Origin of the sequence: Micromonospora phaseoli, from assembly GCF_900109115.1 — a bacterium.
Taxonomy (GTDB): Bacteria; Actinomycetota; Actinomycetes; order Mycobacteriales; family Micromonosporaceae; genus Micromonospora; species Micromonospora phaseoli.
Window position 1 is genome coordinate 57,168 of the sequence record NZ_FNYV01000008.1, and the last position, 57,671, is coordinate 114,838.

The following is a 57,671-nucleotide window of genomic DNA, read 5'->3' on the forward strand; positions in this document are numbered from 1 at the left end:
GTGACCGAGGGCTCGCTGCCACCCTGGGCCGAGGTCCAGCGCAGGATGTGCGCCCCTCCGGCATTTCGGGCCCGGGACATCGAGTGGTTCATCTGCACCCCGGCCCGCCCCTCGGGATCGAGCACCTGGGAGTCGGGGAAGTAGTTGAAGACGCCGATGTCGACGTGCCCGTCACCGTCGAAGTCCGCCACGGCGACGGCATTGGTGTTCCACAGCTGCCCGTCGTACACCCCGTCGCCGCGGTCCCGGGTAGGAACGAGTTCCGTCGGCCGGAAGCGGCCCGTAGCGAGCGGCGCCTGGCCGCCGCGGTTCATGAACAGCACGGGTGTGCGGCCCCAGTAGTAGACCAACAGGTCGGTCCAGCCGTCCTCGTTGAAGTCCCCGGGTACACAGCCCATCGGCGCCATCGCGCGGTGCGTCGGCAGTGGAGTCGGGGTCAGGACGAACGGCTGGTACACGTTGGCGCTACCCGGTGCCGGCGTGACGATCACGCTGTCACTGCGGGGATCGACGAGGCACATGTCGTTGGCCACCCCGCCGCCGTCGAGGTCGTTGATGGCGACTGCGGCGCCGACCGACGACACCCAGGACCGGATGTGCTCGTACTCGGGGTTGACCGCCCGGACGCTACGCTCGGGCAGACCGTCCGGCAGTATGATCGGCAGCTCGGTGAACCCGAACCGGGCGGCCAGCCGGGCGCGGTCGGTCGGCGACGCCTGGGGCAGCCTCGCCAGGAGGTAGGTGGCGATCAATAGACCGATCACCGTGAACACGGGTATGAGCCGACGTAGAATGCCGACCGGTTGCGATACCAACGGGCTCCCCCTCGATTGTGGCAGCGCCATCGCGACGACGTCGCACGCTGCGCCGAAATGCGACGGTCCGGGCCAACCGGTGATTGATCCGCTGCCGCGTTCTCGGTGGACGTCCGGAGCCACATCCGCGCCGGCACCCGGGCGCGAGGCAGGTGACCGCGGCCCCGACAATGGCCGGGAAATGTGCCGGAATTTCGCTCCCACGCATTAGGCGCGGCGCGGATACACCGGCCCGAGAACGACGACCGCACCATCGGAGTGGTCCCGAACCACAAACATCATGGCCGACGCGTGTGATTCAGTTCTTCTCGCAGGTTGCGGTGGCATTCGGGTCGGGCGCGTCAGGCATTGTCGGCGGCGGCGGACGCGGGCCCCCACCGCTCCGCGTCCGCCGCCGCCGGCCCTCACGGTCGCTCGCCGCGTCCCGACCCGCCGGCCTGGCCCAGGTGTTCCCGGGCCAGTCGCCGCAGCGCCAGCAGGGCGGCGTCCAGCAGGACGATCTGTGCGACCACGGCCACCGCGTCGGCCTCCGACTCCAGCCGTGGCGGCAGCCCGGCGGCCTCCATCGTGCTCAGCGACATCGCCATCGCCGCGTAGGGCATCAGCGCGCCCACCTCGACGCCCGCATGCTGCTCCAGCGCCGCGAGCACCCGGGCCAGCGTGTGTCGGCCGGGCGAGTCCGGATCGACCCGCCAGCCCAGGTGGTCGACGAGGGCGTCGACCCGGGCCGCCACATCTCGATTCCCGACGACCGCGGGCACACCCGTATCCTCGGTAGCCATCGCGTCGTTGATGACCGCGGAGAGATCCGCGGTCCGGGTTCCCCCGTCGTCCAACGCCCGCACGACCGTACGCACCGAGGCCAGGCTCATACCACCCAGGACGGTCAGCGTCCGGATGAGCGCCAGCCGGGACAGATGCCGCTCGTCGTAATACAGCTGGCGGCCTTCCCGAACCGATCTTCCAGGCGGGAGCAGCCCCTCTCTCAGGTAGAATTTGATGGTTGGTATCGGCAGTTCTGCACGATGACTCAGCTCTCCAATCCTCACAGCAACTCTGCCCTACGTACGCATTTACAGGAATTGCCGGATATCCGGCATGTGGGCGCATCCACCCGTTATGTCGTACGGCAGAGGCTCACCCCCTCGGTCAAGAGTCTGCCGCGCCGTCGTCGACGAGATCACGGACGGTGGCCGGCGTGCGGTAGCAATGCCAGCCAGGCGCCGCCAGGTCGTCGCACCCCAGGGACATTGCGAGCGTCCACTTGAGACGCTTTTGGCAGCACCTCTCCGGAAATTGCGAATAGTGCCACTATCTGTTACTGGCGGTAACTCATTCAACAGCACCGCACAAGCGTCGGAAAATCGGGAGTTGCCCATTCCAATGACGAGCGATAGCATCTAACGTCAGCACGATGACGGTAAATAAGAATCTCCTCGGAAGAATACATTTCATGCGCTTACATAGCCGAGCGGCGCCGCATCATGTGCGCCCCCGACGAACGTTCGACCGGCCCTCCGGGTGACTCGATGTTGATGGGGGAGGTAGCCGTCAGACGTGCATTGTGGACGATGCGCGAAAGGCTTGGGGAGCCGCTGACGATCGACGAGCTCGCGAGCGTGGCGATGTTCAGCAGATACCACTTCTCGCGGCTGTTCCGCCGGATGACGGGGATATCGCCGGGACGCTTCCTCGCCGCGATCCGGATCCAGGAGGCCAAACGCCTGCTCGCCAACACGTCGATGACCGTGGCGAGTATCAGCATTTCTGTCGGATACACCAGTCTCGGCACCTTCAGTTCACGATTCCATCGCAGTGTCGGCGTGTCCCCGATGGCCTACCGGCGTCGATTCCTTGATCCGTTGCCGCCGATCGGGCGGAGCCGGTCGCCGCAGGGCGGCGCCGTCATCAGCGGGGAGCTGCGCACCTTCTGCCCGCGCTTCACCAAGCCGATCTTCATCGGACTGTTCCCGGACGCCATCGCCGAGGGCCCTCCGGAGAGCTGGACCACCGTGAGCCGGCCGGGCCCCTACCGGCTCTCCGATGTCAGCGCCGGTGACTGGTACCTCGTCGCGCACTCCCTCGGCCAGTGGCAGTGCCCGCCGAGCGACCAGCACCAGGCCGACCACATCACCGGGGTGGCCCGGTACGGGCCGATCCGGATCACCGAGGGCGGGGACGTACAGGGGGCGGAGGTGTTCGTCCGCCCCCACCGCGACCTCGACCCACCGGCACTGCTGTCCCTGCTCGACCTGTCACCCGAGACAGCGCTCAGGATCCGCCGCGCCCAGGGACGCGACCGCCGTCAGCCGCCCTCGCCCACCGCCCTGACCAGCATCGGCAACCCGCCACGGATCCTCAGCGACAGCATCGGCTCCGGGACGACCTGGTGCCCGGGGGGCGTCGAGAGCCGGAACTCCCGGGCGATCATCGCCAGCACGAACACCGCCTCCATCAAACCGAGGTTGCTGCCGACGCAGATGCGTGGGCCGGCACCGAACGGGATGTAGGCGTAGCGGGGTCGGTCCCGCACCCTGGCCGGGTCGAAGCGCTCCGGGTCGAACCGCTCCGGGTCCACCCAGAACTCCCGATGCCGGTGCAGGGTGTACGGCAGGATGACCACATCAGCTCCGGCCGGCACCGCGTGCCCACCCACCACGTCGGGCGCGACGGCGATCCGGGGCAGCAGCCACACCGGCGGGTGCAGCCGCATCGCCTCCTTGACCACCATCGTGGTGTAGCGCAGCTGGTGCAGGTCCTCGTAGCCGGGCAACCGCCCGCCCAGCACGGCCTGCGCCTCCGCCCGCAACCGGTGCCGCACCTCCGGCTCGCGGTCGACGCGGTACAAGGTCCAGCCGAGGGTGCTGGCGGTGGTCTCGTGACCGGCCAGTAGCAGCGTGACCAACTCGTCGCGAAGTCGACCACGCGCGACCCGCGGATCCGGCTCGGCCCGGGTGGAGACGATGAGCCGGGAGAGGACGTCGTCCTGACCGTCGGCATCCGCCGCCCGCGCCGCCACCAGCTGGTCCACCACCCGTTGCAGCTCACGCCGGGCCCGCCGGAAGCGCAGCTGGCGAGGCAACGGCACCCAGGCGGGCACCATCCCGAGCGTGGCCAGCTCGAACATCGCCTGGTCCTGGACCGCCGCGAACTCCTCGCCGACGGACCCGAACGGGCTCAGGTCGGCATCGAGCAGGGTCCGGCCCAGCACGCCCAGGGTGAGGCCGGTGAACTCGGCGACCACGTCCACCGCAGCGCCGCCCTCGCGCTGGCGGAGCCGGTGGACCAACCGCTGCGCCTCGGCCGCGACGAGGCCGGCGTGGTGGGCCAGCCGCCGCGGCTGGAACACCGGCTGGATCACCTTGCGCTGCTTGCGCCACAGCTCGCCCTCGCTGGTCAGCAGACCGTCGCCGAGCGCCCGCCGGGCGTGCACCAGACCGATGCCCTTGCGATAGTTGCCCGCGTTGTCGGCCAGCACGTGCTGCGCGTGGTCCGGGTGGTTGAACACGTGCAGGCTCTTGTGACCCACCGGGATCCGTACCGCATCGCCGTACCGGTCGACGGCGTCACTGATCATCCCCAGCCGGTCGCGGGTCATCACCGCCAGCATCCGCAGCGCCGCCCGCCTGGGCGGCCCCGGCGGTGCCACCGGCCGTGGGTACCGTGCCGTCATCCCCGCGCCCTCCACTCGTACTCGGTCGTGCCCAGCAGCCCGTCGTGGAACAGCAGGGCCGCACCCGCGGCGACCCGCGCGGCCGAGAGCAGCCGGCCGACGACGATCGTGTGGTCGCCGCCGTCGTACCGTCGCCACGGCTCGCACTCGAACCAGGCCAGGGCGCCGGCGATCAGCGGTACACCGGTCCTCGCCCCGGGCACCGTCCGGATCCCGGAGAACTCCTCCGGGCCGACCGGGCGCCGGGAATCGGCGAAGTACCGCGCGATGCCGGCGTGACCGGCCGCGAGCACCGAGACCCCGAAGCCCGACGCCTCCGCCAGGCAGGCGTGCATCACCGTGGAACGGCCGACGCAGACGAGCACCAGCGGTGGGTCGAGCGAAACGGACGCGAAGGAGTTCGCCGTCATGCCGTGCGGATGCTCGCCCCCCACCGTCAGCACGGCCACACCGGTGGCGAAGGTGCCGAAAACCCGCCGCAGCTCACGACCGGTGGCCAGGTGCCCATCGGGTGGGGGGTCGGTCCGCGCACCCGGTGCCCCGGTCACGACGCCTCCGCCCGCGCGTACGGCGCGAGCGCCTGTGCCAGGGCCTCCGGTACCCGGGTCGGCACGGTGCGGGTGTTCGGGCCCCGCATGCACGCCACCCGCTGCATCCCCCGCGCCACCAGCGTCTCGCCCTCGGCCTCGGCGAGGCGCAGGTAGTCGAAGCCGAACTCGACCTGCGTCTGCGCCAGATCGACCAGCCGCATCCGGACGGACACCTCGTCGAAGGCGGAGAGTTCGGCGAAGAACTCGCAGTCGACCCGCAGGGTGAACAGCTTGAGATCCGCCCGCAGGTCGTCGAGCACCCGCGGCGCCCGTTCCCGCAGGAACATCTCGCGACATCGGCCCTGCCAACGCAGGTAGTGCACGTAGTAGACGTTGCCGACGAGGTTGGTCTCCTCGAACCCGACCACGTGCCGGTACTCGAAATAGCGGGACATCAGCCCTCCCCTGTCAGGAGCCCGAAAACCACCGGCTCGGGCACGTCCCGCAACGCCGTCACGAAGGTCGCGACGGTGATCGGTCCCGCGCTGAGCACCACCCAGCCGGGGTGCTCCACAGGCCGGACGGTGAGGGGGCCCGCCAAGGGTTCGCCCGCCTTCTGCAGGCATTCCATGGCCACCCAGACGCGGGTGCCCGCCACGTCGCGGTTGTCGCCACCGTCCGGGCCGGTCAGCAGCGGCAGCAGCTCCGCGTGTGCGCCGAGCAGCCCGCGCCACTCCACCGGGGTGCGGGGCACGACCGCCTCCACGTCACAGGCGGTCGGCTGGGATGCCACCGCGCACACCGTCAGGCCCGCACCGTGCGCGAACGACACCTCCTGGCCGCCGTCGATCTCCGGCCGGCCGTCACCGCGGTACCGAACCGGCCACCTGCGCCCCGTGGCGCGAGCCAGTGCCCGGGCCGAGCGGGACCGGCGGGTCGCCACCGGATCGCCGGTGTCACCCGCGTCCGCCCCGTCGGGCTCGACCCCGACCGCGATCTCGACGCCGGTCAGCTCGCCGACCGCGCGTTGCAGGAACGGCCCGAGCAGCGGCGCGAGCCACGGGCCCCGCCCGTCGCCACGGCGTACGGCGCGCAGGCTCAACCCTTCCCAACGTTCGACCACGTCGCCGTCACCGGTCCGCAGCACCACGTCGTAGACGTAGGTGTCGCGGTCGCGGGACCGCTCGACCGCCTGATACCGGTACGGTCCCGGCCCGCTGACGCCGGCGGCCGTCCAGATCCGCGCGACGCCGGTCGGCAGGAGGGTGGCGTTGGGTACGCAGACCTGGTTGCCGTGCATCAGCGCGTCCCGGATGCCGGGGTCGCCGAGCAGCAGGGTCCGCGGATGGAAGGCGGCGAACCAGTCGTGCTCCTCGAAAAGCAGGTCGGCGTCGACGTCGCGGGCCGCCGCGTGGTGGTAGCGCAGCACGCGCTGGAACCGGCGGCCCTGGAACAGCAGGTCGCCGTAGAGCTCCGTCGCCGGCCGCAGCGGTACCTCCGGCACGTCCACCGGCACCGGCCGGGGCGGTCCGTCGGGTACGACCGGCGTGCCGTAGCGCAGGCGGGCCCGGAAGTGTTCGGCGGCGAACCGGGTCTCGCTGCTGTGGATGACCACCTGCACCACGTCGGGTGCGGTGACCACGGCCGCGACGCGGATCCGGGTCGCCCCCTGCGGTGCGATGACGATCGGTCGCAGGAACTCCGCGTCCTCTACCGTCGGCGCCGACGACCGGCCGGTCAGGGCCGATGCCACCTGAGCCATCGCCTCCATGCCGAGCACCGCCGGAAACAACAGATTCCCGTCGAGGTGGTGATCGGACAGGTAGGGGTCGCTGCCGGTACTCAACTCCGCCTCGGTCACCAGCTCGACCCCGGGATAGTGCACCAGCGGCCGTTCCAGGAACCGCAGCAGCGGCAGCTCCACCCGCTCGTAGCGCACGGTGTCGATGCCGGAGGTGCGTCCACTGACCACCACCACCGGCGGCACCGCCGGGTCGGTCACCAGCCGGCGCAGGAGTTCGACACCCTGGGTGGGAGTGATCGGCGTGACGCCCTCCCGGGCCAACGTGTCCACGACCGAGAGCCGCTCGCCCATCCCCACCCCGGACCACACCGACCATTCCAGGCAGACCGACCGGCAGCTCGGATGCTCCTCGCCGACCGTCCGGGTCAGGTCGGCCAGCCACTCGTTGGCCGTCGCGTAGTGGGCCTCGCCCTGCAGGCCGGCCCGGCCGATGATGCTGCCGAGGGTGACCAGCAGACGCAGGTTGCCGGCCCCGACGACGTCCAGCACCGCCCGCAGCCCACCCACCTTCGCGGCGAAGGCACGCCGCAGCGCCGCGGCGTCGAGGCGGCCCAGCGCCGCCGGTTCGTTGGTACCCGCGCCGTGCAGTACCGCGGTCACCGGACCGAACTCCCGGACGGTCTCGTCGACGGCCGCAGCCACCTGCTCCGGATCGGTGACGTCGGCCCGCACGTAGTGGGCGGTCACGCCGTGATGGGCCAGCCGCTCCAGGTTCGCCGCCAGCTCCGAGTCCGTCGCCGGGTCAGACCGGCCGAGCAGGGCGAGCCGGGCGCCGGTCTCCACGGCCAGGGCGAAGGCGCACTCGGCCGTGATGCCCTTGCCGCCACCGGTGACCAGCAGGACGTCCGACTCGTCCAGTGGCGCCCGGGTCTGCTCCGGTTGCAGGGGCATCGCCCGTAGCGTCGGCACCCGCCGCGTACCGTCGAGGTCGTAGTACGCCTCGACGTACTGGTCGGTCGCCCGCACCTCGCCGACGACGTACTCGATCGCTTCGGCGGTGGCCGGGACGTGTGCGATCGTCACCCGCACCCGGGGCTGCTCCATGCGCAGTGTCTTCGCCAGGCCGGCGGCACCGCGGTCATGCTGGACGAGCACGAACCGGTCGACGTCGGTGCCGGCCAGCACGTCCTGGGCGCCGTGCAGCGCTCGTTCCAGGTCGGACTCCGTACAGCCCGGCGGTAGGCAGACCAGCACACCGGAGCCGGTGTCCGTCGCCGCCAGCCGGTCGGCGAGGGCGGCGGCGAACGGATGGTCCGCCGGGGCGTACAGCCGCCAGCCACCCGGCCCGAGCGGGTCGACCGGCTCGGGCACCGGGGCCGGGTCCAGATCGACCGCCCAGGCCCGGGCCCAGCTCTCCGCGCCGACGACCGGCGGGCTGGCCGCGACGGCGGTCTCCCCACCGGTGGCCTGCAGCTCCTCCAGTGCGGCGGCGAGTTCCCGCACCGACGCCGCCGCGAAGTTCAGCGGCATACTCACCGCGCCCATGCCCATCCGCTCGGCCACCTCGTTGACGAGGTTGCCGACGGTGATCGAGCTGAGGTGCAGGTCGTCCAGGAGCCGGCTCTCCGGCCGCACCATCTCGACCGGGAGCTCCGCCCGACTCGCGGCCATCTGCCGGAGCAGGTCGAGCGCCCCCGGCCCGGACCGGTCGGCGGACTCCGCCGGCCACGTCGTCCTAGCCGGTGGGGTGGCCGGACCGAGGGCCGCGCCCTCGCCCCCGGCGACGGCGGCCACCGGTACCGCCTCGCAGGGGCTGGCCAGCACCGCCGGTGGCACGGTGACGTCGATCGGGCGGGCCAGGCGGTCCTCGAACAGCGCGGCCGGCATCCCGGCCGCGCCGCCGACGTACGCCGCGCCGACCACCCGCAGCAGGCTGACCAGCGACTCGTCGTCGGTGTCCAGCGGTACCGCTGGGGCGCCGGTGGCCTCGGCCGCGAGCCGCGACAGCACCCGGCCCGGTCCCACCTCCACGAAGAGGTCGACCTCGCCGCTGGCGACGGCGACGGCCTGGCTGAACCGCACCGGCTCGGTGATCTGCCGGCGCAGCAGGGACGGCACGTCGGTCCCCGCCGGCAGCGGCTCGCCGGTGACGGTGGAGACGACCCGACGCCCGACGGGGGCGAGTTCGGCGCCGACCAGGGTGCCGGCGAACACCTCGGCCGCCGGCGCGACCAGCGGCGAGTGAAAGGCGTGGGAGACGGCCAGCGGGGTGGCGCCGATGCCGTCGGCGGCAGCTCGGCGGCACGCCTCACGTACCGCGGCGACCGCACCGGCGACCACCGTCTGCGCGGGACCGTTGTACCCGCTGACCACGACCGGCAGCCCGTCGATGAGACGCTCGACGATGGCCGGGGCGGCGGCGATCCCCGCCATGGTTCCCGACGCGCTGTGCCGCGCCATGGCCGCACCCCGCGCGGTGGCCATCCGTAGCAGCTCCGCCTCGTCCATCACTCCGGCCCAGTGCAGCGCGGTCAGCTCGCCGAGGCTGTGACCGACGGCAACGGTGGCCTCGATGCCGAGCAGCGTCAGCGCGGCCAGGCCGGCGACCGAACCGGTGACGATGCGGGGTTGGGCGACCTGGGTGGCGACCGGGTCGGCGTCGTCCGGCAGCGCCGCCTGCCGGTACACCGCGTCCACCGACGGGAACCTGCGCCGCAGCGCGCCGCCGGCCGTGCCCCGACCGGAGCCCTGGCCGGGAAAGAGGTAGCCGATCCGGGCCCGGCCGGTGACCTGCCCCAGGAACACCGGCTCCGCACCGTGGGCAAGCGACTCCTCGCCCCGGTTCACGGCGTCGACGAGCCGGCGCAGCCGGCGTTCGGCGTCCTCCGGGTTCACCACCACGACCGCGGCCCGGTACGGCAGGTCGCGCAGCTCGTGCCGCAGCGTCACGGCGAGGTCGGCCAGCTGCGCGTACGTGGCGGCGCCGGCGAACGCGGCGAGCTGCTCCGCCCGGTCCCGCAACGCCGTCCAGGACATCCCGTCCAGCACGAGCAGCTCGGCGTCCTGCGCTCCGGTGGTCAGCGTCGCGGTCCGTGGGTCGAGCCCGCCCGGCCGCCTGGCCCGGGTGCTCTCCACCACCACGTGGGTGTTGATCCCGCCGAAGCCCATGGCGGTGACGCCGGCCCGCAGCGGGGCACCGGTCGGCCAGGGTTCGGCGGCCGGGAGCACCCGCAGGGTGCGCTCCGCCCCGGTGAGCAGTTCGTGTGGCTCGGGGCAACCGAGTGCCGGGGGCAGCACCTGATGGTGCAGCGCCAGGACGGCCTTGATCAGGCCGGCGACCCCGGCCGCGGCCTTGGTGTGCCCGATCATGGCCTTGATCGAGCTGATCACGGCGGGCGGCGCGTCGGGGTCGGCCATCCGGCGGGCCTGGGACAGCGCGGACAGCTCGGTGCTGTCGCCCACCTTCGTACCGGTGCCGTGCCCCTCGAACAGCGCGACCGTTTCCAGCCCGAACCCGGCCCGCGCGTACGCGCGCCGCAGGGCCAGCTGGTAGCCGCCGATCTCCGGTCGGGTGATGCCACCGCGGCCGTCGGAGGAGACACCCCAACCGGCCACGGTGGCGTAGATCCGGTGTCCGGCACGCCGGGCGTCCGGCTCGCGCATGAGCACGACCATGCCGCAGCCCTCGCCCGGCCAGAAGCCGTTGGACCCGCGGTCGTACACCCGCATCTCGCCGGTGGCGAGGGCGCCCGTCCGCGCGAATCCGATGATCTCGAACGGGTCGATGGAGAGGTCGACCCCGCCGGTCACCATGACGTCGACGTCGCCGTCGACGAGTGCCCGGCAGGCGGTGGTCACCGAGAGCAGTGAGGACGAGCAGGCGCCGTCCACGGTGTAGCCGCCGCCACGCAGGTCGAAGTGGTTGCAGATGCGGCCGGCGATGGTGTTCGACAGCGCCCCGGCGAGCGTGTCCTCGTCGATGGGTGGGAAGGGCCGCTTGTAGTCGGCCTCGACGAGGTCGAGGAAGTCACGCATCCGCTCCTCGTCCCAGTCCAGCTTGGACAGGGCGGGTGCGAGCACCCGGCGGACGAATGGCCAGCGCAGCCGTAGCTGGTTGGCCCGGGCGAACTCCCCGGTGAGACTGTTGCCGACCACCACACCGGTCCGCTCGGTGGGCAGGCCGGCCCCCATCGGGAAGCCGGCGTCGGCCAGCGCGGCGGCGGCGACCTCCAGGGCGAGCCAGTGCGTCAGGTCCGTGGACCGGTAGGTGCTGCCGGCCACCTTGAAGGCGACCCGGTCGAACTCCCAGTCCTGCAGCACGGCAGCGTTGCGGGCGTAGAAGCGGTCCGGCGCGGCGGGGTCGGCCGACCAGTAGTCGTCCAGACGCATCCGGGCGTCGGGCAGCCGGCGGAAGGCGCGCCGGCCGGCGACCGCGTTCTCCCACAGCTCCGTCGGCGACGACGCGTCCGGGTATCGACAGGCCATGCCGACGATGGCGATCCTTGTCATGGTCTCGGAATCTCCGATCTGGTCGCAGCGGCGACCGCAGTGCTAGCGGTCGTTCGCGACGCGGGCACGCTGGCCGACGACGAAGGTGTCCCGGACCCAGTTCCGCCAGATCTCGTACGTCGGTGGTTCACCGGGCAGCGACAGGCCCGGACGGACCCGGTCGGTGACCGCCGCCGCGTCGGCCGGCGAGAGGTCGCAGAACAGTCGGGTGGCCAGTTCCACGTGAGGCACCACGAGCCCCGCCCGGACCCGGGCCGCCGCGGCGAACGCCGCGCCCTGTGCCAGGTGGGAGCGGTACGTGTCCGCCCGCCGCCACAGTTCGCGCAGTTCGGCCTCGTCGGCTCCGCCGGCATAGGTGGCGGCCAGCCCGACACCGCTGTACAGGTCGGCCCGGCGGGATTCGGCGAACCCCTCGACGAGACGGGTGACCTGGTGTACGTCGGTGCCGCCGACGAACCACAGGGCACGGCCGATGCCCTGGTCGATGACCCGGGTGGCGTAGCCGGTGTCGTCGTCCACGGGCCAGGGGAACCGCTCGTGCCGGAACTGCTCGATCACGTACTTGTGGGTGTGGAAATACGCCTGGTGGAAGCCGTACCCGTCGAGCACGAGCCAGCGCAGCAGTGGGTCCGGGGCGTACAGCCGGGACCACCGGAACCGGGGCAGGCGGGCCATCGCCCAACCGATCCCGACGTACGCCATGTAGATGTGCGGGTTGCCGGGACCGGCGAGGAACTCCCTGACCCGGCCCCCGCCGAACGGCAGGCAGTCGCGGACGGCCAGTCCCATCGCCGCGCCCTCGTAGGCGAAGCCGCGGAAGCGGGTCGGCACCCGTTCCAACGCCGGCTCGGTGTCGGCGACCCGGCGGGTCTGCGCCGCTTCGCCGTACCCTTCGAGAAAGGTCCGGCCGATCGTTTCGAGCAGGTCCCGCGCCTGCTCGGATCGAGTGTGGAAGCCCCGCACGCTCATCCGGGTCTCGCTCGGGTCCGGCGTCAGGACGGCTCGGCGCAACGAACCGATGAAAGCCACAATTACCCCTCATATGGTCAGCGTCGACCGGACGGATCGGGGTCGTCCGTCCGATCCGCCTGCGCGACGTGGGTGGCGGCGGGCCGACTACCCGCCGTGGATGGGTCAGGACTCCGGTGCACCTGCCGGCCCGGTGGCCAGGCGCGACCGGATCCGGCGGCGCCACACCTCGTACGGCGGGTCGGCACGCTCCGCCGGCGGACCATCGACCGCGACCTCGTCGGCCAGCGCCGACGCGGCGGCGACCGACAGGCCGGTCAGCACCGTGACGGTGTCCTCGGTGTACGGCGGCACCGCACCCGAGAACGTGCGGGCCCGGGCCGCGAAGACCGCCCCCTGTGCCAGGTGTGGCCGGTGCCCGCCGGCGTGCCGGCGCAGCGTCACCAGGCCGGCCGGGTCGCAGCCGCCGGCGAAGGTGGCCGCCAGGCCGGCACCGGCCCACAGGTCGGCCTGCCGCTCACCGGCGAAGCGGCCGATCGCCGTCGCCACGTCGTCGGGCCGGGCACCGTGGATGAACCACAGGGCGCGACCGACCCCCTGGTCCACGGCCCGCGGAAAGTAGTCGGGCGCGCCCGCCCACGGGTACGGGCGGGGCCGCTCGCCCCTGCCCACCCAGCGATCGACGTCGAAGTAGGCCAGGTCGAAGCCGTACCCGTCGACGGCGAGCCAGCTCATCGTCGGGTGGTACGGCAGCCCGGACAGCTCCGGCAGGATCCGGCGCCAGGTCGCCCGCGGCAGCCGCGCCATGGCGAACCCGATGCCGATGTAGTTGAGGAAGACGTGTGGCCGTCCCGGCCCGAGGAGCAGATCGCGGGTGCGGCTGGTCCGGAACATCGACATCGCGTCGCGGATGGTGAACGCCATCGTGGCGCCCTCGTACGCGAAGCCGCGCAGGTACGGGTCGACCAGCGCGAGGCGTCGTTCCGCCTCCGACAGGTCGCACGAGTCGATGCCCCACTCGAATCCACACACGACCGTCTGCGGGATCGCCTCCAGCTGCCTCGTCGCGACCGAGGCGGTGGTGGGGAAACCTCGCGCGGCGAAGCCCACCTCCTGCCACGACGGAGCCAGTACGTGGCGACGTAGCGAACCGACGATGGTGGGCATCGCTCCCGCTCTCCTACCGAGGTCGACTGGTGACCGTCGGCTACCGACGGCCGTTCCATCGTCGGCCACCGGGGCGGGCGATTCTTCTTCCGCTGTGCCCAGTGCCCCCTCCCGAGCAGGCGGCGACCGGACCGGTGGGCGGCCACCGGTCGCGGCCACGTCACCGGGCAGAAGCGCACAGCGGGAGAGGACGGGGTCCGGCCACGTCGGCAGGCTGAACCTCGCCACTCCCCCGACGCGCTCGCCCGCACGCCGCCGTGACGACGGGGCCGGCGGGGTGGAAGGGGGCCACGTCAACCGCGAAGGAACGAGATGGACGAGTCGAACGTGTTCGCTGATCTGGCGGACGACTGCGCGGAATTCGACCGGCTGCTGGACACGCTGGAACCAGACGACTGGGCCCGACCGACGCCGGCGCCCGGCTGGGAGATCCGGCACCAGGTCGCGCACCTGAGCGCGGTCTTCCGGATGGCGGCGATGGCCGCCTCCGACGGCGAGGCGTTCCGGGCGCTCACGGCGCAGCTCAGTGACGACTTCGACGCCAACGTGGCGGTGGCGCTGTCCCGCTATCTCGACGGCGGCACGGCGGCCCTGCGCGGACGCTGGCGCGAGGAGTGGACCACGGCGGTGGAGGCGCTCGCCGGGGTGCCGGCCGGCCAGGTCGTGCCCTGGCTCGTCCGGCCGCTGCCGGCACCGGTCCTGGCCGCCGCCGGGATGATGGAGCTGTTCGCGCACGGTCAGGACGTCGCCGATGCCCTGGGCCGGACGCCCGAGCGCACCGACCGGATCCGGCACGTGGTCGACTTCGCCGTCCGGACCTGGGACTTCGGCTACCTCAGCCGGGGCCTGGCCCCCGTTGGGCAGGGCTTCCGGTACGAGCTGACCGCGCCCTCGGGCGAGGTCTGGGTGCACGGGCCGCAGGACGCCGAGCTGGTCGAGGGTCCCGCCATCGACCTCTGTCTGCTGGTCACCCGGCGGCGGCACCGGGACGACCTCGGCCTGCGGGCGACCGGGGCCGACGCCGACCACTGGCTGGACATCGCCCAGGCCTACCGTGGCCCGGCTGGGCCGGGCCGACGTCCGGGTCAGTTCACCGCGGGCGCGATCAAGGCACCGGGCGCCGCCGGGCGGGACCGGTGATGGCCGCCGCCGCGCCGGCCGATCCGGCGACCACGGCGACGCTGGAGGCCTTCGCCGACACGATCATCCCCGGCGTGAAGCGCTCGCCCGACGACCGGGCGATCGCCGGTGTCGAGGACGATCCGGGCGCGGTGCAGGCGGGTGCGCTGCAGGTGCTCGCGCATCCCGCGCTGGGGCTGGCCGAGGCGCTGGACGGGATGGCCGGCCTGCTCAACATGCACGCGCAGAACCACGCGCGGGCCGGGCAGCACACCCTGGACCCGGCGGTGCCGCCGTTCGTCGCCCTCGACTTCGACACCCGCACCGCTCTGGTTCAGGAGCTGACCGACCCGTCGCATCCGGAACGGGAGGTGTGGTTCGGCGTCGCCCTGTTCTGCACCATGGCCTTCGACAGCGCCCCGCATCTGCCCACCACCGAGGCGCTCGACCAGGGCCACCCCGGGCTGTCCCTGCTCGGCCTGGGCCGGCCGGACCCCGACGGGCTCTGGCGGTTCCCGCACTTCTCCTACCGGCGGCGGTTGGCCTCCGTGCACCCGCACACCACGGCGACGGGAAGTCCGGCATGACCAGCATCGAGCAGACCGACGTCGTCGTCGTGGGCAGCGGCTTCGGCGGCGCGATCCCGGCGTACCACCTCGCCGCCGGCGGGGCCCGGGTGGTGGTACTGGAACGGGGCCCGTGGCTCGCCAGCGACGAGTTCCAGCACGACTTCCTCCTCGGCTCGTCGTACACCCGGATCTTCGACTTCACCGTCGGCGATGGGATGAGCGTGCTCGCCGGCAACTGCGTCGGCGGTGGCAGCGTCGTCTACTTCGCCACCATGCCGCGCGCCCCTCGGTTCGTCTTCGACCGCACCGGTGGCCTCGGCCGGCGGATGTGGCCTTCCTCGATCGACCGGGACACCCTGGACCCGTGGTACGACGTCGTCAGCGGCGCACTGCCGGTGACCGAGCAGTCCTGGGACGACGTGCCGTTCGCGGGCGGCCTCTTCGCCGCCGCCTGCGCCCGCGCCGGACGTACCGCCAACCCCGTCCCCTCGGCCGTCGACAAGCACCTGTGCACGAACTGCAACTGGATGATGGCCGGTTGCCGGTTCGACGCCAAACGGTCGCTGCTGCTCAACTACCTGCCCGCCGCGCTGGCCCACGGCGCGCGGATCCGGCCCCTGCACGAGGTGCAGCGGCTGACCCGGACTCCGACCGGCGGATACCAGGTCCACTACGACGTCGTCGACGACACCGACTACCGCCGCACCCGGGGCTCCGGCGTCATCGAGGCGAAGATCGTGGTGCTCGCCGCCGGGGCCGGTGCCACCCCGGTCATCCTGCAACGGTCGGCGGCGGCGCTGGGCACGATGCCACCGGCCGTCGGCCGCTACTTCTCCGGCAACGGCGAGCGGTTGAACACCGCCGTGGTGGACGAGGCACGGGCCCGCGACCTGCTCGGGCTCGACCGGGGCGACGGCACCGCGTACGAGGCGCACCAAATCGGGCGGGGCCCGTGCGTGGCCACCTGGGACAAGCTCGACGACTCGTTGCCCGAGTACAGCCGCTTCTCGCTGGAGCAGTTGTACTTCCCGCCCGGCCTGGGCACCGTCCTCGCCCAGGTGCCCGGCGCCACCGGCCCGACCTGGTTCGGCCGGGAGAAGAAGGAGATGCTGCGCCGGTGGCGTTCCTGGCTGACGGTCTTCACCATGAGTGAGGACGACAACGAGGGCGTCTTCGGCGCCCCACCGCAGCGCGGCAACGCCGAGCGGATCGCCCAGCAGATGCTCGGCCGTGGTTCCCTGCGCTACGACCCGACCGAGAACACGCTGCGCGGCTGGGCCGAGTCCGACGCCGAGGTCCGGGACATCCTGGAACGCGACGGCCTGGCCCGGGTCAGGCCGTGGACCAACGACCAGGTGGGTGCCTACACCGTGCACCCGCTGTCGTCCTGCCGCATCGGCGACGACCCGGCGACCTCGGCCCTCGACGACCGGCACGAACTGCGGGACCATCCGGGCATCTTCGTCACCGACGGCTCGGCGGTGCCGGGAGCGTTGACCGTCAACCCCGCCCTGACCATCGCCGCGCTGGCCGAGCGCGCCGTACCCGGTCTGGTGCGCGCGGCCCAGCGGCGGGGCGTCGCCGTCCGGTACGGCGCGCCCAGTCCCGACGGCACCCGAACGAAGGCGGTGCCGCCGCCGCTTGCCGCGTGACGGTCGCCAGAGGAGACGCCATGGGCATCCTGCTCGCCCGGCTGACCAACCGGGTCACCCAGGGCCACATCGAACACCTACGACCCGTCCCGGCGCGGACCGCGCCCCCGCTGGTCCGCCGGGTCTACCGCCAGCTCGCCCGCGAGTTCGGCCTGCTCGCCCCGCCGATCACGCTGCACGCCGCCGCGCCGCCGGTCCTCGGCGCCTGCTGGTTGATGCTGCGCGAGGCGCTGCTCTGCGACGGCCCGGTCGACCGGGACACCAAGGAGGCGGTCGCCGCCGCGGTCTCCCTGGCCAACCGCTGCCCGTACTGCGTCCAGGTGCACGGCAGCGCGCTGCGCGGGCTGCTGCGCGGACCGGATTCCGCCGCGGTGGCCGACGACCGGATCGCCGAGATAGCCGAGCCTCGGCTGCGGGAGATCGCCGCGTTCTTCCGGCACGGCGGCGCCGGGCCGCCGGTGACCACGGCCCGGCTGGACGCCACCGAGCTGGCCCACCTGGTCGGCGTGGCGGTTCTCTTCCACTACCTCAACCGCATGGTGAACGTCTTCGTCGCGCCCTCGCCGCTGCCGGCCGTGCCGTCACCGGCGGCCGGCGCGGTCCGCTGGCTGGCCGCCGTCATGATGGGCCGGCTGGCCCGCCGTGGCGGTGCCCCGGGACGGCAGCTCGACCTGCTCCCGCCGGCGGCCCCGCCGCCGGACCTCAGCTGGGCGCGGCCGGACCCCACGCTGCACGCCGCCTTCGCCCGGGCCTACGCGGCCATCGACGGTGCCGCCGAGCCGGCGGTTCCCTCGTCCGTCCGTCGGCTGCTGCCCGAATTGCTGGCCGGGCAGCGGACGATCACCGACCCCGGCGAGGTGGAGGCGGCGCTGGACGGGCTCCCGGTGCGGGACCGGAGCGCCGGGCGGCTCGCGCTGACCATTGCGTTCTTCTCGTACCGGGTCACCGACCCGATGGTGGCGAGCTACCGGCGGTACGACCCGGCCGACCGCCGCCTGCTGGAGCTGGCCGCCTGGGCCAGCCTCACCGCGGCCCGGGCGGCCGGCCCAGAGCTGCACTCGGCATGGCACGACCCGCCGCCGGCGTGAGTGGGCGTGGGAGCCGTCCGCCGTGCACCGGCGGCTGACGGCGCAGGACGAACGTGGCGGCCCGGGGTACCGGGCCGCCACGTCGGTGTCGGGGGTGTACTCACACGATGTGCACGTGTGGGACGTAGAGGATCCAGCGTCCGCCCTGGGCCACGAAGTGACGCTCCTTGGCCATGATCTCCTCGGCGTGGTTCCAGGCGAAGAGCAGGGCGTAATCGGGGTACGGGTCCGCGAACGCCGCGTGCGGGCGCACCGGGATGTGCATCCCCGGTGACAGCCGGCCCTGCTTCTCCGGGGTGGTGTCGCAGATGAACGGCACCAGGTCGGGCCCGATGCCGCAGAAGTTGGTGACGGTCGCGCTCTTCGAGGTGGCACCGTAGCCGACCACCCGTCGTCCGGCGTCACGCAGGTCGGTCAGCAACGCGACCAGGTCGGCGCCGACGCGTTCGATCTGCCTTGCGAACCGGAGGTACGTGTCGTACTCGCCGATCGCGGTCTGCGCCTCCTCGTCGATCATCCGGCCCACACTGGCGCGGCGAGGGCGGGCACCGGGCCGCGCGACGGTGAAGCGCAGCGAGCCGCCGTGGATCGGGATCCGTTCCACGTCGACCAGCTCGAAGCCGAATCGGGCCACCATCGCGTCCACCGCGCGCACCGAGAACAGGTAGAAGTGCTCGTCGTAGATCTGGTCGAAGTACGCGTACTCCACGATGTCGGCGACGTACCGGTCCTCGAACACGAAGATCCCGTCCGACGTGAGAAGTCGGTCGACCCCCCGGAACACGGTGCCGATGTCGGCGACATGGCTGATGGTGTTGGCCGAGAACACGACCTTGGCCGGCCCCCGCTCGGCGCGGATCGCAGCGGCGGAGACCTCGTCGAAGAAGCCGACCCGGACCTCGGCGCCCCGGGCCACGGCCGTGCGCGCGGCACCGGCCGACGGGTCCACGCCGAGGTGCCGGACACCCGACGCGCCGAGCACGCCGAGCATGGCCCCGTCGTTGCAGCCGATCTCGACGACCAGGTCGGCGCGATCGGTGAGTTCGGTGTCGCGTAGCCAGCCGGCCACCGCCTCGAAGTGCCGGCGCAGGCCGTCCGAGGTGGACGAGCGGTAGGGGTAGTCGGCACGGAACATGTGGTCAGTCGGCATCGCCTCCAGCTGCTGGACCATGGTGCATTCGGCACAGATGCCGACCGCCAGCCGGAAGAACCGCTCCGCGTCGGTCTCGTCCGGCCGGGGAAAGGCGTTGGAGGCCGGTTGCCGGCCAAGATCCATCCATTCACGCACCGGGCCGGCACAGAGCCGGCACGTTGGGGCGACTGACACCAGCTCGGGGCCATTCACGTCGTCGTACTCCTTCCGCCGACCGTCATCGTCGCCAGTACCGCCCGGCCGGGGCACATCCGAGATTGCTCGACCCGGGCCGCCCCGGCAGCCGCGGGCGGGCGTCGATGGCGGCCGGGCTGGTGGGCAAGCAGGGAGATGCCGCCCCCGCCGATCGGCGACAGGATCTGTGGCATCGGGAGAACACGAACCCAGCGCAGCCCAGCTCACCGTTGACAGGCTGCCGGCGGCTGGCGATCCCGAGCACCCTCCCGGTCCGACGCTGCGGCAACAGCGTCGGACCGGGAGTTGATCTTTGTGACGAGGGTGAGGGAACACGCATGTCCAATGCCACACCGTGGGTGAGCCCGGCGGATCCACCGCGCCGGGCGCGGACCGGATCCGGGCGCACCACAGGCCGGACGGGAGAAGTGGCGTGACCGAACCACCCGTGGTCGCGGTCGTCGGCATGGGCTACGTCGGATCGTGTGTCGCGGCGACCCTCGCCGGTCGGGGTCTGTCCGTCGTCGGCGTGGACACCGACGCCGCCCTGGTGGACCAGCTCAACCGTGGCACCACACCGCTCAAGGAACCGGGCCTGACCGATCTGATCGCCGCCGAGGTCGACAGTGGTCGGCTCCGCGCGACCACGGCCGAACGGGCCTGTGCCAGCGCCGACGTCGTCCTGCTCACCGTCGCCACCCCGGTCCGGCAGGACGGATCACTGGCCGACGAACACCTCCGGGCGGCCGCTACGGCGTTGTGCGCGAACCTGCGCTCCGGGCAACTGGTGATCCTCAAGAGCACCGTGCCCCCCGGTACCACCAGGGACGTGGTCCGCCCGTTGCTGGAGGCGAGCGGCCTACGCGCCGGTACGGACTTCGCGCTGGCCTACGCGCCGGAACGGCTCGCCGAGGGTACGGCGCTGCACGACCTGCGTACGCTGCCGGTGGTCGTCGGGGGCTTCGACCCTTACAGCACGCGGCTCGCCGCGGACTTCCTGCACAGCTCGCTCGGCACGCCGACGCTGCCGCAGCAGTCGCTCGAGGCCGCGGAGATCGTCAAGCTGGCCGACAACTGGTGGATCGACCTGAACATCGCCCTGGCCAACGAGCTGGCGATGTTCTGCGACCTGTACGGGGTCGACGTGCTGGACGTGATCACCGCCGCGAACGCGATCCCGAAGGGCGACGGCCACGTCAACATCCTGCGGCCGAGCGTCGGCGTCGGCGGCTCCTGCCTGACCAAGGATCCCTGGATGGTGTGGCAGTCCGCCCGCCGGCACGGGCTGGAAATCACCACCGCGCCGGCCGGGCGCGAGGTCAACCAGCGGATGCCCGGCTACACCGCCCGGCTGATCCTCGACGACCTGGCCGCCCGTGGGGTGCCCCCGGCCGAGGCGACGGTGGCGGTGCTCGGGCTGGCCTTCAAGAACGACACCGGCGACCTGCGGGCCACCCCGACGGAGCCGGTGGTGGCGGCGCTGCGCGCGACCGGCGTCCGGGTCCGGGTGCACGACCCACTGGTCGATCCGGTACGCGCCCACCAGACCTTCGGCCTGCCGGTCACCGCCACCGTCGAGGAGGCGGTACGCGGCGCCCACTGTGTCGCTCTGCTGGCCATGCACCGCGAGTTCCGGGCCCTCGACTTCGCCCGGCTGCCGGTCGCCGAGTCCTGCCTGGTCCTCGACGGACGTGCATACCTGTCCAAGGAGAAGATCGCCATGCTGGAGCGCCTGGGCTACACCTACCGCGGGATCGGGCGGTGAACGGCCCGCGCGTGGTCGTCACCGGCGGCCACGGGTTCGTCGGCAGCCACCTCGCCGACCGCCTGGTCATGGCCGGGGCGGAGGTGACCGTGCTCGACAGTGGCGACCCGCCGGCGCACCTCAACCTGCTGCGCCGGCACGCCCGGCACGTACGCGGTGACGTGCGGGACCCGGACCGGCTGGCCAAGGTGATCACGCGGGGCGTGCAGGTGGTCTACCATCTGGCCGCGGCCGTAGGCGTCGACATGTACCTGGACCGCCCGTTGGAGGTCATCGACGTCAACTTCGTCGGCACGCAACGGGTGCTGGAGCGCGCCACCGAGGTCGACGCGCGGGTGGTCGTCGCCAGCACCAGCGAGATCTTCGGCAAGAATCCGGCGGTGCCCTGGCGTGAGGACGCCGACCGGGTGCTCGGCCCGACAAGTGCCCAGCGGTGGAGCTACTCCAGCAGCAAGGCGCTCGCCGAGCACCTCACCTTCGGGTTCGTGCAGCAGCACGGCCTCGCCGCCGGCGTGGTCCGCTACTTCAACGTCTACGGCCCCCGCCAGCGGCCGGCGTACGTGATCAGCCGCAGCGTGCACCGCGTGTTGAACGGCCGTCCCCCGATCGTCTACGACGACGGCCACCAGACGCGCAGCTTCACCTACGTGGCCGACGCGGTCGAGGGCACCATCCTCGCCGGGGCCAGCGCGCAGACCATCGGCAAGGCGGTCAACATCGGCCACACCCACGAGACCACCGTCGCCGACGCGGTCGCCCTGGTCACCGCCGTGTCCGGAACCCGTGACGGCGCGGTCGCGGTCGACACCGCCGAGCGGCTCGGCGCAAGCTACCAGGACCTGCCGCGGCGGATCCCCGACGCCAGCCGCGCCCGGCTGCTGCTCGGGTGGAGCGCGCGGACCGGCCTCCAGGAGGGGCTGGCCCGCACCGTTTCCTGGGCGAGGGCCAACCCCTGGTGGTTGGCCCTGCCGGACAGCGGTGCCGGCCGATGAGCCCGGAAACCCGGCCGCTGACCGGCGACGAGTACGTCGAGACGCTCCGCGACGGCCGGGCGGTCTACCTGTATGGCGAGCGGATCCGGGACGTGACCCGCCACCCCGCCTTCCACAACCCGATCCGGATGACCGCCCGGCTCTACGACGCGCTGCACTCCGACGAGCACCGATCGGTGCTCACCACCGCCTGCGACGCCCCCGGCAGCCAGGGCTACACGCACTGGTTCTTCACCACCCCACGCAGCGCCGAGGACCTGGTCGCCGCCGAGCGGGCCATCGCCACCTGGGCCCGGATGAGCTACGGCTGGCTGGGGCGCGGCCCGGACTACAAGGCGTCCTTCCTCGGCACGCTGGGCGCCAACGCCGACTTCTACCAGCCCTTCGCCGACAACGCGCGCCACTGGTACCGGCTGTCGCAGGAGCGGGTGCTCTACTGGAGCCACGCCATCGTGCACCCGCCGGTGGACCGGTCACGCCGACCCGACCAGGTCGCGGACGTGTTCGTCCACGTGGAACGGGAGACCGACGCCGGGCTCGTGGTCAGCGGCGCGAAGGTGGTGGCGACCGGGGCCGCCCTGACCCACCACACGTTCGTCGCCCACTACGGCCTTCCCGTGGCCCGGCGGGAGTTCGCGCTGGTCGCGGCCGTGCCGACGGACGCGCCGGGGGTCAAGCTGATCTGTCGTCCCTCGTACGCGGCCACCGCGAACGTGCTGGGCAGCCCGTTCGACTACCCGCTGTCGTCCCGGTTGGACGAGAACGACACGATCCTGGTGCTCGACAAGGTCCTCATCCCGTGGGAGAACGTCTTCGTCTACGGCGACCTGGCCAAGGTCCAGACGTTCGCCGGCCGCTCGGGGTTCACCGAACGGTTCACCTTCCACGGCTGCGTACGCCTCGCGGTGAAGCTGGAGTTCCTGGCCGGCCTGCTGGCCAAGGCGCTGGAGACGACCGGCACCGCGGACTTCCGGGGCGTGCAGAGCCGGCTGGGTGAGGTGCTGGCGTGGCGCAACATGTTCCAGGGGCTGGCCGGCGCCGCGGCCCGCGATCCGGTGCCGTGGCACGACGGCTCCGTCCTGCCCAATCCGCGGTACGGCGCGGCGTACCGGTGGTTCATGCAGGTGGGCTATCCCCGGGTGCGGGAGATCGTGCTGCAGGACGTGGCCAGCGGCCTCATCTACGTCAACTCCGGCGCCGAGGACTTCGCGAATGCCGAGATCCGCCCGTACCTCGACCGGTATCTGCGCGGTTCGCAGGGCATCGAGGCAGTCGAGCGGGTCAAGGTGATGAAGCTGCTGTGGGACGCCGTCGGGTCGGAGTTCGGCGGCCGGCACGAACTGTACGAACGCAACTACGCCGGCAACCACGAGAACACCCGGGTCGAGCTGCTCTCGGCGGCGATCGCCGACGGTGACCTGGCCGGGTGCAAGGCCCTCGTCGACACGTGCCTGGCCGAGTACGACCTGACCGGCTGGCGGGTTCCCGACCTGTCCTCCTACGAGGCTCCGCGCCCGCCGCACTGAACCATCGCAGGCGCCCGAGCGCCGAGGGCAGCGCTCAGCCGTCGACCAGGAGCGCGGCGGCCGCCGCGGCGTCCCCGGCGTCGTGAGCGGCGACCAGGGCGGCGAAGCGATCGGCCGGCATGATCCGTACGCCGAGGGTGGCGGCCTTGTCGGCCTTGCCGCCCGATCCCTCTCCGACCACCACCAGATCGGTGCGAGCGGAGACCGACCCGGAGGCGCTGCCACCCAGCCGTTCCACCGCCTCGTTGCCCTCGGTACGGCTCAGTCCCGGTACGGCGCCGGTCACCACCACCCGCATCGGGGTGCCGTCAGGCCGGCGCAGCAGCCCACCGGCCGCGTCGACCGGGGCGGGTCCGGTTCCGGCTCCCGCCGGTGGCGCGGCGGCCGGTTCGACCATGTTGACCCCGCGCCCGGCCAGCCGGTCGATCAGCGGGGCCAGCTCCACGAGGTCGGCGACGATGGTGGCGGCCCGCTCCGGACCGATCCCGTCCACCTGCTGCAACTCGTCCACGCCGGCGTCGAGCAGGGCCCGCATCGTGCCGAAGTGCCGGGCCATCCGCCGCGACAGGGCCCGCCCGGTCATCCGTACGCCGAGCCCGATGAGCACCCGGGACAGCGGGCGGCGGGCCGATGCCTGGATGCTGGCGACGAGCTTGGCCGCCGAGATCTCGCCCATCCGCTCCAGGGTGACCAGCCGTGCTGCGTCGAGGTCGTACAGATCGGCCGGGTCGGTGACCATCCCGGCGGCCACCAGGGATTGGATGATCTTGCCGCCGAGCCCGTCGATGTCCATCGCGTCGCGGGTCACGAAGTGCGCCAACGCCTCGTGGGCGCCGCAGGCCCGGCCCGCCGCGCACCGCCACCGCTTCTGCGAGCGGTCCAGCGGGCCGCCGCACCGCGGGCAGGTCACCGGCGGCTGGTACGGCGTGGAGGCCGGATCACGGCGTTCGAGCATCGCCCCGGTGATCTCCGGGATGACGTCGCCGGCACGACGGACGAAGACGATGTCGCCCACCCGGACGTTGCGCCGGGCCAGGTCGTCGAAGTTGTGGAGCGTCGCCGAGGTGACGGTGACCCCGCTGATCTGCACCGGCTCCAGCACGGCCACCGGCGTGACCACACCGGTCCGGCCGATCTGCACCTCGATGCCGAGCAGCGTGGTGGTCCGGGTGTCCGCGGGGAACTTGCAGGCGATGCCCCACCGCGGTGCCCGACTCGACGAGCCGGCCAGTTCCCGGTCCCGTGGCCGGTCCGCCTTGACCACCGCGCCGTCGACGCCGTACCCGAGGGTGCCGCGCGCGACCCGCAGCGACTCGACCGCCGTCACCGCCTCGTCGATGGTGGCGCAGACGGTCATGCCGCCGGTGGCCGCGGTGGAGGTGACACCGAGCTCCGCCAGGGCGGCCATCTCCACCGAGTGCGGCGGCGGGCCGTCGGCCGCCGCGCAGACCGGGCCGCGTACGTCGTAGGCGATGAAGGACAGCGGTGCGTCGTAGGCGCGGCCCTCGGCCCGCAGCGTGCCGGCGGCAGCGCTGCGGGGATGCGCGAACGGAGGTTCGCCGTGCCCGGTGCGCAGCTCGTTGGCCACCACGAAGTCCGCGTCGGTCATGAAGACCTCACCACGGATCTCGACGGTCAGCGGCCGGTCGAGCTGCCCGGGCAGGCCGGCGGCGCGGCGGGCCTGACCGGTCACGTCCTCACCCGCCCGCCCGTCGCCCCGGGTGGCGACCCGGCTCAGGCGACCGTCGACGTACCAGGCCGCGATCGCCAGGCCGTCGATCTTCGGCTCGACGACGAACGCGTCGGCGGGCCGGCTGAGCAGCCGCTCCAGCCGGCCCGCCCAGCGCCGCAGTTGCTCCTCACCGAAGACGTTGTCCAGGCCGAGCATCGGCTCGCTGTGCTCGATCTCGCCGCCGGCCGCGACACCGGCGGCGACCAACTCGGTCGGCGAGTCCGCCGGCTTCCACCGCGACTCGCGGGCCTCGGTGGCCGCGATCCGGGCCAGCAGGGCGTCGTAGGCGGCGTCGTCCATCAGCAGATCGCTGCCGTTGTGGTACTTCGCGGCGGCGGCCCGGGCGGCGGCGAGAGCCTCGACGTAGGCGGACCGCTCGGTGAAGGGGGTGGCCGCCTCGGCGTCCACGATCGGGGTGTCGGTCATGGTCGGCGGCTGCCTCCTGCGTCGGCCGTCGGCCCGCCCAATGGCGACGAACGTCCACCGGGCGGGCCGAGGAGAGCGGCGAACTTCTACCGTCGGTTCCGGGCGTCCCCGGCAAGGCTCTCGAGGACCGGCACGACGTCGTTCGGGCTGGGCATGGCCCGCCAGACATCATAGATCGCCTCGGCGCCCCGCCGGTAGGACGCATCGTCGAGCACGGTCCGGATCGCCTCGCGCAGCTCCGTCACCGACTGCGTCTGGTGGTCCAGCCGCACGCCTGCGCCCCGGGAGACGACGTAGTTCGCCACCGGGGTCGCCTCGAGCTTCTTGGCCGGCATCACCCAACGCACGGCGGGCCGCTGCTCGCGGGCGTCCAACTCGCGTACGCCGTACTCGACGCCGGAGCGGTAGATGCCGGTCTCGTCGGTCAGCTCCTCCGCGGTTTCCTCCTCCATCCGCAGCATGATCGATTCCCGGGTGTCGCAGACGAGCTGCGGCACCCGCGCGGCGACGGCCGCCTGGAAGGTACCCAGACCACCGTGGTGGATGACCGCCGCGCAGGTCGGCAGGATCAGGTTGAGCGGCAGGTAGTCCATCGTGCGCACGTTCGGCGGCGGGATGCGCCCGTCCAACTGCACGTCGTTGAGGGTGGCGACGACCTCGACGTCGAGGTCGGCCAGGGCCTCCAGCAACATCGGGGTGCGGTTCCAGTCGCCCCGGATAAAACGCCGGTAGGACTCGCCGAGGGTCAGGCAGATCCTCGGCCGCTCGGCCGGCTCCCGCAGCCAGTCCGGCACCGGGGCCGCGCCGTTGTAGGGCACGTACCGCAGGGGCACCTTGCGGGTCCGGGTCGGCAGCTCCAGTCCGGGCGGCGCGGTGTCCAGGGTCCACTGCCCGACCAGCAACTCGTCATCGATCTCCACGCCGTACCGGTCGGCCAGCGGGCGGACCATCGTGGCCAGCGGATTCTCGTCGAGACCGGCGGCGACGAGGGCCTGTCGGCCGGCGGCGAGACGGTCGAGGCTCCAGCCCGCCGGGTCGTAGGCGAACACGAGCCGGGCGTGCGCCGCCCCGCTGACCCGGGCCGCGACCGCGCCGGCCGCCTGGGTGAGATCCCAGATCACCAGATCCGGGCGCCAGGTGCGGGCAAAGTCGATGAGGGCGTCGGCCTCCGGACGGTCCGGACGCAGGTAGTCGGCGGTCGGGGTCAGCAGGTACTGGAAGAAGAGGTACCAGTACTCGCGCTCCTCCGGGTGCAGGCCGAGCACTTCGGCGTACCGCGCCGCCTCCACGTGCCCCTTCGGCTCCAGCGGGTCGTCGCTGACCCGGGCGGTCCAGACCGCGTCACCCAGCGGCACCGGGGTCAGCCCGGTGGCCGCGATCTGGTCGGTGAAGGCAGCCGGGGAAGCCAGCCGCACCTCATGGCCGGCGCTCTGCAGCGCCCAGGCCGTGGGCACCATGGGGTACAGGTGGGCGATCGACGGGTCGATGGCGAACAGGACGCGCATGTCTCTCCCTCGCTAGCGGGCGGGTCGGAACGTGGGAACGGGGGACGGTTCGGTGCCGGGACGGCCCGCTGGTCGGCGCACGCCGACCAGCAGGGGCCGTCCGGCGAGGCCGGTGGCGAGGAAATCGGCGCCGCACCCCGCCGCCGCCAGCGCGTTCAGATGCTCGCGCCGGCCGAACGCGTGCAGCGTCCGGACCTCGGCGGCGTGCCGGACACCGTCGCCCTCGGCCAACAGGACGTGCCGTTCGACGCGGTGGGCGCCGTCGCGGGGCGCGCCCCGCGACACCCGCACGAGCGTGCGGCCGTCGTCGCCACGGCTCAATCCGTCGCTGGCCGTGCGGCGGATCGCCACGTCGGGCATCCAGAACGGGGCGAGCAGGAGAAGCCCTCCGGTGTCCAGCAGCCCGGCCAGCGTCCGCAGCACCTCGCGGTAGCCGACGAGCGGGAGCTCGGCCAGCCCGTCGTGCAGACAGGCGACCACGTCGTAGCGGCGGCCCAGGTCGAGCCCGGTCAGGCGCGCCTGGTGGATCGTGGTGCCGGGCGACGACCGCCGGGCGAGGACCGCCGTCGCGTCGTCGACAGCGACGCCCTCGACGAGGGCGATGTGCTGGCCCAGCGCCCGCAGCCGCTCGCCCGCGCCGCACCCCACCTCGATCAGCGAGCCGGCCCGCGGGTGGCGGGCCTGGATGATGCGCAGCACGGTCAGGGCCTCGGCCACGGGGTCGCGGCTGTCGTCGGCGTGGAGCAGGTCGTGGTACGTGGACTCCGCCTCCACGGGCATCGTCACCTCCGGTCGGATCGGCCCGGTACGCCTCGCGGAGCCGCGGTCGTACCGGCGCAGGGTGGTCTCGCCCGTCGGTGCGGGCATGATCGGCGCTGCCGCTCAGGCGGGCAGCGCGCGGTCCAGGGTGTCGCGGTAGTCGTCGACCAGGCCGCCCACCGTGGCGGCGCGGAACTGGCTGCGGCGGTAGCCGACGCTGCCGACGATGCCGCCGGCCGCGTCGAACTCGACCGCCCAGAGCGCGCCGTCCGGGATCTGCGAGCCGAGCTCCTGCGACCGCAGTCGCCGCCGCATGGCGCGGTAGGTGAGGTCGCCGATGCGCTCGTCGACGGCCATGAACGGGGACTGGACCAGTTGGAACACGCAGGACGCGTGTTCCTCGCCGGCCGCGGCACCCATCAGGGCGGGTGCCTCGGTCAGCAGGTCGACGAAGGGGATCTCGTGGCGGTAGGCCGCCACGCAGGTGGCCCTGACCCGGTCCACCAGGTCGGCGAAGCGGTCACCCGACGGCGTGGCGACCCGTAGCGGCAGCAGGTTGAAGAACGAGCCGACCATGTCGAGCGTCCAGGCGGGACGGCGTCCCGGGGTGAAGGTCGGCATGACCACCTCGTCGAGCCCGGTGGCGGCGGCGAGCTGCCGCACGTACGCCGCCGCCAACACCATGAAGGGCGTGCAGCGCCGGTCGGCCGCGTACGCCTGCACCCGGCGGCGCAGGTCGTCGTCGTACCGGAAGCGGTACCACGCGGTGCCGTCGGCCTGTCGCCGCCCACGCGGCCAGTCCAGCGCTATCGGTGTGACCGCCGCCCCGGCCAGGTGGTCGCGCCAGTACCGGCGGGCGGCGGCGACGGCCGGAGCGTCGGCCGCCTGCCGCTGCCACCGCACGTAGTCCTGGTACTGGCGCACCTCGGGCAGTTCGGCAGTGCGGCCGAGGCGTCGCGCGCGGTAGCAGAGCGCCAGGTCGCGCAGCACCACCTGGATCGACCAGCCGTCGACACCGGTGTGGTGGGCGGCGAGCACGAGCACGGCATCGTCACGGTCGAACCGCCCCAGGTACGCCCGCAGGCTCGGGCACAGCGCCATCGGTACCGGCCGGGACTCCACCTCGTTGAGCAGGATCTCCGCGACCTGTTCCCGGTCCGTGCCGGTGCCCGGCAGCGCCTCGACGTCCAGGCTCGGCTCCTGGGGCGGGCGGACCCGCTGGTGCGGGTCACCGGGATCCCGGACGATCGACGTCCGCAGCGACTCGTGCCGCGCGACCACGTCGGCGAGGGCGGTCCGCAGCACCGCGACATCGAGCGGCCCGGTGATCCGCCACCCGCCGACGATGGTGTAGCGCGGCCCGAACGGTCCCGACTCGTCGCCGCTGTCGACCATGCGGAGAAACTCCTGTTGCCGGGAGAGCGCGAACCGCCGCGCCGGGCCGGAGAGCGGCTCGGGTCGTTGCGCGCCGGCGGTCGGGAGATCCTCCGGAAGGGTCCACAACGACGGCGTCGGGCCGGGCTCATCGCGCGTCATGCCCCGCCTCTCGCGGTGCCGGCGCGCCAGCCGTCGCCGAGGGCTCGGGCCGGCGCCACCGCATCCCGTCGGCTGACGGGACGAGCCCGCCCGGACGGATCGGCCGTTGGTCGTCGACATTGCCGCCCAGCGCCGCCTGGGTCTGCATCCGGACCCCCTCCTTGAGGACGTCCTTGAGTAGGGCGGCCCCCAGCAGGTCGCGGTCCTCCCCCGGCACGGCGACGGGGCTCTGCACGACGTCGGTCAGCTCCTGGAACGCCTCCCTGCGCTCCCGCAGGTAGCCGTCGGGGTCGAGCAGCGCACCCTCGCCCGAACCCCCGCCACCGACGAGCCGCACGAAGGCCTGCACCGCGCTGGCGACACCGTCGTCGTTAAGGCGCTTGGCGGTCCAGAAGTACGAGTCCTCGTCCTGATGCGTGTCGTAGAACGCGACGAGGAAGTCGTGGAACAGGGCGTACTCGCGGCGGTAGCGCGCCTCGAACTCCTGGAGGACGCTCGGCTCGTCCAGCTCTGCGGCCAGGCAGCTGTTGATCGAGCGAGCGGCCAGCAGGGCGCTGAACGTGGCCAGGTGCACGCCGGAGGAGAAGACCGGGTCGATGAAGCAGGCCGCGTCGCCGACCAGCAGCATGCCGGGTCGGGTGAAGGTGTCGTGGATGTACGAGTAGTCCTTGCGTACCCGCACCTCGCCGTAGGGCCCGTCGGTCACCCGGGTCGCCTCGGCCAGGTACTCGGCGATCAGCGGGCACTCGCTGACGAGCTGGCGCAGCACCGTCTCCCGGTCGCCCTCCCGGACCCGGTCCAGCGCCTCCGGCCGCAGGACGGCACCGACGCTGGTGAGGCTGTCGCCCAGCGGGATGTACCAGAACCAGCCGCTGGGGAAGGCGACGGCGAGGATGTTGCCGCTGTTGGGCTCGGGGAGCCGCTTGCCGCCCTCGAAGTAGCCGAACAGGGCGAGGTTGCGGAAGAAGTCCGAGTAGTGCCGTGCGCCCCCGATCCGGTGGTGGATGCGGCTGCGGTGGCCGGACGCGTCCACCACGTACCGGCTGCGCAGTTCCCGGCGTACGCCGTCCTCGTCGTCGAAGCGGACGCCGCACACCCGCTCCCCCTGCTCCAGCACGTCCACCACCGCGCACCGCTCGCGCACCGTCACGCCCTTGCGCCGGGCGTTGTCGAGCAGGATCTGGTCGAACTTCATCCGCTCGACCTGGTACGCGGTCGCGCCGTCGCTGGCGAAGCGGGGTGAGATCGCGAAGGCGAACGTCCACGGCTCCGGGTTGCGGCCCCAGCGGAACGTGCCGCCCCGCTTGACGGGGAAGCCGGCGCGGGCCAGCTCGTCCGCCACGCCGGTCAACCGGCAGACGCCGTGGACGGTCGAGGGCAGCAGCGACTCCCCGATCTGGTACCGGGGGAATGTCTCCCGCTCCAGCAGCAGGACCCGGTGCCCCTGCATCGCCACCAGGGTGGCGACCGTCGAGCCGGCCGGTCCGCCGCCGACCACGACCAGGTCGTAGTCGAATTCGTCGTTGGTCACGTCACGTCCTCCAGGATTGCTCTGGTTCGTCCGGATCACCGCAGGACCACCCGGGCGCGCAGCACGGCGTCGAGCAGTTCGCCGCGGCTCAGCGCGGTCGCCACGGCGGCGAGGTCGTCGGCCATGTAGCGGTCCTCGCGGAGGGTGGGTGCGAGGGAGCGGGTGAGGTCGTAGGCGGCGCGGCCGGCCGGGCCCAGCCCCTCGGCGCGGCCGGCCACGTCGACCGCCTGGGCGGCGGCCAGCAACTCCACCGCCAGGATGGTGTCGTTGTTCGTCAGGACCCGGCGGGCGTTGCGGGCGCTGATCAGGCCCATGCTCACGATGTCCTGGTTGTCGCCGTTGGACGGGATGCTGTGGATGCTGGCCGGGCCGATCGTGCGGTTCTCCGCGACCAGCGCCGTGGCCGGGTACTGGGCGCCGGCGAAGCCGCTGTTGAGCCCCGGCTCGCCGAGCACCAGGAACTCCGGCAGGCCGTAATTGAGATGTCGGTTGAGCAGCCGGTTCGTCCGCCGCTCGGAGAGCACTCCGAGCTGGGTCAGCGCGATGGTCACGTAGTCCATCGCGAAGGCGACCGGCTGGCCGTGGAAGTTGGCCCCGTGGAAGACCTCTCCGCTGCCGAAGAAGAGCGGGTTGTCGTTGGCCGAGTTGAGCTCGATCTCGACGGTCGCGCGGGCGTGGGCCAGGGTGTCCCGGACCGCGCCCAGCACCTGCGGGACCGCGCGCAGCGAGTACGCCTTCTGCAGGTAGATGTCGGTACGCTGGACCGCCTGCTCGTGCTGCCACTCCTCGGCGACCTGCTGGCGCAGGGCGGTGTGGGTGACGGTGAGCGTGCTGCCGTCGAGCAGGGCCCGCATGTTCGCCGCGGAGTCGATCTGGCCCGGGTGGGGACGAGCCAGATCGTGCCCCTCGGCGAGGAACGGACCGGTCGACCCCCGCAGGGTCTCGATCACCAGCGCGGCCACGATCTCGGCCTGGCGGACCTGTTCGGCCGCCCGGCCGAGCACCAGGGCACCGAGCCCGGTCATCGCGGAGGTGCCGTTGATCAGGGCGAGACCCTCCTTGAAGCGCAGCTCCAGCGGCTCGATGCCGTACTCCCACAGCACCCCGGCGGTCGGCACCCGCTGGCCGTCGCGCAGCACGTAGCCCTCGCCGAGCAGGGTGCTGGCGAGGTGTGACAGCGGCGCCAGGTCACCGCTGGCGCCCAGCGAGCCGATCTCGGGGATGGCCGGGATGATGCCGAGGTTCAGGTACATCTCGAGCCGGGTGATCAGTTCCGAACGGACGGCGGAGTAGCCCTTGGCCAGGGCGTTAAGCCGGGCGGCGAGGATCGCCCGAGCCTCCACCTCGGAGAAGTGCGGCCCGACTCCGGCGCTGTGGCTGCGGATCAGGTTCGTCTGGAGCTCCACCTCCTTGGGGTGGTCCACCAGCATGTAGATCATCTCGCCGTACCCGGTCGTCACGCCGTACACCGGCACGCCCTGCCGGACAATGTCCTCGAACCGCTGCCGGCTGGCCGCCGCGCGGACCAACGACGCCGCCGGCACCACGCAGGGCATCCCCCGCTCGGCCACCTGCCGGACTCCGTCCACCGTGAGTCCGGCACCGTCGAGGACCACCGGCGTCGCGCCGCTGTCGATGTCAGCCATGCTCGTCTTCCGTTCGTCGTGGGCGGCCGGCGGACCCGGCCCGTCCGGGGTCGTCGGCGACGGTGCGGGGATCGGGCAGCCGGGCCCGGTCGACCTTGCCGGCGGGGTTGCGGGGGATCCGGTCGAGCGAGACGAAGGAGGTGCGGTGACTCACCGGCCCGTGGCGCCGGCGCAGCAGCCCGCGCAACTGCGGCACCACCACCGACAGCTCCACGTCTGCGCGTAGGGCCACGAAGGCGACCAGCCGGCTGACCAGGCCGTCCGGGTCGGTCACCGGCGACACGGCGCAGTCGGCGACCAGTGGATGCTCCGCCAGCCCCGCCTGCACCGCCGCGAGTTCGAGCCGGTGACCGGCGAGTTTGACCTGGTGGTCGCGACGGCCGAGGTATTCCAGCTCGCCGTCGAAACGGCGGCGACCGAGGTCACCGGTGCGGTAGCAGCCGGCCGCCGGGTCGGCGGTCGCGGGCAGGCCGGGCAGCGGACGGAACGACGCGTCGTCGGGGCCGGCGCCGGCCTCGACCGGAAGGTAGGCCGGGCCGGCGTAGCGGCTGCGGACCACGATCTCGCCGGGCACCCCGGCCGGGCAGTGCCGGCCCCGTCCGTCGACGACCAGGACCTGCCGGCCGGGTATCGACCGGCCGATCGGGACACGTTCACCGGGGACCGGTGCCACGATCTCGTACACGCTGGCCGCGACCGTCTCGGTCGGGCCGTACAGGTTCCACAGCCGGACGCCGGTGAGCGCCTGGCGCAGCCGGTTCGCCAGACCCGCGGCGACCGCCTCACCGATCAGGAACAGGTGTGCCAGCCGGGCCGGAACGCTGCCGTCCCGCTCGATCACCCCGACCAGCTCGCGGGCGAAGCTGGGCACCGTCTGCACCATCGTGATGCCCTCGCTGTCCAGCCAGCGGACGAAGCGCTCCGGGTGCACGCGCACCCGCTGCGGCACCGGGACCAGGGTCGCGCCGGAGGTGAGCGCCGCGAAGACCTCGCACAGCGACGGGTCATGCGTGACGGCCGCCCACTGCGCGACGCGGGCTCCCGGTCGCAGTTGCGCGGTGCGCGCCAACCAGAGGGCGAACTGCGCCAGCGCCGCGTGGGTCTGCACCACCCCCTTCGGCCGCCCGGTCGACCCGGCGGTGAACGCGACGTAGGCCGCCGCCGTCGGCGCGGCAGGCGACGGTGTGGGCGGTGCAGCGGACGAGAGTGGCACCGACCCGGCCGCGAGCACCAGCCCACCTCGGGCGATGCGGAACCATTCGGCGAGCGGTTCGCCGGTCGCGTCGTCGCCGACCAGCAGGATGGCGGGGCGCAGGTCGGCCAGGAGCGTCTGGACCCGGTCCCCCGCGTCGGTCGGGTCCAGCCAGGTGATGTGGCCCCCGGCGTGGAGCACGGCCAGCGATGCCCGTACCAGTGCCGGCCCCATCGGCAGGCGCAGCGCCACCGCGCGGCCGGCGACCGGAGCCTGGGCGTTCAGCCAGGCCGCCAGCTCCGACGCCTCGGCGGCCAGCTCCGCGTACGTCAGGTTGCCCGTCTCGCCCCGGACGGCCACCGCGTCCGGGAAGCGCTCCTGGCACCGGTGGATCAGCTCGGTCACCGGTCGGGGCGTCGGCACCGCCGTGGCGTCGGCGGCGCGGATCGTCGCGGCCCGGTGTGCGGCGTCCTCCAGCGGTAGCTCGGTGAGCGGGAGGTCGGGGTCGCGCAGCGCCACGGTCAGCAGGGTGCGGAGCTGCCCGAGGAAGCCCTCGATCCACCGACGGCCGATCCGGTCGGCGGGGGACACGAGCGTGCCGGTGAGGGTCCCGCTGGTGGGCCCGACAGTGAGGAGCAGGTCGACGGGGAGCGCCAGGACCTGCGACGGCAGCGCCACGACCTCGGTGCCGGCCAACCGCAGCGGGGCCGGCACCGCGACGGCGAGCACGGTGGCGCGCGGCCCGCCGCCGTGCTCCGGGCCGTCTGCGCGAACCAGCCACCGCGAAGGCGACGGGGGGCGCCGCCGGGCGGCGTGCCGGCGGCGCGCCATCCGCCGCAGGTACGCCCGGAAGGTCCCCGCGTCGCCGACCCGCCCGTCGACCGGCGACAGGGTGGTCATCGGGCCGACGACCCGTTCCTGCCCCGGCTTCCTCAGGTCGTCCGCGACGGCGATGGGCACGCCGTCGTCCTCGCGGTGCCGGGCCAGCACGAGGTGGCAGGCGGCCAGCAGCACCGTGTCGACGGTGGTGCCCTCCCGCAGGGCGAGGTCCCGGACGGCCCGCCCGAGGTCCGGCCCCCAGTCGAAGGCCACCTCGCCGGCGGCGACGAGCGCGGCGGCATCCCGTGGTGGGGCGGCGCGGACCGGCGTGATCCCGGCGGCCTCGCCGTACGCCGTCGAGAGCTCCGCGGCCAAGGCCGACATCGACCTGGGGTCTGCCACGGCCAGGTGCGCGCTGAGCACGACGCGGTGGTGCCGGGCGGTGACCGGGTACACGGTCAGCTGCGCGAGCGGGCCGGTGTCGAGGTCGCCGGGAGCGGTCGGGGTGGCGTCGTGCCCGTGCACCGCGAAGGAGTCTGGGTGCGCCGGGCCGCCCGACGAGACGGGCGGTCCGTCCACTGTGTTCGGTGGTGTGCGCAGCGCCGCGTGCCGGTCGAGCACCAGTTGCCAAGCGGCCCGCAGGGCGTCGAGGTCGAGCGGACCGCTGACCCAGTACGACCTGCGCAGGGCCGGCGGGTCGCCCGGGCGCAGTCGGTCGAGCAACCGGACCGCCTTGCGCACCTCGGCGGAGACCGGGTCCAGGTCGATGGGCGGCACCGGCTGCGGCGCGGGGACGTGGATCGTCACGCAGCAAGTCTCGGCAAGCGCCGTCGGGCGGGCATCTCTCGACGTGCGCGGCGGCGACCGCTGCCGGCCGGGTGGCCGGAGGACGCGGCGCGGTCTTCCGGAGTGCGCATTCGCAGAGATGCCCGCCACTGCCGGCGCCCCGCACGATGAGGACAGAGCCGAGCGCATGCTGGAAGAGAGTGCCGATGAACGAGATTCCGGGGGCCGCCCCGACCGCACTGGACGTCCCCGAGCTGCGCCGCCGGATCAGTGCCATCTGGCGGGACGTACTCGGGGTCCGGGACGACGCGCCGACCGACGCCACCTTCCTCGACCTGCAGGGGCAGTCGATCTCAGCCGTCCGCATCACCGGGCGGATCGAGGAGGAGCTCGGTGTCGAGGTCGACGCCGCGGTCCTGTTCGAGGACCCGGACCTGGCGACCTTCGTGGACCTGGTCATCGCGAGCGCCCGGGACGGTCACTGACCGACGCCGGTCCGGGCCCGCCCGGGTCGGCGTCGCACCGGAAGGAGGAGCGGGGAAATGCTGTCCATCAGGCTGTACGACATCGCGACCGGCCATGTCCAGACACTCACCGAGGTGGTCGACCTGGCCAGCGCCGACCGGTGGCTCACCCAGTTCGCCGCCGGCGGCATCGGCACCAACGACGTCGTGTACGTCGTGGAATCGGCGCCGCAGCCGGCCCCGGCGGACCGGCCAGAGGCGAGCTGCCCGGTCGCAGCCTGAGGCGAGCTGCCCGGTCGCGGTCTGACCGGCCGCACCGAACCGCCCGGCAGGAACGGTCTTCTTTTCCCGCAGACGTACGCCCCGACCGAAAATCATCGGTCGGGGCGCAATTTCGTTCCCGTGATCGTGACATCGAGCCGGTAGGCCATCGACGGGTGCACGTATAGATCATTGATGATGATCTCGTCACGTACCTAAGATCAACCACATCGGCGGAATCTGTCACGTTGAGACCGTTTTCTGGTTGTTCGGTGACGCACCGCGGACGCTCCCCGCACGGATCGACGACCAGCGAAAGGGCCACCATGACTCTGTCCGTACTGCGGCGTGGACGACGCAACGACGACGGTGGCGGCGGCCCGGCCGGCCGGAGAAGATCGTTCGGACGCCAGGCGGTCGCCGCCGTCGTGGCCGCCGCGACGGTGCTCGTACTCGGGGCGTCCTCCTCCTCGGCCGCCGACCAGTACGTCGAGCCGTTGACGGGCAGGGCCGTCTTCGACCCGTCCTTCCGGCACGGCACGGTGGCCGTCGACGGCGGCCGGCTGCACTACGTCACCGGCGGCTCCGGCCCGGTCCTGGTGCTGCTGCACGGCTGGCCGCAGACCTGGTGGGCCTGGCACGACGTGATGCCGGCCCTCGCCCGCAACCACACCGTCGTCGCGTTCGACCTGCCCGGCCTCGGCGACTCCAGCCACTTCACCGACGGGTACGACAAGGTGACCACCGCGCACCGCATCCGTCAGGCGGTCCGCGCCCTCGGGCACCGGCAGGTGTCGATCCTGGCGCACGACGTCGGAGTCCTGGTCGCCTACCCGTACGCCCGCGAGTTTCCCGCCGAGGTCTCCCGGATCGCGGTCCTCGACTCGACGCTCTCCGGCTTCGGCCTCGAGGATGCCTACACGTTGAGCTTCCACTTCCTGTTCAACGCGGCGCCCGCGCCGATCCCCGAGCGGATCCTCGACAACGACGACGTCTCCACCTACCTGGGGATGATCTTCGACTTCAGCGTCAACAGCGACGCCATCGACCGGAGCGTCTACTACCGCTACTACCGGGATCCCGCCGACCGCACCGCCGGCTACAACTACTACCGCGCGTACGCCGGTGACGCCGAGAACAACCAGGCCAACGCCCACCGGCGGTTGCGGATGCCGGTGCTGGCGATGGGCTCCGCGGCGACCTTCGGACCAGCGGTCGCGGCCTCGTTCCGGCAGGTGGCCGACGACGTACGGGAGGTTGTCGCGCCCGACTCCGGCCACTTCATCCCCGAGGAGAACCCGCGCTTCCTGGTCTCCTGCGTCAACCTCTTCACCGGCGTGGCGGCCACCCCGCCGAGCCCGGAACTGGCCAACTGCGCCGCCTGATCCTTCGGCTCCACCCGGCACCGGGGCACGTCCGGCCGCCGCGCGCGGTGCGCGCGGCGGCCGGACGTGTGCTTGGGCGGTCGCCTCACGCCTCGTCCGGCAGGGCAGGCGCGGCGAGGTCCGAAGCCGGGTACGGCCACTGCGCGACCAGGTCCAGCCGGGCCGAGACCAGGGCCAGATGAATCCGCGCCGGCCAGGCGTCGACGGCGGCGTCCCGGCACAGGTCGCTGGCCCAGTCACCCGGCACACAGCCGGCGACCACGAGGCCCAGCTCCGTACGGATCCGGCCGCCGAGCTCCACCGCACGGTCCCACCAGCCGGGCGCACCGGGCAGCAGCACCACACCGTGGACCCCACGACGGTGGCACCCGGCCAGCTCGCGCAGTGTCTCGTCGTCGGCCCACGGGTCGGCTGCCGACCGGGCGACGAACCGCAGCGGGTGCCGCCCCGGGGCCAGCAGCCGACCCTCGGTGCCCGGGGCCCACCCGGTGCCGGTCTGCTGGACCGGGCCCGGCCACGGCTCCAACCACCCGGCCGGCGCGGGACGCGGTCCGTCCCACCTGGGCGCTCCGGGGCGGGGCACGCCGACGCCGACCAGCCGGTGCGGCAGGCGCAGTCCGCGCGCGGTGAACGGCTCGGCGACCGCGTTGCGGCCGGTGGCCGATGCCGACGGTGCGGCCGCAGCGGCACGATCGGCCGCGGAGCCGCTGGCGGCGGTGCCGGCCGCGACCGGGGTGACGGCGGGTTCAGCGGCGGCGGCCTGCCGGAACGCCGTTTCCGCCGCCTCGACCGGGGCCGGGCAGCGACGCCGCAGGCCGAGGTAGCTGAGCGCGGTCGTGCGGGTGATGAAGTGCAGGCCGAACTGCGCCGCCGGCAGCTGCATCCGCCGCCCGTACGTCTCCCACCACCGCATGCTGGGCCCCGCCAGGCGCTGCACCCGCGCCGCGGCAGGCCGGCGCTGACGCTCGTACGCGGCGAAGGAGTCGGCCACGGTGCCCCGTCCCCGTAACGTCGCCGCCAGGGCCAGCGCGTCGGCGAGCGCCATCGAGGTGCCCGACGCCACGGTGAAGTGAGCGGTGTGCGCCGCGTCGCCGATCAACACGACGTTCCCGTCCGACCAGCGCCGGTTCGTCACCACCGGGAACCGGGACCACCGGCTGCGCTCGCCGAACAGTGCAGCGCCGAGCCGCTCGGCGAAGACACCGTCGAGCAGAGCCAACCCGGCCGGGCCGATCTCGCCGGGCACCGCGCCGGCACGGCACGGCTGGTCGAGGCCGGCCCGGCGCCAGGTGCCCTCGTCCATCTCCACCACCACTGTGCTCGGGCCAGCACCGCAGGAGTAGGCGTGCGCGGCCATCGGCCCGTGCTCGGTGGGCACGAAGAACATCGTCGCGGCGTCACCGAGGTCGGCGTCGGTGCCCAGCCAGATGTAGCGGGCGAGGCCGGTGCGGACGGTGGTGCCGAACGCCGCCGCCCGCGCCGTACGGTTCGTCGAGCGGGCCCCGTCGGCGAGGACGACCACGTCGGCGTCGAGATCGGCGGCGCGTACGTCGCATCCGTGGTGTACCCGTACCCCGACCTGGCGCGCCTGCTCGGTCAGTACGGCCAGCAGGGATGCGCGGGAGACCGTGACGACCGGGAAGCCGTCGTAGCGCAGCCGCCGGTCGGGCAGCCGCAGCTCGATGCCGGACAGCGGCCGGGCGGCCTGCCCGACCCGCTCGGCGAGCACCCGGTCGCCGGCCGCCAGCTGCCGCATCGTCCGGTCGGACAGGGCGATGCCGAAGCCTCCGGTGTCACCGGGAGCGGCACGCTCGTACACGTCTACTGCCGTCGCGCGCGTCGTGAGGCCGAGCAGCCGGCCGAGGAAGAGTCCGGCCGGGCCGGCACCGATTATCGCCACCCGCCGCGCGCCCATGTCCCTCCAGACCGCCGGTCCCCGACGGCCGGGCCGCATCCCCTTCCCGCAGCAGACGCGGCCCGGCCTGATTCCGATGCTGGCACCGCCGAGGGGCCGGCACACCTTCCGTCGTGCGCTGACCCGGACGCCGCCTCATCCGTGGCCGCCGGCCGGACGCCGCCGCGCGGACGCGCACTCACGGAGATGCCCGGCGGCCACCGCCACGACCACGATCGGTGCGTCCCCGCAGCCGCCACACCACCGGGAGGCCCGGTCGGACCGTCCGGCTCGGGCGGGAAGGAGAACCATGGGCACCGACCGGCACGTGGCGGTTACGGAAGCCGACTACCTCCGGCTGCTGGCCCACGGCACCACCGCGTTCGAGCTGCTCCGTACGGCCCTGGAGCTGGGGATCTTCGAACACCTGGAGCACTACGGTGGGATGGATCCCCGGCGGTTGGCGCAGGCACTGGGCATCGAGGTCCAGCCGGCCCGCATCATGCTGCTCGGACTCTGCGCGCTGCGGCTGGTCGACAAGCGCGGCGACGCGTACGTCAACGCCGGGATGACCCGCCGCAAGCTGCTGCGCTCCGGCCCCCGCTACCTCGGCCCACTGGTCGACGTACAGGCGAAGGTGATCAACCAGGCGCTGCCCGACCTGGCGGAGTCCGTCCGCCGGGGCACCAACGTCGGCCTGCGGCACCTCGACGGCCCCGGATCCACCCTCTACGAACGACTCACCGCCCATCCGGAGCTGCAACGGGTCTTCTACGCGAACATGAGGGACGCCTCACGCAAGGCGATCGGCCCGCTGCTGGACCGCTACGACCTCAGCGGCGTCCGGCACGCGGTCGACGTCGGTGGCGGCGACGGGACGAACGCCATCCACCTCGCCCGGCGCTACCCGGACCTCACGGTCACCGTCTTCGACCAGGAGAGCGTCACCCGGCTCGCCGCCGATCGCGTGGACGATCCGGACCTGCGGCGACGCGTCCGCTTCCACGCGGGCGACATCCTGACCGAGCCGCTGCCCGAGGGAGCCGACGCTGTCCTCGTCTTCCACATCTTCGAGATCTGGTCCCGGGAGCGGAACACGGAGCTGCTGCGCCGGTGCCGGGCCGCGTTGCCGGACGGCGGGGTCTGCCTCGTCTACAACTTCGTCTCGGACGACAAGGGCACCGGCCCGATGAGTGCCGGGCTGGTGTCCCCCTACTTCCTCGCCCTCGCCTCGGGCGAGGGGATGGCCTACTCCACCGCCGACATGGAACAGGCGGTCCTCGACGCCGGCTTCTCCGAGGTCGAGCGGTACGAGGACATGGGATTCAGCCACGCGCTCGTCGTCGGCCGCCGATAGGCGCCGCCTGGGCCGCACCCCCGACCGCCGCGTCCGGTGCCCTCGCCACGCGTCAAGGAGCTGTTATGACCTCGTCCGAACCCATCGCCATCGTGGGAATGGCCTGCCGGTTCGCCGGTGACGTCGATTCGCCCGAGACGTTCTGGGCGTTGCTGCGCGACGGCCGGGACACCGTCGGGAAGATTCCCGACGACCGCTGGAGCTGGTACGCCCGGCAGAGCCCAGAGCACGCGGAGGCGGTGGGCGGGGCAACCCGGCACGGCTCCTTCCTGAACGACATCGCCGGCTTCGACGCCGACTTCTTCGACATCACCCCCCGGGAGGCGGCACTGCTCGACCCGCAGCAACGGATCGTGCTGGAGCTGGCCTGGGAGGCGCTGGAACACGCCGGGATACCACCGAGAGGGCTGGCCGGCGGCGACACCGGCGTCTTCATGGGGGTGGGCACGGACGACTACGGCCGGCGGCTGCTGGAGGACCTGCCCCGCGTCGAGGCGTGGACCGGAATCGGCGGTGCGTACTGTGCCGTGGCCAACCGGGTGTCCTATGTGCTGGACCTGCACGGACCCAGCATGACCGTGGACACCGCCTGCTCCTCCTCGCTGGTCGCCATCCACCTGGCGGCGCAGGCCCTGCGCACCGGCGAGTGCGACCTGGCCCTGGCCGGCGGCGTGCTGGTGATGGCCGCCCCCGGCCTCACCCTGGTCCTCGATGCGGCGGGGGCGACCGCGCCGGACGGGCGCTGCAAGTCCTTCGACGCCGACGCCGACGGCTACGGCCGGGGCGAGGGCGGCGGCGTGGTGGTGCTCAAGCGCCTCACCGACGCCCGCCGCGACGGCGACCGGGTCCTGGCCGTGCTCCGCGGCAGCGCCGTTCGCCAGGACGGGCGGACCAACGGCATCATGGCCCCGAACGGGCGGGCGCAGGCCGAGCTGATGCGCCGCGCCTGCCGCGACGCCGGCATCGACCCGGACACCGTCGACTACGTCGAGGCGCACGGCACCGGGACACCGGTCGGCGACCCGCTGGAGGCGGGCGCGCTCGCGGCGGTCTACGGCGTCGGGCGGCCCGCCGCCCGTCCACTGCTGATCGGGTCGGTGAAACCGAACATCGGCCACCTGGAGGCCGGCGCGGGCGTGGCCGGCGTGATCAAGACGGTCCTCGCCCTCCGGCACGACCTGATTCCGCCGAGCCTGCGGGTCACCCGACCCAATCCGGCGGTGAACTGGGAGTCCTCCCGAGTGCGGGTGGTCCGGGAGGGGACGCCCTGGCCACGGGGGGCGAGACCCCGGCGGGCGGCGATCTCCGGTTACGGGTACGGCGGGACCATCGCCCACCTCGTCGTCGAGGAGCCCGATCCGGTGCCGAGCCGGCCGCACCGACCCGGGCACGACGGGCCCCGGCTGTACCCGCTGTCGGGCGCCTCCCCCACCGCGCTGCGGCAGTACGCCGACCGCCTCGCCACCCGCCTCGAAACGGACCCGGACCTGGCCGCCACCGATGTGGGCCACACCCTCGCCCGGCGCCGCAGCCACCTGCCCCACCGCGCTGCCGTCGTCGCCGCCGACCGGACCGAGCTGCTCGACCGGCTGCGGGAGCACGCGGCGACCGGACGCGGCGGTGCCGCCGACGCCGCGCCGGCCGGGGAGCGGGGGATCGTCTGGGTCTTCTCCGGGCACGGCTCGCACTGGACCGGGCTCGGCCGGGACCTGATCGACGACACCCCGGCGTTCGCCGACGTGTTCGACCGGCTCGATCCGGTCTTCCGGGCGGAGGCGGGCTGGTCGGCGCGGTCGGCACTGCTCGACGACCGGGCCCAGCCGGTGGACGTGGTGCAACCGATGATCTTCGCGGTCCAGGTCGCGCTCGCCGCCACCTGGCGGTCGCTCGGACTGCGCCCCGCCGCCGTGATCGGCCACTCCGTCGGCGAGATCGCGGCGGCGGTGACCGCCGGAATGCTCACCCTCGATCAGGGCGCCCGGCTCGTCTGCCGCCGCTCAACGCTGCTGCGCGGTGTCGCCGGGGCCGGCGCGATGGTGATCGTCGACGTCGACGCCGATGAGGCGGAGCGGCGGCTGCGGGGACGCTCCGACGTGGTCGTGGCGATCACCGCCTCCCCCCACGCGTCCGTGCTCTCCGGCGACGTGGCGGCGATCACCGAGGTCGCCGAGCGGTGGCGCGCCGACGGGACGCGGGTGCGGACGGTCAACTCCGACGTGGCGTTCCACAGCCCACAGATGGACCCGCTGCTGGACGGGTTACGGCGCGCGGCCACCGACCTGTCGCCCACCGACGCCCACACACCGGTGTACACGACCGCGCTCGCGGACCCCCGCTCGGCCGCGCCCCGGGACGGGGACTACTGGGCGCGCAACCTGCGCGGCGTCGTCCGCTTCGCCCAGGCGGTGACCGCCGCCGCCGAGGACGGTCACCGGCTCTTCCTGGAGGTCTCCGGGCATCCGATCGTGGCCCACTCGATCGGCGACACGCTGGCCGGTCTGTCGCTCGCCGACACCCGGGTGGCGTACTCGCTGCGCCGGGGCTGCGCGGGACGCGAGACGCTGCTGACCGGCCTCGGTGATCTCTACCGGCACGGCGCGGCGGTGGACTGGTCGACGCTGTGGCCCGACGGCGACCTGGCCGACCTGCCCACCCCGGCCTGGCAGCGCAGGCGGCACTGGGCGGCGGAGCCGCCGGCACCGGCCGACACGACCGGTACCCGCCACGACCGGGCCGGCCACACGCTGCTCGGCGGACGGACGGTGGTGCGGGGCGCCTCCCCCGTCGACGTCTGGCTGACGCGCCTGGATCACCGCAGCCGCCCGTACCCGGGGGAGCATCCGATCCGTGGCGTGGAGATCGTGCCCGCCGCCGTGCTGCTCAACACCTTTCTCTCCGCCGCGTCCACCGGACGAGGCTGGTTCGACCTGGTGGACGTCGCCCTGCGGACGCCGGTCAGTGTGACCCGGCCCCGGCAGGTCCAGGTCGTCCGTCAGGGCGAGGACCTACGGCTGAACTCCCGCGTGCTGGGCGACGACCCGGACGAGCAGGCGGGCTGGGTGACGCACATCGTCGCCGCCGCCGACCCGCACGCCGACCTGTCGGCCCGCGCCGACGCGCCCCCCGCGGTGACCGACGTGCTGGACGAGAACCACGTCGTCGACCGGTTGGCCTGCCTCGGCGTGGCCGCGATGGGCTTTCCCTGGGTCGTCCGCCACCTCGGCCGTACCGCGGATGGTCTGGTCGCCGACGTCGAGGCCGACGCCGACGCCGCGCCGGGTGGCCACAGCTGGGCGCCGATCCTGGACGCCGCGTTGTCGATCGCGTCGGTGGTCTTTCCCGGCCCGGAGGCGCTGCGGATGCCGGCGCACATCGCGCGGGTCACGCTGTCTCCGGCGGCGGTTGCCCGAGCCCGGGTCACCGTCCACCGTCGCGCCGCGGACCTCGTCGACGTGGAGCTGGTCAACCCGCACGACGAGGTGGTCGGCCGGCTCACCGGCCTCCGCTACGGACTGCTCGACCGGGACGTGGCACAGCTCGACGACCGGACGCCGCTGGTGTACGACACCGCCTGGCGACCGGCGCCGCACCTGCCCGGCGACCCACCGGACGGGGTCGTTCTGGTCGGAGGACCGACCCCGCTCGGCGACGAGCTGGCGGCCCGGATGAACGAACGCGGCGTGCCGTGCCGGCGGGTCACCGACCCGGACCAGATCACCGCCGGCGAGCTGCTCGACGGCCATGCGGTCCTGGTGGTACCCGCCGAGGCCGGCACCGACGACGTGCCCGGCCTGGTCGCCGCGAACGCCTGGCTGCTGGCCCGGACCGCGCGACGGGTCGCGGCCGGCCGGGGAGCCCGCCTGTGGTGCGTGACACGAGGCGTTCGCACCGGCACCCGGCGCGAGTCGCTCGGCCACTGCGCACTCTGGGGACTGGGCCGGATCATCGGCGGCGAGCGGCCCGGGACCTGGGGTGGCGTCGTCGATGTCGGCGACGACGGACGCGACCTGTCGACCCTCGTCACCCTCGTCGGCACGGGCCACGGCGAGGATGTGGTGGCGGTACGCGAGGGCGACGCGCTGGTCCCACGGCTGCGGGCGGTCACCGAGGGCCCCCAGGCGCCACCGCTGTCCTGCCGGCCCGACGGCACGTACCTGATCAGCGGCGGGCTGGGAGCGCTCGGCCTGGAGGTGGCGACGTGGCTGGCCGCGCGCGGCGCCCGCCGGATCGTCCTGGTCGGACGGCGCGGCCTGCCGACCCGCGAGACGTGGGACCGGCTCACCGACCCGGGGCAACGGGCGGCCGTGCGGACCATCCGGGCCCTGGAGCGGTCCGGGGTGACGGTCGCCGTCGCGCCGCTCGACATCGCCGACCCGGACCAGGCCGCCCGACTGCTGCGGACCGCCACCTTCGGGATGCCGCCGGTACGCGGGGTGGTGCACGCGGCGGGGGTACTGGACGACCGGACCGTCGACACGCTCGACGAGCCCTCGCTGCGGCGGGTGCTTCGGCCCAAGGTCGCCGCGATGACCCTGCACACGCTCTTCCCGCCGGGTAGCACCGACTTCTTCGTGCTCTTCTCCTCGGCGGGCCAACTCCTCGGCCTGCCCGGCCAGGCCAGCTACGCGGCGGGCAACTCCTTCCTGGACGGTCTCGCCCGGTACCGGCGCGCGGCCGGCGACACCGGGACGCGAAGCATCCGGTGGACGTCCTGGCGGGGACTCGGTATGTCCACCTCCAGCGCGGTCATCGACGCCGAGCTGGCCGCGCGGGGCACCGCGGACGTCAGCACCGCCGAGGCGTTCGCCGCCTGGGAACAGGCGCACCGGCACGACCTGGGCGAGCCGGTCGTGCTGCGGGTACTGCCGGAGACGGCCGGTGGCCGCCGCCCGCCGCTGCTCGGCGAGCTGGAATCGGGAAACGGGACGGATCTCGCACCGGACGGCGGTGACCCGCCGTGGGCCGGGCTCGACGTCGCGGCGCTCCGCGCCCACCTGCGGGAGCGGATCAGCGCGCAGGTCGCCGACGAGACGCGACTACCCGGCAGCGAGATCGACCCGCACCGCCCGCTGTCGGAGATGGGGCTGGACTCGGTGATGACGACGCGGATCCGGGTCGCCCTGGAACGGGAGTTCCGCCTGCCACTGCCGACCACCCTGCTGTGGGACCGGCCGACTGTCGAAGGCGTGGCGGAGTTCCTCGCCAGCCACCTGACGAGCACCACCGGCACGAGGAGCACGCGATGACCATTGACGACGGGCTCGTGACCTGGCCGGAGGACCTGGCGTACGCCTACCGGACGGCGGAGTGCTGGCGCGGCCGCCCGCTCGGTGACTTCCTGTGGGAGTGGGCGGACCGGTGGGGTGAGCAGGTCGCCGTGGTCGACGGCGATCGCCGACTGACCTACCGGGAGCTGGCCGAGTTGGCCGACAGCCTGGCCGAGCACCTCAGCGAGTACGGGCTGCGCCGGGGCCACCGGGTCCTGCTGCAACTGCCGAACTGCTGGGAGCTCGTGGTCGTCACGCTCGCCTGCTTCCGGCTGGGCGTGGCCCCGGTGATGATGTTGCCGCAACACCGCGAGCACGAACTGTCCGCGATCGCCGCCCACGTCGGGGTCCGGGCGTTGATCGTGCCGGACCGTTGGCGCGACTACGACCACCAGGCGCTCGCGTACCGGGTGGCGGCCGGGCTGCCCGGTCCGACACCCGTCTTCGTGTTCGGCGACGGCACCCGCGCTCCGGGGGTCGACGGGCGGGCCCTGCTGCGCGCCGACTGCGACGTCGAGGCGCGGCGCCGCCGGCTGGACGCCCTCGCCCCGGCCGGGGACGACGTGGCGCTGTTCCTGCTCTCCGGCGGCACCACCGCCGTGCCGAAGGTCATCGCCCGCACCCACAACGACTACGAGTACAACATCCGGCGCTGCGCCGACGTGTGCCGGCTCGGCCGGGACACCGTCTATCTGGCGGTGCTGCCGGTCGGGCACAACTTCCCGCTGGCGAACCCGGGGGTGCTCGGAACGCTGTACAGCGGCGGCCGGGCGGTCCTGTTGCCGTCGCCCCGTCCGGGCCCGGCGTTCGCGGCCGTCGAGGCGGAGCGGGTCACCACCACCTCGCTGGTCCCGGCGGTCGCGATCACCTGGACGGTGGCGGCCACCGACTGCGGACGGGACCTGTCCAGTCTGCGGCAGGTCCACGTCGGCGGGGCCATGTTCGCCCCGGAACTCGCCGCGGCGCTCGGCCCTGCCCTCGGGTGCGAGGTGCAACAGGTCTACGGCATGGCGGAGGGACTGGTCTGCTACACACCGGTCGGCGCGCCGCCCGAGATCGCGTACCGCACGCAGGGTCGACCGCTCAGCCCGTTCGACGAGCTGCTGGTGGTGGAGCCCGGTACGGAACGACCGGTGGCGGCGGGCACCATCGGCGAGCTGCTCACCCGTGGCCCGTACACCCCGCGCGGCTACTACCGGGCGCCGGAGCAGAACGCCGTCTCCTACACCGCTGCCGGCTGGTACCGCACCGGCGACCTGGTCCGACTCACCGATGGCGGCGACGTCGTCGTCTGCGGGCGGATCAAGGAATTGATCAATCGGGCGGGCGAGAAGATCTCCGCCGGTGAGATCGAGACGCTCGCGCAGGAGCTGCCGGAGATTGCCGAGGCGGCGGCCGTGGCGATGCCCGATCCCGCGGTCGGGGAACGGCTCTGTCTCTTCGTCCAGCTGCATCCCGGGCGCGGCTTGACGCTGCGTCGGCTGGCCGCGGCACTGACCGCACGCGGCCTCGCGGCGTTCAAGGTGCCGGAGCGTCTCGTGGTGTTGGACGAGCTGCCGCACACCCCGGTCGGCAAGCCGGACAAAAAGGCGCTACGGCTGATGCTGATGCCACGGGTTGATCGCTGAAATTATTCGCCCCGGACCGCTTATCCGGCGGCAGACCCGTCGTCATAACTGTCAGAGCGCTCTGGATGTGGCTCGACGGACGACAATGCATCACGACACGGGTGCCCCACCTTCCGTCGGGTCACGTCACCCTGCTCCCTCGGAGCGGAAACGACCGGTCCCAGCAGAAGTGTGCCTCGTCCAGGAAATGGAGCTTCACGTGTCCGTCAGGAACTGGAAACGCACCTTGTCCGCCCTCGGCATCGGTGCGGTGATGGCCCTCGGGCTCACCGTCACCGGATCGGCACCGGCCGCCAGCGCCCCGACCAAGCCCGGCGAGGCCCCCGCCCCCGCCGCCCCCACGGTCACCGTCACCCCGGCGACGGGCCTCGCCGACGGCCAGGTGGTCACCGTCGATGCCGCCGGGCTGCGTCCGAGCACGGTCTTCCACATCGGTCAGTGCGCCATCGTCGGCAACGAGATGCCGTGCAACGGCGCCGAGACCATCAGCGTCAGCACGACCGCCAGCGGCACGCTCTCCGCCAAGCTGACGGTACGCCTCACCTACCGGGGCACCCTCGGCCCGGACGGCACCCCGTGGGGCGTCGTGCACTGCAGCAGGACGCCGTGCGGCATCGGCATGTTCAACAACCTCGGTGAGGGCGCGGGCGCCGCGATCTCGTTCCGATAGCTCCACCGACGACGCTGTTCCGGGTCGCATCCCGATGCGACCCGGAACAGTCGTTTCCGGGCTTCCTTGTACACGGCTACACGGGCACTTCGGGAACAATTATCAATCGCACTTCTCACGTCGTCCCGCGCGGTAACGAAAATACTGTCGACGGTTATCCGAGCGGCACGTGACGGCACTGCGTCCCCCATTTCCGGAGGCGTCCCGGCGGCGCCGTTCCGCCCGGGCCCGGCGACCACGGCACAGCGGCGCCGCCCGCCGCCCGCCGGCCCGCCGGTCCGGCGACGCGGGAACACCCGGCCGCATCCAGGAAGGTGCCCGCCGAACCCGGGGGCTCCTACCGTCGACCCACGACTCGTCACGTGCGCCGACACCGCCCGCCAGGTCAGCGGGCCGACCGCACGGACCACCCCGATGCCGGCGTCACCGCCTCCTCCGACGAAGGACGACCGCGCCCCGCACCGCCGCCGCTCGGTACGGGCGCTGCGGCCCGCCGGCATCAGCGGGACCCGGTGCCGGCGCCCCACCGTCCGACCCAGGAGGTCCACATGAGTCCAGTGCGACACGGCACCCTCGAGGTGCCCGGCGCCCAGCTGTACTTCGAGGTCCGTGGCGACGGCCCGGCGCTGCTCTGCGTTCCCACCGGCAACGGCGACGCCACGCCGTTCGGGCCGTTGGCGGACACCCTGGCGACACGGCACACCGTGATCACCTATGACCGACGGGGCTTCTCCCGGAGCCCGGTCTTCGAGGCGGTGGTGGACCACCGACGGGTCGAGGTCGATGCCCGGGACGCCCGGCATCTGCTCGACCACGTCGTCGACGGGCCGGCGGACGTCTTCGGCACCTGCTCCGGCGGGATCGTGGCACTGGCACTGCTCCAGGCACATCCGCACCGCCTGCGCACCGTGGTCGTCCACGAGCCACCACTCGCCTCGGTCCTGCCCGACGCCGCGCACTGGTTGGCGTTCTACGACAACCTGTATCTGACCTACCGCGAGCACGGCATCGAGGCCGCCCGCGAGATGTTCCGCGACCACGTTGGCCTGGCGGGCGAGACGCGGCCACCCAGGGACGCCGAGCTCCCGCCAGAGCAGCTCGCGCAGTTGCAGGCCCGGCTGCGCCGCAACCAGGTGTTCTGGTTCGAACACGAGACCCGCACCTTCCCCGCGTACCGCCCCGATCCGGCGCTGCTGCGCCGGTACGCGGCGCAGTTGGTGCTGGCCGGCGGCAGCACCTCGCGCGAGCAGTACGCCTACCGCCCCAACCAGGCTCTGGCCCGGCTGCTCGGGCTCACGATGGTCGACTTCCCCGGCGGGCACGTCGGACATGTCACCCACCCGTACGAGTTCGCCGACCGGCTCGTCGACGTCCTGCGCCACGCCGCGGCCCGGATCCGTTTGACCGGCCGACCGTAGCGGCGGACATAAATCCTCCGTTCATTGCCGGGTGCCGAATATAACGACGAACGCACGAATAGATCCACCGGCCGCAAACCGCTGCGCACTACGGGAGGCGGTACGGGTAGACCGTTCCGACATACTGATTTCACGAGGCGAAAGAAAGGGGAGGGCGACCCCCGCCTCAGTGGTCGCGGAGCATTTCCGCGATCACGTACCACCATTTCGACATGGAGAACAACATGCGTAAGAAGCGAACCGTCGTCACCCTCGCCGCGGTGGCACTGGCCGCCCTGACCACGCTGTTCCTCGCGGGGAACGGGGCGGCCACGGCCGGCTCCCAGGAGGCCGCCGCGGCCCCAACGAAGTTCAACAACGAAGAGCTCCGGCAGATGCTGGTGCCGGAGAGCGAGCAGCGCAAGACCGCGTCGTCCGTGCAGCCCACCATCACCATCGCGGAAGCGGTCAGGACCGGGCAGTTCGGCACCGGCCCCGGTATCGCCTCCGAGCCCCGGGCGTGCCTGGAGATGACCACCGCTCTGGGCGACCTGAGCGGGGTCGAGGGCTACATGCACTCCGGTGAGCGGTCGCAGGCCGCCGCGCCGGAGAGTCTCCAGCGGTACTTCATGACCGCGGTGTTCCAGATCCCGGGCGGTGCCAGCACGGCGATCGACAAGGTGGCCAAGGTGCTGCGGACCTGCAGCGCCGGCACCATCCGGCTGGACACCGGCAGCGGCGAGTCGCTGCGGGGCAGTATCTCCTACGCGGAGCACGAGGCGCCGGCGCTGAACGGTGCTCGTACCTTCGCCTCGACCCTCACCACCATCCTCCCCTGGACCGACCCGGCGTCGACGGACAAGACCGTGCAGACGCTCCAGGAGTGCGATGCCCAGCTCACCCTGGCCGCCAATGGTGACCTGCTGATCTGGTCCGTCGAGCCGACCGAGCAGCTGGCTGTCAACTCGGTCCGTACCGTCCACGAGCGGGCTCTGGCCCTGAGCTGATCCACCGTCGCCCTCCCAGGTCGTGCCTGCGCCGTCCGGCGCAGGCACGACCGTCGTGGGTGGAGCGGCACGACCGCCCACACACGGTGGGCGACGGGTGTCAGCGGCCGGCGCTGCGTGCCATCGCCGTGATGAGAACCCCACCGACGGCGAGGTGCATCAACGCGAGCACGGCCGTCGCCGCACCGCTCTCCGCCAGGAACGGCCCGGTGAGGGAGAGCACCGTGAAGAGCACCGCCACGATCATCCAGATGCGCAGGCCGTGTCGGGTGACCCGCTCCAGCAGTGCGAGCAGCGCCCACCCGAGCAGCGAGATGATCAGCGATGAGGCGATCACCGCGCCCACGCCGATCTCCATCGGCGGTTCCCCCTCCGCCACCGTGGCCGCCAGGTCCACCCCGGCCAGCGGTACCGCCACCACCCAGACGAGAACAGCGGCCAGCACCGCCGCCAGGACCCCGATCGCGCGCTGGCGCCAGCGCGGACCGTGACTTTCCGAATTTGCGATGGCCGGTGAGACAGCAGAATCCATGACCCATCCCCAGATCGTTTGAATGGCTTCGTGACACGGGCACCCGACACATCTCCGAAAGGCTCGAGTGTCCTGATCGTACCGCCGGCCGACCATCACCGGGAGGCCCGAACGCCTCATTTGTGCAAGCCCCCAGTCGGTCCTCTTTTTCCTTCTCCCTTCGGTGCGTCGGACCGCAAGGTCGGCGTGGTACGCGATTCGGGCCGAAAGGGTTCAGTCGATACCGAATTACGGGCTACCGGCTCGCCGGCTCGACGGGGTCGACGTCAGCCGAGCGTGAGCAGGTGCAGGAGCGCGGCCAGAGTGGTCGCCTCAACGATGTCACCGGCCGCAATCAGCCTTCGCACCTCTGGTCGAGGCACCCAGACCACCCGGTCGGCCTCCCAGAAATCCACCGGCGGGCCGAGATAGCTCGCCTCCTCGGCCCGGAACACGTGATGCTGCACGGTCAGCAGGCCGGCCATCGGTTGCAGGCGCACCAACGGTTGCAGAATCCCGTCCGGCCGCCACCCGGTCTCCTCCGCCGTCTCCCGCCGGGCCGCCGCGACGGGCTCCTCCCCCGGCTCGACGGCGCCACCCGGGATCTCCCAGCCCCAGGTGTTCGTGATGAACCGGTGCCGCCACAGCAGCAGGATCCGGTCACGGTCCACGACGACGGTGAACGCGGCGTCCGGTCGGCGGATGACCCGGTGGTCGAGATGGACGCCGTTCGGCAACACAACGTCCGCACCCTGCAGGTGCAACCACCGGTCACGGTAGATCGTCCGCTCCGACTCGACGTACCAACGCATCTCCGCCCCTTCCGGCGACAACGCCGAGGCCCGCCCGGGCCCACGCGTCGGTGGGGCGACCCCGCCGCCCCACCCCGCCTCCCAGCGTCGTGGTGATCTCGGGCGGCTGACATCTTCCAGCCTGCGCTGACCGGCGTCGCCCTCGGCACGGTGCCGCACGAGGCAAGAAGACACCCAGGGCTCTCCCGGGCAGGCTGAGTGGGGCATCAACGCCTGTGGCCCGGCGCGGAACTGCCCGGCGCCCCGGCGGCGGGGTCGCGGCCACCCGTCGGACGCACCGCGGCGGCCGGTGACGAGAGTTGACCAGGAGGAGAACGCATGTCGACCCCAACGACGACACCCGCCGAGCGGCCGACCTTCCCGATCGGACGGCAGTGCCCGTACCGGCCGTCCGCCGACTACGCGGCGTTCCGGGCCGAGGGACCGCTGTCCCGGGTACGGCTCTACGACGGACGGGAGGCGTGGCTGGTGACCGGGCACACGGAGGCCCGGGCCCTGCTCGCCGACCGCCGGTTGTCGATCAACGCCCGGGCCGACGGCTTCCCCGCGCTCAGCGCCGAGATGGCGGAGCTGGCGAACACCGGCTACACCGACGTCCTGATCGGCGTCGACCCGCCGGTGCACACCCGGCAGCGCGCCATGCTGATCCCGAGCTTCTCGGTGCGTCGGATGAACGCGCTGCGCCCGGCCATCCAGGACATCGTGGACCAGCGTATCGACGCCATGGTGGCGGCCGGGCCGCCGGCGGACCTGGTGGCCGAGTTCGCGCTGCCGGTGCCGTCCATGGCGGTCTGCGTCCTGCTCGGCGTGCCGTACGAGGACCGGGTGGCCTTCGCCGGGCCGGCCCGGGAGCTGTTCGACGCCGACCCGGACCGGGCCGCCGCGGCGATGGCAGCGCTGACCGACTACTTCGGCCGGCTGATCGCCGCGAAGGAACGCGAGCCGGGCACCGGGCTGCTCGACGACCTCATCGCCGACCAGGTACGCGAGGGTCGGCTGAGCCGCGACGAGCTGATCCTCTACGCGATGCTCATGCTGATCGCCGGGCAGGACACCACCGCCAACGTGATCTCCCTGGGCAGCCTGGCCCTGCTGGAACATCCCGACCAGTTCGCCAAGCTCCGGGCCGACCCGGCGCTGGTGACCGGCGCGGTGGAGGAGATCATGCGGTACGTCTCCCTGGTGGAGGCGATCTCCCGGGTGGCGCTGGCGGACATCGAGATCGCCGGCTACCGCATCAGGGCAGGTGAGGGCGTGTTGATCGGCGCCGCCGCCGCGAACTTCACCACCGCACTGGTGCCCACCCCGGAGGAGTTCGACGTGACCCGGTCGCCACGCCACCATCTCGGTTTCGGTTTCGGCATCCACCAGTGCATCGGGCAGAACCTGGCCCGGATCGAGCTGGAGCTGACCTTCCGCACGCTCACCCAGCGGCTGCCCGGACTACGGCTCGCCGTACCGGCCGAGGAGGTCCGCAGCAACACCACCGGTCCGATGGAGCGGTTGACTGCCCTGCTGGTGACCTGGTAACCGCACCGCGACCCGGGACGCACCACCGGATCCGGCCCGGTGCGTCCGCCGGTGAACGCCGCCACGCGAGCGCTGACCCGCCTCGTGGCGGCGTTCCGGCGTGGTCCGCGCGGCGCTCCGGTGGCCCACCCGCGGCGGCGGCGGACGGGCCACCGGGGCTCAGCCGGCCCGGTTGGTGGGCGGCACCGCCGCACCGAGCGAGGCGTACCGCGCGGCGAGGGCATGGAAGGACTGCTTGGGCTCCCACCGGTAGGCAGACGCCGGGTCGTGGTGGTCCTCGCGGACCGTCCGGACCAGAGCCATGCTCGCCACGTCCAGGTCGAGCCGGGGGTCGGCGGAGTACGGGTGGGTCGGGTGGATGAACTCGCTGACCGCCACGCCGTGCACCCCGGCCCGGACGAAGACGTCCAGCATCCGCTGGTGGAAGTCCGCCTGGGCAGGCTCGTCGCGCCGTACGCCGGGGCGGACGGTCGGCGGGACTGCACCGCGGTCGACCACGTCGAAGGAGAGGAAGGCCATCTCGGCGGCGCGCGCGTGCGTCGCGGTGCCGAACTCCGCGATCATCACTGGTTTGCCCCACCGGTGGTACCGCGCTATCTCCGCGACCCGGTCCTCGTCGCGGGCCGGGTAGCCGAGCGTGTAGAAGTGCATCAGCCGGATCACGTCGAACAGCCGCCAGTCGACGTCCTCGAACGGCGCCGCCGCGTACCCGACCCCACCGGAGAAGATCGATCGCACGGCGTCCACCGCCCGGTCGAGGAACTGGTTGAGCCGCTTGTTGCCGTCGACCGGGTCGACCGTGTCGGTCGGCCTCAGGAGCTGGTGGTCGGCGTCGGCGAAGATGTTGGCCATCCGTTCGTGGTAGCGCCCGCCGGGCACCAGGCCCGGAGTGAAGACGGAGTGGACGCAGCCGGCGGAGAAGCTGATGGCGGCCCCGTCCCGGCGCAGCCGCTCGGCGACCCGGGCCGCCTCGGCGAGGTGGTCGACGATCTCCGACTGTGACCGGTCGACGAGCCGCGGTTGCAGCCAGACGTGCAGCCCGGCCTCGGCCGCCGTACGCGCGGTGTCGGCCAGCCGCCCGAGGTCGCTGCCGTAGACCGTCACGGAGTTGCAGTGCAGCCGCCGCCGGATCGCGCCGATCTCGTCGGCCATCCGGCCGGCGCTCCAGAGCACCCGGGACAGCTCACCCTGTCCGGTGGCGAAGTTGGTGCCGGTGTCGTAGGTGACCCCCACCGAGCGCAGGACATCCCGCTCGGCGGCACCGTGCGGGATGTCGGGCTGCGGACTGCCGGTCATCGCGATCTCCCTGTTGACGTGGTGTTGGTGCGACGTGTCCGGGCTCGACCCTCCCAACCGGCGCGCCACCGGCGCACCTTCGGACGTGCGGCCACCGGCGACGCGTCGCCCGCCGACCGGGCACGGACGAAGGTGCCCGGCCCACCCGCCACTGCCACGCTGGGCGCATGGCGGAGTTCGACGGCAGGACAGTCCTGATCACCGGAGGCGGTAGCGGCATCGGCCTGGCCACCGCGCGTGCGTTGCTGGACGCGGGGGCCAAGGTGGTGATCGCCGGCCGCGACGCCGCCCGGCTGCGGGGCGCGGTCGAGACGCTCGACGCCGCCGGGCGCGTCGTCGCGGTCCCCACCGACGTGGCGAAGGAGTCCGACCTCGACCGCCTGATGACGGTGGTACGCGACCGGGTCGGCCGCCTGCACGGGGTGTTCGCCAACGCCGGCATCGCACGGTTCAACTCCTGCGCCGAAGTGACCGGCGTGGAGTACGCCGACCTGCTCGACACCAACGTCCGGGGGGTCTTCCAGACGATCCAGAAGTCGCTGCCGTTGTTGGCCGACCGCGCGGCGATCGTGGTCAACGGGAGCTGGCTGGTGCACCGGGGCATCGCGACCACCCCGCTGTACGCGGCCGGCAAGGCCGCGGTGGTGAACCTCGCGCGCTCCCTCGCCGCCGATCTCGGTACCCGGGGCACCCGGGTGAACGCGGTGAGCCCGGGCTACATCGTGACGGACATGTTCCTCGGCATCGCCGACACGGAGCAGGCCCGGGAGGGCGCCCGCCGCCAGGTGCCGTTGGGGCGGTTGGGCCGCCCGGCCGAGGTGGCGGAGGCCGTGGTCTTCCTGCTGTCCGACCGTTCGTCCTACATCACCGGCCAGGAGCTGCTGGTGGACGGTGGCCTGATCACCTCGGTGCCGAACTGATACCTGGTGACCCTCCTGCGGGAGCAGGTCACCCCTGCCGGCCGGGTCGGCGTACCAGGCGTGGTGGACCCGGTACCCCACGCCGGGGCGGGCACCGCGCGATCTCCTCGGGGTGTGCTCGATCGCGCGGTGCCCGCCCGGTCCGTCTCCGGTCAGGAGACCCGGGTCAGGGTGGCGTGCATGAAGGTGACCCAGGTGCCGTCGGGCGCCGGGAAGTCACAGTCGTAGCTGATCGTCCGGTCGTCGCTGGCCTGGCGCACGTACTTGGCCGGACCGACCAGAACGAGCCTGCCGTCCTCGAAGTCGCCGACATAGCGGCTCTGCTCCTCGTTGAAGGGCCCGAAGCTGCTGAAGTAGTGCGTACGGTACTTCCGGGTCTCGGAGTCGAAGTCGAAGAACTCGTAGCCGACATCCGGGATCCGGCCCGCGGCCCCCATGTCGATCACGCAGTCCCAGTGGTGGACGAGGAAGTAGCCGCCCGACAGCCACTGGAAGGTCTCGGTCCCGGAGAGTTCCGCCGGCGGACCCATCGGGCCGACCTCGGTCTTGCCGCTGAGCCTCCAGGTGCCGACGAGGAAGTCGAGACGGCGCAGCTCCGGGGCGGGTTGCGGCGGGATGGGCGTCTGCTGGGCATTGTCGGACACGGGTCGCTCCTCCAACATTTCCGCGGACTGGCTCCTGGTGTGACATCAAGTCGAACAACGCTCGCGCCACGTCTGTTGTGACGCCTCCGGCACGGGCGACTCATCGGTACGGTCGGCGGACTTTCGGCGGCCCGCCGGTCCGGGCACGACGGCCGGGCGTGCGTGCCCCGGCCAGGCGGGGCACGCACGCCCGTGGGCGGGCAGGTCAGCGGTACGGTTTACGCGCCGCGATGATCGCGTACCCGATGTCGGCCTGCCGGCTGAAGTAGCTCCGGTACGACGCCGTCAGGGTGTCCACCATCTCCGCGCCGAAGCTCGCGGTCAGTTCGTCGCGCAACTCCTCGACCCGGTTGAGGTACCGCAGGCCCATCCCGTACACCCGCGGCCCGCACTGGGTGTACTCCTCGACCTCGAAGCCGGCCGCACCGAGCAGCGAGATCCACTCCGGCACGGAGTGCAGCTGGGCGATCTTGAAATCCGCCATGAAGGTGGCGGCCTGCGCCGCACTCACGTGCTGCTCACGGGTGCAGTCGGTGATGGCCAGCCGACCGCCGGGGCGCAGGACCCGGTGGAACTCGGTGAGTGGCACCGCCACGTCGACGGCGTGCACCAGGGCCTCGATGGCCACCACGGCGTCGACCGACTCGTCGGCGAGGGCGAGCCGGTGGTAGTCGCCGCGGATGAACTCGACCCGGGCGGAGACCCCGGCCCGCCCAGCCCGACTCCGCGCCTCCCGCACCTGGACCGCGCTCACGGTCACCCCGGTGACCCGGACGCCGTACTCCTCGGCCAGTTGCACGGCCGGAGCCCCGACGCCGCAGCCCGCGTCGAGGACGTGTTCGCCGGGGCGCAGGTCGACCGCCGCACCGGCCTTCCGGGTGATCCGCCGGGCCGCCTCGACGACGGGAGTGCCGTCACGATCGTCGTACCAGTAGGACAGGTGCTCCTGACCGTCGATGAAGACCTGCGACAACGCGGCGGTCTCGTCGTACATCCGGCTGATGTCGCCCGTGGTGGGTGTCGTCGAATCCATCGCCCCTCGTTTCGGTCTCATCGCCGGTCGGCCGTGACATCACCCTCACATCCACCGCCGCCCCGCTCACCTCCCGCCTTGCCGGGCATCGCCGCCCACGACGACGTCGGCCCCACGGCTGCGTCGGTATAGTGGCCCGTGGATGCTTGATCCACGAGGGATTGGGGAGAGCTCGATGGCGGACCTCGGCGCGGACGCGGCCCAGCACGACACCGAGC

At 72.8% G+C, this 57,671-nt stretch carries 41 protein-coding genes and 1 pseudogene (2 of these 42 cut by a window edge); 20 read left to right on the forward strand and 22 right to left on the reverse strand.

The features are described from left to right. Together BMY89_RS20265 and BMY89_RS20270 are read right to left on the reverse strand one after the other, a co-directional pair. Positions 1-764: the 5' portion of a CRTAC1 family protein gene (locus tag BMY89_RS20265; protein WP_232521440.1), read on the reverse strand. It extends 1,147 nt beyond the left edge of the window; only the first 764 of its 1,911 coding nucleotides appear in the window; its start codon is at positions 762-764; the stop codon falls past the left edge of the window. A gap of 455 nt (positions 765-1,219) precedes the next feature. Further along, positions 1,220-1,864, reverse strand: a complete 645-nt coding sequence (locus tag BMY89_RS20270; protein WP_092381608.1) for a MerR family transcriptional regulator — start codon at positions 1,862-1,864, stop codon at positions 1,220-1,222. Positions 1,865-2,386: 522 nt separating this feature from the next. On the opposite strand from BMY89_RS20270, the pseudogene BMY89_RS31375 reads away from it, so the two are divergent. Further along, positions 2,387-2,653 (forward strand): annotated as a pseudogene (locus BMY89_RS31375) (helix-turn-helix domain-containing protein); the annotation flags it as partial. A gap of 467 nt (positions 2,654-3,120) precedes the next feature. Here the strand turns inward: BMY89_RS31375 and BMY89_RS20280 are convergent. From BMY89_RS20280 to BMY89_RS20305, 6 genes are all read right to left on the reverse strand, one after another. After that, positions 3,121-4,488, reverse strand: coding sequence for a cytochrome P450 (locus BMY89_RS20280; protein ID WP_092381808.1), 1,368 nt, complete (start codon positions 4,486-4,488; stop codon positions 3,121-3,123). Further along, a complete protein-coding gene (locus BMY89_RS20285; RefSeq protein WP_092381609.1) occupies positions 4,485-5,036 on the reverse strand; it encodes a flavin reductase family protein in 552 nt (183 codons plus the stop codon). Before BMY89_RS20285 ends, BMY89_RS20280 begins: the two co-directional genes overlap by 4 nt. Beyond that, on the reverse strand, positions 5,033-5,473 hold the full coding sequence (locus BMY89_RS20290) for an acyl-CoA thioesterase (RefSeq protein ID WP_092381610.1): 441 nt from the start codon (positions 5,471-5,473) through the stop codon (positions 5,033-5,035). The genes BMY89_RS20285 and BMY89_RS20290 overlap by 4 nt, the downstream gene beginning before the upstream one ends. Next, the gene (locus BMY89_RS20295) at positions 5,473-11,271 is read right to left on the reverse strand and encodes a type I polyketide synthase (protein ID WP_092381611.1); all 5,799 of its coding nucleotides are present in this window, start codon (positions 11,269-11,271) and stop codon (positions 5,473-5,475) included. Before BMY89_RS20295 ends, BMY89_RS20290 begins: the two co-directional genes overlap by 1 nt. A 42-nt stretch (positions 11,272-11,313) precedes the next feature. Then, a complete protein-coding gene (locus tag BMY89_RS20300) occupies positions 11,314-12,300 on the reverse strand; it encodes a DUF1702 family protein (RefSeq protein WP_269766877.1) in 987 nt (328 codons plus the stop codon). 105 nt (positions 12,301-12,405) lie between these two features. Continuing rightward, positions 12,406-13,407 carry a DUF1702 family protein gene (locus tag BMY89_RS20305; protein WP_092381613.1) on the reverse strand — a complete coding sequence of 334 codons (1,002 nt, stop codon included), beginning with the start codon at positions 13,405-13,407 and terminating at the stop codon, positions 12,406-12,408. Positions 13,408-13,719: 312 nt separating this feature from the next. Between BMY89_RS20305 and BMY89_RS20310 the strand changes: the two genes are divergently transcribed. The 4 genes from BMY89_RS20310 to BMY89_RS20325 are packed head-to-tail and all read left to right on the forward strand — an operon-like array spanning position 13,720 to position 17,835. Then, complete coding sequence (locus tag BMY89_RS20310) at positions 13,720-14,547, forward strand: TIGR03084 family metal-binding protein (protein WP_092381614.1); 828 nt, start codon at positions 13,720-13,722, stop codon at positions 14,545-14,547. Continuing rightward, positions 14,547-15,113 carry a DUF5987 family protein gene (locus tag BMY89_RS20315; protein WP_092381615.1) on the forward strand — a complete coding sequence of 189 codons (567 nt, stop codon included), beginning with the start codon at positions 14,547-14,549 and terminating at the stop codon, positions 15,111-15,113. The genes BMY89_RS20310 and BMY89_RS20315 overlap by 1 nt, the downstream gene beginning before the upstream one ends. Continuing rightward, positions 15,110-16,747, forward strand: coding sequence for a GMC family oxidoreductase N-terminal domain-containing protein (locus BMY89_RS20320; RefSeq protein ID WP_092381616.1), 1,638 nt, complete (start codon positions 15,110-15,112; stop codon positions 16,745-16,747). The genes BMY89_RS20315 and BMY89_RS20320 overlap by 4 nt, the downstream gene beginning before the upstream one ends. A 20-nt stretch (positions 16,748-16,767) precedes the next feature. Continuing rightward, on the forward strand, positions 16,768-17,835 hold the full coding sequence (locus tag BMY89_RS20325) for a carboxymuconolactone decarboxylase family protein (protein WP_092381617.1): 1,068 nt from the start codon (positions 16,768-16,770) through the stop codon (positions 17,833-17,835). Positions 17,836-17,935: 100 nt separating this feature from the next. On the opposite strand, the gene BMY89_RS20330 is transcribed toward BMY89_RS20325, so the two are convergent. Continuing rightward, entirely contained in the window at positions 17,936-19,180 is a 1,245-nt protein-coding gene (locus tag BMY89_RS20330) for a class I SAM-dependent methyltransferase (protein WP_269766878.1), read from the reverse strand. A 415-nt stretch (positions 19,181-19,595) separates the two neighbouring features. Here BMY89_RS20330 and BMY89_RS20335 point away from each other — a divergent pair, with 415 nt between their 5' ends. The 3 genes from BMY89_RS20335 to BMY89_RS20345 are packed head-to-tail and all read left to right on the forward strand — an operon-like array spanning position 19,596 to position 23,445. Continuing rightward, positions 19,596-20,927, forward strand: coding sequence for a nucleotide sugar dehydrogenase (locus BMY89_RS20335; RefSeq protein ID WP_175510394.1), 1,332 nt, complete (start codon positions 19,596-19,598; stop codon positions 20,925-20,927). Then, complete coding sequence (locus BMY89_RS20340) at positions 20,924-21,919, forward strand: NAD-dependent epimerase/dehydratase family protein (protein ID WP_092381619.1); 996 nt, start codon at positions 20,924-20,926, stop codon at positions 21,917-21,919. Before BMY89_RS20335 ends, BMY89_RS20340 begins: the two co-directional genes overlap by 4 nt. Beyond that, complete coding sequence (locus BMY89_RS20345; RefSeq protein ID WP_092381620.1) at positions 21,916-23,445, forward strand: 4-hydroxyphenylacetate 3-hydroxylase family protein; 1,530 nt, start codon at positions 21,916-21,918, stop codon at positions 23,443-23,445. Before BMY89_RS20340 ends, BMY89_RS20345 begins: the two co-directional genes overlap by 4 nt. Before the next feature lie 34 nt (positions 23,446-23,479). Here BMY89_RS20345 and ligA read toward each other — a convergent pair whose 3' ends face one another. The 7 genes from ligA to BMY89_RS20380 form a co-directional block, all read right to left on the reverse strand. Beyond that, complete coding sequence (gene ligA / locus BMY89_RS20350; RefSeq protein ID WP_092381621.1) at positions 23,480-25,603, reverse strand: NAD-dependent DNA ligase LigA; 2,124 nt, start codon at positions 25,601-25,603, stop codon at positions 23,480-23,482. Positions 25,604-25,689: 86 nt separating this feature from the next. Next, entirely contained in the window at positions 25,690-27,108 is a 1,419-nt protein-coding gene (locus tag BMY89_RS20355) for a nucleotide disphospho-sugar-binding domain-containing protein (RefSeq protein WP_092381622.1), read from the reverse strand. 12 nt (positions 27,109-27,120) lie between these two features. Continuing rightward, on the reverse strand, positions 27,121-27,975 hold the full coding sequence (locus tag BMY89_RS20360) for a class I SAM-dependent methyltransferase (protein WP_092381623.1): 855 nt from the start codon (positions 27,973-27,975) through the stop codon (positions 27,121-27,123). Between the two features lie 15 nt (positions 27,976-27,990). Further along, complete coding sequence (locus BMY89_RS20365; RefSeq protein ID WP_092381624.1) at positions 27,991-29,403, reverse strand: condensation domain-containing protein; 1,413 nt, start codon at positions 29,401-29,403, stop codon at positions 27,991-27,993. Beyond that, on the reverse strand, positions 29,390-30,934 hold the full coding sequence (locus BMY89_RS20370) for a tryptophan 7-halogenase (protein WP_092381625.1): 1,545 nt from the start codon (positions 30,932-30,934) through the stop codon (positions 29,390-29,392). The genes BMY89_RS20365 and BMY89_RS20370 overlap by 14 nt, the downstream gene beginning before the upstream one ends. Positions 30,935-30,969: 35 nt before the next feature. After that, positions 30,970-32,580 (reverse strand): tyrosine 2,3-aminomutase, encoded by a 1,611-nt coding sequence (gene cmdF, locus BMY89_RS20375; RefSeq protein ID WP_092381626.1) that lies wholly within the window; start codon positions 32,578-32,580, stop codon positions 30,970-30,972. Next, on the reverse strand, positions 32,573-35,398 hold the full coding sequence (locus tag BMY89_RS20380; RefSeq protein ID WP_170147763.1) for an AMP-binding protein: 2,826 nt from the start codon (positions 35,396-35,398) through the stop codon (positions 32,573-32,575). Before BMY89_RS20380 ends, cmdF begins: the two co-directional genes overlap by 8 nt. Positions 35,399-35,583: 185 nt before the next feature. Here BMY89_RS20380 and BMY89_RS20385 point away from each other — a divergent pair, with 185 nt between their 5' ends. The 3 genes from BMY89_RS20385 (at position 35,584) to BMY89_RS20395 (ending at position 37,487) form a co-directional block, all read left to right on the forward strand. Next, on the forward strand, positions 35,584-35,862 hold the full coding sequence (locus tag BMY89_RS20385; RefSeq protein ID WP_092381810.1) for a phosphopantetheine-binding protein: 279 nt from the start codon (positions 35,584-35,586) through the stop codon (positions 35,860-35,862). A gap of 57 nt (positions 35,863-35,919) precedes the next feature. Continuing rightward, on the forward strand, positions 35,920-36,123 hold the full coding sequence (locus BMY89_RS20390) for a hypothetical protein (protein WP_092381628.1): 204 nt from the start codon (positions 35,920-35,922) through the stop codon (positions 36,121-36,123). Between the two features lie 305 nt (positions 36,124-36,428). After that, positions 36,429-37,487 carry an alpha/beta fold hydrolase gene (locus BMY89_RS20395; protein WP_092381629.1) on the forward strand — a complete coding sequence of 353 codons (1,059 nt, stop codon included), beginning with the start codon at positions 36,429-36,431 and terminating at the stop codon, positions 37,485-37,487. 85 nt (positions 37,488-37,572) lie between these two features. Here the strand turns inward: BMY89_RS20395 and BMY89_RS20400 are convergent, their stop codons facing one another. Next, the gene (locus BMY89_RS20400) at positions 37,573-39,402 is read right to left on the reverse strand and encodes an FAD-dependent monooxygenase (RefSeq protein ID WP_092381630.1); all 1,830 of its coding nucleotides are present in this window, start codon (positions 39,400-39,402) and stop codon (positions 37,573-37,575) included. Positions 39,403-39,691: 289 nt separating this feature from the next. Between BMY89_RS20400 and BMY89_RS20405 the strand changes: the two genes are divergently transcribed. From BMY89_RS20405 to BMY89_RS20430, 6 genes are all read left to right on the forward strand, one after another. Beyond that, the gene (locus tag BMY89_RS20405) at positions 39,692-40,738 is read left to right on the forward strand and encodes a methyltransferase (protein ID WP_092381631.1); all 1,047 of its coding nucleotides are present in this window, start codon (positions 39,692-39,694) and stop codon (positions 40,736-40,738) included. A gap of 65 nt (positions 40,739-40,803) precedes the next feature. Beyond that, positions 40,804-45,984 carry a type I polyketide synthase gene (locus tag BMY89_RS20410; RefSeq protein ID WP_092381632.1) on the forward strand — a complete coding sequence of 1,727 codons (5,181 nt, stop codon included), beginning with the start codon at positions 40,804-40,806 and terminating at the stop codon, positions 45,982-45,984. Next, positions 45,981-47,633, forward strand: coding sequence for a (2,3-dihydroxybenzoyl)adenylate synthase (locus BMY89_RS20415; protein ID WP_092381633.1), 1,653 nt, complete (start codon positions 45,981-45,983; stop codon positions 47,631-47,633). The genes BMY89_RS20410 and BMY89_RS20415 overlap by 4 nt, the downstream gene beginning before the upstream one ends. 199 nt (positions 47,634-47,832) lie before the next feature. Further along, complete coding sequence (locus tag BMY89_RS20420; RefSeq protein ID WP_170147762.1) at positions 47,833-48,303, forward strand: enediyne antibiotic chromoprotein; 471 nt, start codon at positions 47,833-47,835, stop codon at positions 48,301-48,303. A 548-nt stretch (positions 48,304-48,851) separates the two neighbouring features. Further along, positions 48,852-49,721 carry an alpha/beta fold hydrolase gene (locus tag BMY89_RS20425; protein ID WP_092381635.1) on the forward strand — a complete coding sequence of 290 codons (870 nt, stop codon included), beginning with the start codon at positions 48,852-48,854 and terminating at the stop codon, positions 49,719-49,721. Between the two features lie 212 nt (positions 49,722-49,933). Continuing rightward, the gene (locus BMY89_RS20430) at positions 49,934-50,707 is read left to right on the forward strand and encodes a hypothetical protein (RefSeq protein ID WP_092381636.1); all 774 of its coding nucleotides are present in this window, start codon (positions 49,934-49,936) and stop codon (positions 50,705-50,707) included. Between the two features lie 100 nt (positions 50,708-50,807). On the opposite strand, the gene BMY89_RS20435 is transcribed toward BMY89_RS20430, so the two are convergent. Both BMY89_RS20435 and BMY89_RS20440 read right to left on the reverse strand, forming a co-directional pair. After that, a complete protein-coding gene (locus tag BMY89_RS20435; protein WP_092381637.1) occupies positions 50,808-51,239 on the reverse strand; it encodes a DUF6069 family protein in 432 nt (143 codons plus the stop codon). Between the two features lie 266 nt (positions 51,240-51,505). Continuing rightward, positions 51,506-52,030: an NUDIX hydrolase gene (locus BMY89_RS20440; RefSeq protein ID WP_092381638.1), complete on the reverse strand. Its 525-nt coding sequence runs from the start codon at positions 52,028-52,030 to the stop codon at positions 51,506-51,508. A gap of 318 nt (positions 52,031-52,348) precedes the next feature. Between BMY89_RS20440 and BMY89_RS20445 the strand changes: the two genes are divergently transcribed. Further along, positions 52,349-53,560, forward strand: a complete 1,212-nt coding sequence (locus tag BMY89_RS20445) for a cytochrome P450 (protein ID WP_092381639.1) — start codon at positions 52,349-52,351, stop codon at positions 53,558-53,560. Positions 53,561-53,719: 159 nt separating this feature from the next. Here BMY89_RS20445 and BMY89_RS20450 read toward each other — a convergent pair whose 3' ends face one another. Next, entirely contained in the window at positions 53,720-54,856 is a 1,137-nt protein-coding gene (locus BMY89_RS20450) for a glycoside hydrolase family 113 protein (RefSeq protein WP_232521442.1), read from the reverse strand. 167 nt (positions 54,857-55,023) lie between these two features. On the opposite strand from BMY89_RS20450, the gene BMY89_RS20455 reads away from it, so the two are divergent. Then, the gene (locus BMY89_RS20455; protein ID WP_092381640.1) at positions 55,024-55,776 is read left to right on the forward strand and encodes an SDR family NAD(P)-dependent oxidoreductase; all 753 of its coding nucleotides are present in this window, start codon (positions 55,024-55,026) and stop codon (positions 55,774-55,776) included. A gap of 152 nt (positions 55,777-55,928) precedes the next feature. Here BMY89_RS20455 and BMY89_RS20460 read toward each other — a convergent pair whose 3' ends face one another. Together BMY89_RS20460 and BMY89_RS20465 are read right to left on the reverse strand one after the other, a co-directional pair. Further along, the gene (locus tag BMY89_RS20460) at positions 55,929-56,420 is read right to left on the reverse strand and encodes a DUF1579 family protein (RefSeq protein WP_232521443.1); all 492 of its coding nucleotides are present in this window, start codon (positions 56,418-56,420) and stop codon (positions 55,929-55,931) included. A 205-nt stretch (positions 56,421-56,625) separates the two neighbouring features. Next, the gene (locus BMY89_RS20465) at positions 56,626-57,453 is read right to left on the reverse strand and encodes an SAM-dependent methyltransferase (protein WP_092381642.1); all 828 of its coding nucleotides are present in this window, start codon (positions 57,451-57,453) and stop codon (positions 56,626-56,628) included. Positions 57,454-57,628: 175 nt separating this feature from the next. On the opposite strand from BMY89_RS20465, the gene BMY89_RS20470 reads away from it, so the two are divergent. Next, on the forward strand, positions 57,629-57,671 hold the beginning of the coding sequence (locus BMY89_RS20470; RefSeq protein WP_092381643.1) for an RNA polymerase subunit sigma-70. It continues 1,004 nt past the right edge of the window; only the first 43 of its 1,047 coding nucleotides appear in the window; its start codon is at positions 57,629-57,631; the stop codon falls past the right edge of the window.

What these genes read in the sequence shown, in the direction of transcription:
- BMY89_RS20450 (WP_232521442.1), bottom strand. Translation starts at nt 54,856, where the DNA reads ATGACCGGCAGTCCGCAGCCCGACATCCCGCACGGTGCCGCCGAGCGG.
- BMY89_RS20360 (WP_092381623.1), bottom strand. Translation starts at nt 27,975, where the DNA reads ATGCCCGCACCGACGGGCGAGACCACCCTGCGCCGGTACGACCGCGGC.
- BMY89_RS20320 (WP_092381616.1), top strand. Translation starts at nt 15,110, where the DNA reads ATGACCAGCATCGAGCAGACCGACGTCGTCGTCGTGGGCAGCGGCTTC.
- BMY89_RS20425 (WP_092381635.1), top strand. Translation starts at nt 48,852, where the DNA reads ATGAGTCCAGTGCGACACGGCACCCTCGAGGTGCCCGGCGCCCAGCTG.
- BMY89_RS20465 (WP_092381642.1), bottom strand. Translation starts at nt 57,453, where the DNA reads ATGGATTCGACGACACCCACCACGGGCGACATCAGCCGGATGTACGAC.
- BMY89_RS20390 (WP_092381628.1), top strand. Translation starts at nt 35,920, where the DNA reads ATGCTGTCCATCAGGCTGTACGACATCGCGACCGGCCATGTCCAGACA.
- BMY89_RS20440 (WP_092381638.1), bottom strand. Translation starts at nt 52,030, where the DNA reads ATGCGTTGGTACGTCGAGTCGGAGCGGACGATCTACCGTGACCGGTGG.
- ligA (WP_092381621.1), bottom strand. Translation starts at nt 25,603, where the DNA reads ATGACCGACACCCCGATCGTGGACGCCGAGGCGGCCACCCCCTTCACC.
- BMY89_RS20290 (WP_092381610.1), bottom strand. Translation starts at nt 5,473, where the DNA reads ATGTCCCGCTATTTCGAGTACCGGCACGTGGTCGGGTTCGAGGAGACC.
- BMY89_RS20355 (WP_092381622.1), bottom strand. Translation starts at nt 27,108, where the DNA reads ATGCGCGTCCTGTTCGCCATCGACCCGTCGATCGCCCACCTGTACCCC.
- BMY89_RS20325 (WP_092381617.1), top strand. Translation starts at nt 16,768, where the DNA reads ATGGGCATCCTGCTCGCCCGGCTGACCAACCGGGTCACCCAGGGCCAC.
- BMY89_RS20310 (WP_092381614.1), top strand. Translation starts at nt 13,720, where the DNA reads ATGGACGAGTCGAACGTGTTCGCTGATCTGGCGGACGACTGCGCGGAA.
- BMY89_RS20415 (WP_092381633.1), top strand. Translation starts at nt 45,981, where the DNA reads ATGACCATTGACGACGGGCTCGTGACCTGGCCGGAGGACCTGGCGTAC.
- BMY89_RS20280 (WP_092381808.1), bottom strand. Translation starts at nt 4,488, where the DNA reads ATGACGGCACGGTACCCACGGCCGGTGGCACCGCCGGGGCCGCCCAGG.
- BMY89_RS20345 (WP_092381620.1), top strand. Translation starts at nt 21,916, where the DNA reads ATGAGCCCGGAAACCCGGCCGCTGACCGGCGACGAGTACGTCGAGACG.
- BMY89_RS20295 (WP_092381611.1), bottom strand. Translation starts at nt 11,271, where the DNA reads ATGACAAGGATCGCCATCGTCGGCATGGCCTGTCGATACCCGGACGCG.
- BMY89_RS20410 (WP_092381632.1), top strand. Translation starts at nt 40,804, where the DNA reads ATGACCTCGTCCGAACCCATCGCCATCGTGGGAATGGCCTGCCGGTTC.
- BMY89_RS20385 (WP_092381810.1), top strand. Translation starts at nt 35,584, where the DNA reads ATGAACGAGATTCCGGGGGCCGCCCCGACCGCACTGGACGTCCCCGAG.
- BMY89_RS20400 (WP_092381630.1), bottom strand. Translation starts at nt 39,402, where the DNA reads ATGGGCGCGCGGCGGGTGGCGATAATCGGTGCCGGCCCGGCCGGACTC.
- BMY89_RS20405 (WP_092381631.1), top strand. Translation starts at nt 39,692, where the DNA reads ATGGGCACCGACCGGCACGTGGCGGTTACGGAAGCCGACTACCTCCGG.
- BMY89_RS20305 (WP_092381613.1), bottom strand. Translation starts at nt 13,407, where the DNA reads ATGCCCACCATCGTCGGTTCGCTACGTCGCCACGTACTGGCTCCGTCG.
- BMY89_RS20445 (WP_092381639.1), top strand. Translation starts at nt 52,349, where the DNA reads ATGTCGACCCCAACGACGACACCCGCCGAGCGGCCGACCTTCCCGATC.
- BMY89_RS20455 (WP_092381640.1), top strand. Translation starts at nt 55,024, where the DNA reads ATGGCGGAGTTCGACGGCAGGACAGTCCTGATCACCGGAGGCGGTAGC.
- cmdF (WP_092381626.1), bottom strand. Translation starts at nt 32,580, where the DNA reads ATGGCTGACATCGACAGCGGCGCGACGCCGGTGGTCCTCGACGGTGCC.
- BMY89_RS20435 (WP_092381637.1), bottom strand. Translation starts at nt 51,239, where the DNA reads ATGGATTCTGCTGTCTCACCGGCCATCGCAAATTCGGAAAGTCACGGT.
- BMY89_RS20315 (WP_092381615.1), top strand. Translation starts at nt 14,547, where the DNA reads ATGGCCGCCGCCGCGCCGGCCGATCCGGCGACCACGGCGACGCTGGAG.
- BMY89_RS20430 (WP_092381636.1), top strand. Translation starts at nt 49,934, where the DNA reads ATGGAGAACAACATGCGTAAGAAGCGAACCGTCGTCACCCTCGCCGCG.
- BMY89_RS20395 (WP_092381629.1), top strand. Translation starts at nt 36,429, where the DNA reads ATGACTCTGTCCGTACTGCGGCGTGGACGACGCAACGACGACGGTGGC.
- BMY89_RS20365 (WP_092381624.1), bottom strand. Translation starts at nt 29,403, where the DNA reads ATGACGCGCGATGAGCCCGGCCCGACGCCGTCGTTGTGGACCCTTCCG.